At 73.7% G+C, this 55,949-nt stretch carries 51 protein-coding genes, 1 tRNA gene and 1 pseudogene; 32 read left to right on the top strand and 21 right to left on the bottom strand.

The genetic code is table 11. The annotated features are described in order from the left end of the window. Window positions 1-90: 90 nt before the first annotated feature. Window positions 91-2,841, bottom strand: a complete 2,751-nt coding sequence (gene aceE, locus AB0O09_RS03985; protein ID WP_363539934.1) for a pyruvate dehydrogenase (acetyl-transferring), homodimeric type — start codon at window positions 2,839-2,841, stop codon at window positions 91-93. A gap of 522 nt (window positions 2,842-3,363) precedes the next feature. On the opposite strand from aceE, the gene AB0O09_RS03980 reads away from it, so the two are divergent. The 5 genes from AB0O09_RS03980 to AB0O09_RS03960 all read left to right on the top strand — a co-directional run bounded on the left by AB0O09_RS03980 (window position 3,364) and on the right by AB0O09_RS03960 (window position 7,223). Continuing rightward, complete coding sequence (locus AB0O09_RS03980) at window positions 3,364-3,801, top strand: DUF3052 domain-containing protein (RefSeq protein WP_030267527.1); 438 nt, start codon at window positions 3,364-3,366, stop codon at window positions 3,799-3,801. A gap of 234 nt (window positions 3,802-4,035) precedes the next feature. Further along, window positions 4,036-4,494, top strand: a complete 459-nt coding sequence (locus tag AB0O09_RS03975; protein WP_030267523.1) for a peroxiredoxin — start codon at window positions 4,036-4,038, stop codon at window positions 4,492-4,494. Between the two features lie 190 nt (window positions 4,495-4,684). Beyond that, on the top strand, window positions 4,685-5,260 hold the full coding sequence (locus AB0O09_RS03970) for a TerD family protein (RefSeq protein ID WP_263105525.1): 576 nt from the start codon (window positions 4,685-4,687) through the stop codon (window positions 5,258-5,260). A 238-nt stretch (window positions 5,261-5,498) separates the two neighbouring features. Next, window positions 5,499-6,074, top strand: coding sequence for a TerD family protein (locus tag AB0O09_RS03965; RefSeq protein ID WP_344622690.1), 576 nt, complete (start codon window positions 5,499-5,501; stop codon window positions 6,072-6,074). A gap of 54 nt (window positions 6,075-6,128) precedes the next feature. Then, a complete protein-coding gene (locus AB0O09_RS03960) occupies window positions 6,129-7,223 on the top strand; it encodes a DUF475 domain-containing protein (protein ID WP_344622691.1) in 1,095 nt (364 codons plus the stop codon). Window positions 7,224-7,317: 94 nt separating this feature from the next. Here AB0O09_RS03960 and AB0O09_RS03955 read toward each other — a convergent pair whose 3' ends face one another. Next, window positions 7,318-8,382, bottom strand: coding sequence for a DUF2637 domain-containing protein (locus AB0O09_RS03955; protein ID WP_363539931.1), 1,065 nt, complete (start codon window positions 8,380-8,382; stop codon window positions 7,318-7,320). 319 nt (window positions 8,383-8,701) lie between these two features. Between AB0O09_RS03955 and AB0O09_RS03950 the strand changes: the two genes are divergently transcribed. After that, entirely contained in the window at window positions 8,702-9,442 is a 741-nt protein-coding gene (locus tag AB0O09_RS03950) for a Tellurium resistance (protein ID WP_363539929.1), read from the top strand. Between the two features lie 52 nt (window positions 9,443-9,494). Here AB0O09_RS03950 and AB0O09_RS03945 read toward each other — a convergent pair whose 3' ends face one another. Further along, complete coding sequence (locus tag AB0O09_RS03945; RefSeq protein ID WP_363539927.1) at window positions 9,495-10,505, bottom strand: TerD family protein; 1,011 nt, start codon at window positions 10,503-10,505, stop codon at window positions 9,495-9,497. Window positions 10,506-10,826: 321 nt separating this feature from the next. Between AB0O09_RS03945 and AB0O09_RS03940 the strand changes: the two genes are divergently transcribed. The 3 genes and pseudogenes from AB0O09_RS03940 to AB0O09_RS03930 all read left to right on the top strand — a co-directional run bounded on the left by AB0O09_RS03940 (window position 10,827) and on the right by AB0O09_RS03930 (window position 15,464). After that, entirely contained in the window at window positions 10,827-11,993 is a 1,167-nt protein-coding gene (locus AB0O09_RS03940) for an HpcH/HpaI aldolase/citrate lyase family protein (RefSeq protein WP_344622695.1), read from the top strand. A gap of 96 nt (window positions 11,994-12,089) precedes the next feature. Continuing rightward, window positions 12,090-14,610 (top strand): annotated as a pseudogene (locus AB0O09_RS03935) (phosphoribosyltransferase). Then, window positions 14,610-15,464, top strand: a complete 855-nt coding sequence (locus AB0O09_RS03930; protein ID WP_344622696.1) for an HAD family hydrolase — start codon at window positions 14,610-14,612, stop codon at window positions 15,462-15,464. The pseudogene AB0O09_RS03935 and the gene AB0O09_RS03930 overlap by 1 nt, the downstream one beginning before the upstream one ends. A gap of 83 nt (window positions 15,465-15,547) precedes the next feature. On the opposite strand, the gene AB0O09_RS03925 is transcribed toward AB0O09_RS03930, so the two are convergent. From AB0O09_RS03925 to AB0O09_RS03915, 3 genes are all read right to left on the bottom strand, one after another. Beyond that, complete coding sequence (locus AB0O09_RS03925) at window positions 15,548-15,772, bottom strand: zinc ribbon domain-containing protein (protein WP_030267496.1); 225 nt, start codon at window positions 15,770-15,772, stop codon at window positions 15,548-15,550. A 25-nt stretch (window positions 15,773-15,797) separates the two neighbouring features. Beyond that, window positions 15,798-16,340: a DUF4442 domain-containing protein gene (locus AB0O09_RS03920; protein WP_363539924.1), complete on the bottom strand. Its 543-nt coding sequence runs from the start codon at window positions 16,338-16,340 to the stop codon at window positions 15,798-15,800. Window positions 16,341-16,405: 65 nt separating this feature from the next. Further along, on the bottom strand, window positions 16,406-17,659 hold the full coding sequence (locus tag AB0O09_RS03915; RefSeq protein WP_363539922.1) for a hypothetical protein: 1,254 nt from the start codon (window positions 17,657-17,659) through the stop codon (window positions 16,406-16,408). 169 nt (window positions 17,660-17,828) lie between these two features. Between AB0O09_RS03915 and AB0O09_RS03910 the strand changes: the two genes are divergently transcribed. From AB0O09_RS03910 to AB0O09_RS03900, 3 genes are all read left to right on the top strand, one after another. Continuing rightward, window positions 17,829-17,900: transfer RNA gene (locus tag AB0O09_RS03910), tRNA-Val, on the top strand. A gap of 540 nt (window positions 17,901-18,440) precedes the next feature. Next, entirely contained in the window at window positions 18,441-19,022 is a 582-nt protein-coding gene (locus tag AB0O09_RS03905; protein WP_363539920.1) for a potassium channel family protein, read from the top strand. Between the two features lie 117 nt (window positions 19,023-19,139). Further along, window positions 19,140-20,228: an FUSC family protein gene (locus AB0O09_RS03900; protein ID WP_363539918.1), complete on the top strand. Its 1,089-nt coding sequence runs from the start codon at window positions 19,140-19,142 to the stop codon at window positions 20,226-20,228. Window positions 20,229-20,439: 211 nt separating this feature from the next. On the opposite strand, the gene sulP is transcribed toward AB0O09_RS03900, so the two are convergent. Continuing rightward, the gene (gene sulP, locus AB0O09_RS03895; RefSeq protein WP_363539916.1) at window positions 20,440-22,158 is read right to left on the bottom strand and encodes a sulfate permease; all 1,719 of its coding nucleotides are present in this window, start codon (window positions 22,156-22,158) and stop codon (window positions 20,440-20,442) included. A gap of 228 nt (window positions 22,159-22,386) precedes the next feature. Between sulP and AB0O09_RS03890 the strand changes: the two genes are divergently transcribed. Beyond that, on the top strand, window positions 22,387-22,863 hold the full coding sequence (locus AB0O09_RS03890) for a hypothetical protein (protein ID WP_363539914.1): 477 nt from the start codon (window positions 22,387-22,389) through the stop codon (window positions 22,861-22,863). Window positions 22,864-22,951: 88 nt separating this feature from the next. Here the strand turns inward: AB0O09_RS03890 and AB0O09_RS03885 are convergent, their stop codons facing one another. Further along, the gene (locus AB0O09_RS03885) at window positions 22,952-23,377 is read right to left on the bottom strand and encodes a MarR family transcriptional regulator (protein WP_344622704.1); all 426 of its coding nucleotides are present in this window, start codon (window positions 23,375-23,377) and stop codon (window positions 22,952-22,954) included. Between the two features lie 75 nt (window positions 23,378-23,452). Here AB0O09_RS03885 and AB0O09_RS03880 point away from each other — a divergent pair, with 75 nt between their 5' ends. Beyond that, entirely contained in the window at window positions 23,453-24,772 is a 1,320-nt protein-coding gene (locus AB0O09_RS03880) for an aldehyde dehydrogenase family protein (protein ID WP_363539912.1), read from the top strand. A 131-nt stretch (window positions 24,773-24,903) separates the two neighbouring features. Here the strand turns inward: AB0O09_RS03880 and AB0O09_RS03875 are convergent, their stop codons facing one another. Both AB0O09_RS03875 and AB0O09_RS03870 read right to left on the bottom strand, forming a co-directional pair. Continuing rightward, complete coding sequence (locus AB0O09_RS03875) at window positions 24,904-25,599, bottom strand: type 1 glutamine amidotransferase domain-containing protein (RefSeq protein WP_363539910.1); 696 nt, start codon at window positions 25,597-25,599, stop codon at window positions 24,904-24,906. 128 nt (window positions 25,600-25,727) lie between these two features. Then, a complete protein-coding gene (locus AB0O09_RS03870) occupies window positions 25,728-26,483 on the bottom strand; it encodes a protein phosphatase 2C domain-containing protein (RefSeq protein ID WP_363539908.1) in 756 nt (251 codons plus the stop codon). Between the two features lie 174 nt (window positions 26,484-26,657). On the opposite strand from AB0O09_RS03870, the gene gcl reads away from it, so the two are divergent. Continuing rightward, window positions 26,658-28,439, top strand: coding sequence for a glyoxylate carboligase (gene gcl / locus AB0O09_RS03865; RefSeq protein WP_363539906.1), 1,782 nt, complete (start codon window positions 26,658-26,660; stop codon window positions 28,437-28,439). A gap of 150 nt (window positions 28,440-28,589) precedes the next feature. Here the strand turns inward: gcl and AB0O09_RS03860 are convergent, their stop codons facing one another. Further along, the gene (locus AB0O09_RS03860; RefSeq protein WP_363540194.1) at window positions 28,590-29,288 is read right to left on the bottom strand and encodes an alpha/beta hydrolase; all 699 of its coding nucleotides are present in this window, start codon (window positions 29,286-29,288) and stop codon (window positions 28,590-28,592) included. On the opposite strand from AB0O09_RS03860, the gene AB0O09_RS03855 reads away from it, so the two are divergent. Next, window positions 29,277-29,624, top strand: coding sequence for a helix-turn-helix domain-containing protein (locus AB0O09_RS03855; RefSeq protein WP_363540192.1), 348 nt, complete (start codon window positions 29,277-29,279; stop codon window positions 29,622-29,624). The two genes, AB0O09_RS03860 and AB0O09_RS03855, sit on opposite strands and share 12 nt — an antisense overlap. Before the next feature lie 24 nt (window positions 29,625-29,648). Here AB0O09_RS03855 and AB0O09_RS03850 read toward each other — a convergent pair whose 3' ends face one another. Beyond that, the gene (locus tag AB0O09_RS03850) at window positions 29,649-30,854 is read right to left on the bottom strand and encodes an alginate lyase family protein (RefSeq protein WP_363539904.1); all 1,206 of its coding nucleotides are present in this window, start codon (window positions 30,852-30,854) and stop codon (window positions 29,649-29,651) included. A gap of 276 nt (window positions 30,855-31,130) precedes the next feature. Between AB0O09_RS03850 and AB0O09_RS03845 the strand changes: the two genes are divergently transcribed. Next, on the top strand, window positions 31,131-33,026 hold the full coding sequence (locus AB0O09_RS03845) for a ricin-type beta-trefoil lectin domain protein (protein WP_363539902.1): 1,896 nt from the start codon (window positions 31,131-31,133) through the stop codon (window positions 33,024-33,026). A 70-nt stretch (window positions 33,027-33,096) separates the two neighbouring features. On the opposite strand, the gene AB0O09_RS03840 is transcribed toward AB0O09_RS03845, so the two are convergent. Together AB0O09_RS03840 and AB0O09_RS03835 are read right to left on the bottom strand one after the other, a co-directional pair. Continuing rightward, window positions 33,097-33,366, bottom strand: a complete 270-nt coding sequence (locus tag AB0O09_RS03840) for a DUF4190 domain-containing protein (RefSeq protein WP_363539900.1) — start codon at window positions 33,364-33,366, stop codon at window positions 33,097-33,099. 39 nt (window positions 33,367-33,405) lie between these two features. After that, on the bottom strand, window positions 33,406-33,561 hold the full coding sequence (locus tag AB0O09_RS03835) for a hypothetical protein (RefSeq protein ID WP_363539898.1): 156 nt from the start codon (window positions 33,559-33,561) through the stop codon (window positions 33,406-33,408). Window positions 33,562-33,677: 116 nt separating this feature from the next. Between AB0O09_RS03835 and AB0O09_RS03830 the strand changes: the two genes are divergently transcribed. The 6 genes from AB0O09_RS03830 (at window position 33,678) to AB0O09_RS03805 (ending at window position 39,929) form a co-directional block, all read left to right on the top strand. After that, window positions 33,678-34,301, top strand: a complete 624-nt coding sequence (locus AB0O09_RS03830) for a TetR family transcriptional regulator (protein WP_363539897.1) — start codon at window positions 33,678-33,680, stop codon at window positions 34,299-34,301. Window positions 34,302-34,679: 378 nt separating this feature from the next. Continuing rightward, a complete protein-coding gene (locus tag AB0O09_RS03825) occupies window positions 34,680-35,519 on the top strand; it encodes a serine protease (RefSeq protein ID WP_363539895.1) in 840 nt (279 codons plus the stop codon). 152 nt (window positions 35,520-35,671) lie between these two features. After that, window positions 35,672-36,298: a TetR/AcrR family transcriptional regulator gene (locus AB0O09_RS03820; protein ID WP_363539893.1), complete on the top strand. Its 627-nt coding sequence runs from the start codon at window positions 35,672-35,674 to the stop codon at window positions 36,296-36,298. A gap of 73 nt (window positions 36,299-36,371) precedes the next feature. Then, the gene (locus tag AB0O09_RS03815) at window positions 36,372-37,997 is read left to right on the top strand and encodes an acyl-CoA dehydrogenase family protein (protein ID WP_363539891.1); all 1,626 of its coding nucleotides are present in this window, start codon (window positions 36,372-36,374) and stop codon (window positions 37,995-37,997) included. Beyond that, window positions 37,994-38,896 (top strand): amidohydrolase family protein, encoded by a 903-nt coding sequence (locus AB0O09_RS03810; RefSeq protein ID WP_363539889.1) that lies wholly within the window; start codon window positions 37,994-37,996, stop codon window positions 38,894-38,896. The genes AB0O09_RS03815 and AB0O09_RS03810 overlap by 4 nt, the downstream gene beginning before the upstream one ends. Window positions 38,897-39,065: 169 nt before the next feature. Continuing rightward, window positions 39,066-39,929 carry a DMT family transporter gene (locus tag AB0O09_RS03805; protein ID WP_363539887.1) on the top strand — a complete coding sequence of 288 codons (864 nt, stop codon included), beginning with the start codon at window positions 39,066-39,068 and terminating at the stop codon, window positions 39,927-39,929. Window positions 39,930-39,948: 19 nt separating this feature from the next. Here AB0O09_RS03805 and AB0O09_RS03800 read toward each other — a convergent pair whose 3' ends face one another. After that, a complete protein-coding gene (locus tag AB0O09_RS03800; protein WP_363539885.1) occupies window positions 39,949-40,737 on the bottom strand; it encodes an inositol monophosphatase family protein in 789 nt (262 codons plus the stop codon). Window positions 40,738-40,856: 119 nt separating this feature from the next. Between AB0O09_RS03800 and AB0O09_RS03795 the strand changes: the two genes are divergently transcribed. Next, a complete protein-coding gene (locus AB0O09_RS03795) occupies window positions 40,857-41,840 on the top strand; it encodes an Lrp/AsnC family transcriptional regulator (protein WP_363539883.1) in 984 nt (327 codons plus the stop codon). A gap of 38 nt (window positions 41,841-41,878) precedes the next feature. Then, window positions 41,879-42,130, top strand: a complete 252-nt coding sequence (locus AB0O09_RS03790) for a DUF2277 domain-containing protein (protein WP_030267423.1) — start codon at window positions 41,879-41,881, stop codon at window positions 42,128-42,130. On the opposite strand, the gene AB0O09_RS03785 is transcribed toward AB0O09_RS03790, so the two are convergent. Both AB0O09_RS03785 and AB0O09_RS03780 read right to left on the bottom strand, forming a co-directional pair. Further along, complete coding sequence (locus tag AB0O09_RS03785) at window positions 42,099-42,602, bottom strand: DUF2269 family protein (RefSeq protein ID WP_344622723.1); 504 nt, start codon at window positions 42,600-42,602, stop codon at window positions 42,099-42,101. The two genes, AB0O09_RS03790 and AB0O09_RS03785, sit on opposite strands and share 32 nt — an antisense overlap. Before the next feature lie 87 nt (window positions 42,603-42,689). Further along, window positions 42,690-43,424 carry a 4'-phosphopantetheinyl transferase superfamily protein gene (locus tag AB0O09_RS03780; protein ID WP_363539881.1) on the bottom strand — a complete coding sequence of 245 codons (735 nt, stop codon included), beginning with the start codon at window positions 43,422-43,424 and terminating at the stop codon, window positions 42,690-42,692. Window positions 43,425-43,810: 386 nt separating this feature from the next. Between AB0O09_RS03780 and AB0O09_RS03775 the strand changes: the two genes are divergently transcribed. From AB0O09_RS03775 to AB0O09_RS03760, 4 genes are read left to right on the top strand one after another with little or no spacing between them, the layout of a single operon-like run. Further along, the gene (locus tag AB0O09_RS03775; RefSeq protein ID WP_263105562.1) at window positions 43,811-44,164 is read left to right on the top strand and encodes a CU044_2847 family protein; all 354 of its coding nucleotides are present in this window, start codon (window positions 43,811-43,813) and stop codon (window positions 44,162-44,164) included. Between the two features lie 12 nt (window positions 44,165-44,176). After that, on the top strand, window positions 44,177-45,991 hold the full coding sequence (locus AB0O09_RS03770; RefSeq protein WP_363540190.1) for a trypsin-like peptidase domain-containing protein: 1,815 nt from the start codon (window positions 44,177-44,179) through the stop codon (window positions 45,989-45,991). Window positions 45,992-46,039: 48 nt separating this feature from the next. After that, window positions 46,040-47,047, top strand: a complete 1,008-nt coding sequence (locus tag AB0O09_RS03765) for a MoxR family ATPase (RefSeq protein ID WP_344622725.1) — start codon at window positions 46,040-46,042, stop codon at window positions 47,045-47,047. Continuing rightward, window positions 47,037-50,081 carry a TIR-like protein FxsC gene (locus AB0O09_RS03760; RefSeq protein ID WP_363539878.1) on the top strand — a complete coding sequence of 1,015 codons (3,045 nt, stop codon included), beginning with the start codon at window positions 47,037-47,039 and terminating at the stop codon, window positions 50,079-50,081. Before AB0O09_RS03765 ends, AB0O09_RS03760 begins: the two co-directional genes overlap by 11 nt. Here AB0O09_RS03760 and kynU read toward each other — a convergent pair. Then, window positions 50,056-51,279 carry a kynureninase gene (gene kynU / locus AB0O09_RS03755; protein ID WP_363539876.1) on the bottom strand — a complete coding sequence of 408 codons (1,224 nt, stop codon included), beginning with the start codon at window positions 51,277-51,279 and terminating at the stop codon, window positions 50,056-50,058. The two genes, AB0O09_RS03760 and kynU, sit on opposite strands and share 26 nt — an antisense overlap. Beyond that, entirely contained in the window at window positions 51,276-52,106 is an 831-nt protein-coding gene (locus AB0O09_RS03750) for a tryptophan 2,3-dioxygenase family protein (protein WP_363539874.1), read from the bottom strand. The genes kynU and AB0O09_RS03750 overlap by 4 nt, the downstream gene beginning before the upstream one ends. A gap of 179 nt (window positions 52,107-52,285) precedes the next feature. Here AB0O09_RS03750 and AB0O09_RS03745 point away from each other — a divergent pair, with 179 nt between their 5' ends. Together AB0O09_RS03745 and AB0O09_RS03740 are read left to right on the top strand one after the other, a co-directional pair. Continuing rightward, window positions 52,286-52,720, top strand: coding sequence for an Lrp/AsnC family transcriptional regulator (locus AB0O09_RS03745; protein ID WP_363539872.1), 435 nt, complete (start codon window positions 52,286-52,288; stop codon window positions 52,718-52,720). Window positions 52,721-52,804: 84 nt separating this feature from the next. Then, window positions 52,805-54,070, top strand: coding sequence for an alanine racemase (locus AB0O09_RS03740; protein ID WP_363539870.1), 1,266 nt, complete (start codon window positions 52,805-52,807; stop codon window positions 54,068-54,070). Window positions 54,071-54,118: 48 nt separating this feature from the next. Here the strand turns inward: AB0O09_RS03740 and AB0O09_RS03735 are convergent, their stop codons facing one another. Together AB0O09_RS03735 and AB0O09_RS03730 are read right to left on the bottom strand one after the other, a co-directional pair. After that, window positions 54,119-54,796 (bottom strand): DUF4232 domain-containing protein, encoded by a 678-nt coding sequence (locus tag AB0O09_RS03735; protein ID WP_363539868.1) that lies wholly within the window; start codon window positions 54,794-54,796, stop codon window positions 54,119-54,121. Window positions 54,797-54,916: 120 nt separating this feature from the next. Next, complete coding sequence (locus AB0O09_RS03730) at window positions 54,917-55,228, bottom strand: barstar family protein (RefSeq protein ID WP_363539866.1); 312 nt, start codon at window positions 55,226-55,228, stop codon at window positions 54,917-54,919. Window positions 55,229-55,332: 104 nt separating this feature from the next. Between AB0O09_RS03730 and AB0O09_RS03725 the strand changes: the two genes are divergently transcribed. After that, the gene (locus AB0O09_RS03725; protein WP_363539864.1) at window positions 55,333-55,896 is read left to right on the top strand and encodes a DoxX family protein; all 564 of its coding nucleotides are present in this window, start codon (window positions 55,333-55,335) and stop codon (window positions 55,894-55,896) included. Window positions 55,897-55,949: the final 53 nt, after the last annotated feature.

The raw sequence follows: 55,949 nt of genomic DNA, 5'->3' as shown, positions 1-55,949 counted from the left end.
GTGGCGTGAACCGGACGGCGTGGGCCGGGAACGCCGGAGGGCCGGCCACCCCCTGCGGGACGGCCGGCCCTCCGGACCGGATCCGGCGGATCAGGCGTCGCCGCCGGCCGCGCCCGGGTCGGCCGAGGCCACGTCGAGCAGCTGGTAGCGGTCGATCGCGGACTTCAGCACGCTGCGCTCGACCTTGCCCTGCTTGGCGAGCTCGGTGAGCACCGCGAGGACGACCGACTGCGCGTCGATGTGGAAGAAGCGACGGGCCGCACCGCGGGTGTCGGCGAAGCCGAAGCCGTCCGCACCCAGCGACTGCCAGGTGCCCGGCACCCAGCGCGAGATCTGGTCCGGCACCGCGCGCATCCAGTCGGACACCGCGACGAACGGGCCCTCGGCGCCCTGGAGCTTGGCGGTCACGTACGGGACGCGCTGCGGCTCCTCCGGGTGGAGCAGGTTGAACTCCTCCACCTCGACGGCGTCGCGGCGCAGCTCGTTCCACGAGGTCGCGGACCACACGTCGGCCTTGACGTTCCACTCCTCGGCGAGGATGCGCTGGGCCTCCAGGGCCCACGGCACGGCCACGCCGGAGGCGAGGATCTGCGCCGGGATCGCGCCGGCCTCGCCGCCCTTGAGCCGGTACAGGCCCTTGAGGATGCCGTCGGTGTCGACGCCCTCCGGCTCGGCCGGCATCTTGATGGGCTCGTTGTAGACGGTGAGGTAGTAGAAGACGTCCTCGCCGGTCGGGAACTCCACGCTGGAGCCGTACATGCGGCGCAGGCCGTCCTGCACGATGTGCGCGATCTCGTAGCCGTACGCCGGGTCGTACGCGACGACGCCGGGGTTGGTCGAGGCCAGCAGGTGCGAGTGGCCGTCGGCGTGCTGCAGGCCCTCACCGGTCAGGGTGGTGCGGCCGGCGGTGGCGCCGAGCACGAAGCCGCGGGCCAGCTGGTCGGCCATCTGCCAGAACTGGTCACCGGTGCGCTGGAACCCGAACATCGAGTAGAAGACGTACACCGGGATCAGCGGCTCGCCGTGCGTCGCGTAGGACGAGCCGGCGGCGATCAGCGAGGCGGTGCAGCCCGCCTCGGAGATGCCGTCGTGCAGCATCTGGCCGGTCGGGGACTCCTTGTACGCCAGCAGCAGCTCGCGGTCGACCGACTCGTAGGTCTGGCCGAGCGGGTTGTAGATCTTGGCGGACGGGAAGAGCGAGTCCATGCCGAAGGTGCGGTACTCGTCCGGCGCGATCGGCACGAAGCGGTTGCCGATGCCCTTGTCCCGCATGAGGTCCTTGAGCAGCCGGACGAACGCCATGGTGGTGGCGATGGTCTGGTTGCCGGAGCCCTTCTTGACCGCCTTGTACGCGTCGTCGCCGGGCAGCTCCAGCTTGCGCGGGCGCACCTTGCGGGTCGGCACGTAGCCGCCGAGCTCGCGCCGGCGGTCGTGCATGTACTGGATCTCCTCCGAGTCGCGACCCGGGTGGTAGTAGGGCGCGTAGCCCTCGTCCAGCTGCTTGTCGGTGATCGGCAGGTGCAGGCGGTCGCGGAAGCGCTTCAGGTCCTCGACCGTCAGCTTCTTCATCTGGTGCGTCGCGTTGCGGCCCTCGAAGTTCGGGCCGAGCGTCCAGCCCTTGACCGTCTGGGCGAGGATGACCGTCGGCTGGCCCTTGTGCTCGCGGGCGGCCTTGAACGCGGCGTAGACCTTGCGGTGGTCGTGGCCGCCGCGGCCCAGGTGCTGGATCTCGTGGTCGGACATGTTCTCGACCATGGCGCGCAGGCGCAGGTCGCCGCCGAAGAAGTGCTCGCGGATGTACGCGCCGGTCTCGGTGGCGTACGTCTGGAACTGGCCGTCCACCGTGGTGTTCAGCTTGTTCACCAGGACGCCGTCGCGGTCCTGCGCGAGCAGCGGGTCCCAGCTGCGGTCCCAGACCAGCTTGATCACGTTCCAGCCGGCGCCGCGGAACTGCGACTCCAGCTCCTGGATGATCTTGCCGTTGCCCCGGACCGGGCCGTCGAGGCGCTGCAGGTTGCAGTTGACCACGAAGGTCAGGTTGTCCAGGCCCTCGCGCGCGGCGAGCGACAGCTGGCCGAGCGACTCGGGCTCGTCCATCTCGCCGTCGCCGAGGAAGGCGTAGACGTGGCTGTCGGAGGTGTCCTTGATGCCGCGGTGCTCCAGGTACCGGTTCATCCGGGCCTGGTAGATCGCGCCGAGCGGGCCGAGGCCCATCGACACGGTCGGGAACTCCCAGAAGTCCGGCATCAGCCGCGGGTGCGGGTAGCTGGAGAGGCCGTAGGGGGCCTTCGACTTCTCCTGACGGAACGCGTCGAGCTGCTGCTCGGTGAGTCGGTCCAGCAGGAACGCGCGGGCGTAGATGCCGGGGGAGGCGTGACCCTGGAAGAAGATCTGGTCGCCGGACTCGCCCTCGGCGTCCTTGCCGCGGAAGAAGTAGTTGAAGCCCACGTCGTACAGGGACGCGGAGGAGGCGAAGGTGGCGATGTGGCCGCCGACGCCGATGCCCGGGCGCTGCGCCCGGGAGACCATCACGGCCGCGTTCCAGCGGGTCGCGTTGAGGATCTTGCGCTCGATCTCCTCGTTGCCGGGGAAGAACGGCTCGTCCTTGGTCGCGATGGTGTTGACGTAGTCCGTGCTGCGCATCTCGGGCACGGCGACACGCTTCTCGCGGGCGCGCTCGATCAGGCGGAGCATCAGGTAACGGGCGCGCTCACGCCCCCGCTCGTCGATGGCCGCGTCGAGCGACTCCAGCCATTCCGCGGTCTCCTCGGGATCGAAGTCCGGGACCTGACTCGGAAGGCCGCCAATGATGATCGGGTTGCGATCGGATCCGGAAGCCACGCTGTTCCTTCACTGTCGGTCGAAACTGAGGTGTGTCGCGCCGCCTCCATCGTGTACCGCGACTCGGAGATCCGTCATCTCTACCGATCGGTAACCGTTCCGCCTGGTGGGCGGGCCGGTCGGGGGGTGGTGCGGGGGGCGTCGTCGCCCGTCCTGCGCACCCCCGGTTGTGGTGTTACGAAGAGGTGGTCCGACCTGGGTCCCTCCCGCCCGGAAGGGCGGTCGGGCTGAGGGCCAACAGGAGACTCTACGCCCGCCGGAGCGGTGACCCCGAATGCCGTTCGCATCTCGGGCACGTGTGCGGCCGGTGCTGGACCTGGGCCGGGGGGCGAAGCATGATTGGTCGGGGCAGAAAAGGGCAAACGGGTGTGATTCCCAACACATCACTCGGCGTGTCCCCCTTCCCCACGTCAACCTTTGGGTGGGATCGGGTGTCGGGTACTTGCGCGAACCGCCGCGCACGTGTGGACTACGCCCACAGCCTCGGCATGGACGCCGAGCCGAATACTGGAGGTTATTCCCGTGAGCGCGACCGCGGACCCCGCGGACAAGTCCAACCCGGCAGCTCGTCTCGGCTTCGAAGAGGGCCAGATCATCCAGGAGCTCGGGTACGACGAAGACAGTGACCAGGAGCTCCGCGAGGGCATCGAGTCCATCACTGGCAGCGATCTCGTCGACGAGGACTACGACGACGTCGCCGACGGCGTCCTGCTGTGGCACCGCGAGGAGGACGGGGATCTCACCGACGCCCTCGTCGACGCGCTGGAGTACCTCGCCGAGGGCGGTCTGATCTGGCTGCTGACGCCCAAGACCGGCCGTGACGGCCACGTCGAGGCGCACGAGATCGCCGACGCCGCCAAGACGGCCGGCCTGTCGCAGACCAGCTCGGTCGCGATCGCCAAGGACTGGGCCGGCACTCGCCTGGCCACCCCGAAGGCCGCACGCTCCGGGAAGCGCTGACCTACGGAACGACCGTCGAGGGCCCCGCTGGAGCATCCTCCAGCGGGGCCCTTCGGCATGCCCCGCCATGTTGTGGCTGCCGCCGGTGCGGATGTTCACCGAGGGCGAAACCATGGGGCCGGGCCTCCGCCCATCTCACCCGAACGGCCGAAACCACCCGGACGGATGCGAGGATGCCCCTGCCCCGAGGCCGCGCTCCGCGGCCGCGGCACCACGACGAGGAAGGTCCCATCCATGGCCATCGAGGTCGGCACCCAGGCTCCGGACTTCGAGCTCAAGAACCAGCACGGCGAGCTCGTGAAGCTCTCCGACTTCCGGGGCGAGAAGAACGTCGTCCTGGTCTTCTACCCGTTCGCCTTCACCGGTGTCTGCACCGGCGAGGTGTGCGCGATCCAGAAGGAGCTGCCGCGCCTGCAGAACGACGACGTCCAGGTGCTGGCGGTCTCCAACGACTCGCCGTTCACGCTGCGCGTCTTCGCCGACCAGGAGGGGCTGGACTACCCGCTGCTGTCCGACTTCTGGCCGCACGGCGAGGTCTCCCGCGCCTACGGCGTCTTCGCCGAGGACAAGGGCTGCGCGGTCCGCGGCACCTTCGTGATCGACAAGGCCGGCGCCGTCCGCTGGTCCGTGGTCAACGGGCTGCCGGACGCCCGCGACGAGCAGGAGTACCTGGCCGCCCTCGGCGCGCTCTGATCGTCGGGGACGCCCCGCCCGGGCCCGGCGCGTTCGGACGGTTGTCCGACGCGCCGGGTTTCCCTGGCGGACCGGTGGGGAACCCGGCACTACGATCGGGCCGTTGGCAGGACGGGTGCCCCGCACGGGGTGGCCCGGACCCGCACCACCGGGGGCACCGGCACGTGCCTCCCGCACCTTTGGAGGACTAGTGGGTGTCAGCCTGAGCAAGGGCGGCAACGTCTCCCTCACCAAGGAGGCCCCTGGCCTGACGGCCGTGATCGTCGGCCTCGGCTGGGACGTCCGCACCACCACCGGCACCGATTTCGACCTGGACGCCAGCGCCCTGCTCTGCACCGACCAGGGCAAGGTCCGCTCCGACGCCGACTTCGTCTTCTTCAACAACCTCACCAGCCAGGACGGCTCGGTCGAGCACACCGGCGACAACCTCACCGGCGAGGGCGAGGGCGACGACGAGCAGATCAAGGTCAACCTCGCCGGCGTCCCGGCCGAGGTCGCCAAGATCGTCTTCCCGGTGTCGATCTACGACGCCGAGAACCGCCAGCAGAACTTCGGCCAGGTGCGCAACGCCTTCATCCGCGTGGTCAACCAGGCCGGCGGCGCCGAGATCGCCCGGTACGACCTCTCCGAGGACGCCTCCACCGAGACGGCGATGGTCTTCGGCGAGCTCTACCGCAACGGCGCGGAGTGGAAGTTCCGCGCCATCGGCCAGGGCTACGCCTCCGGCCTGCGCGGCATCGCGCAGGACTTCGGCGTGAACGTCTGACCGCACGGGCGGCTGCATACTCTTGGCCGGGGCCGGTACGGGTGCACTCCCGTACCGGCCCCGGCCGCTGCGCGTCCGCGGCGGTGCGGGCAGGTAGTTCAGGAAGTTCAGGCCGGTGTGCGGGATCGCGCGACGGTGCGGGGGCGTAGATCTGGGGTACGTCCCGTCGTGCCGGTCGCAGGCCCGAGCCGGCCCGGCAGAGAGGCCCCGGGGACGGGGGGACTGGGAGGAAATCCAGATGAGTGTCACGCTGGCCAAGGGCGGCAACGTCTCGCTGACCAAGGCCGCGCCCAACCTGACGCAGGTGCAGATCGGACTGGGCTGGGACGCCCGTTCGACCACCGGTGCGCCGTTCGACCTGGACGCCAGTGCGCTGCTCTGCGGCGGCGGCCGGGTGCTCGGCGACGAGTACTTCGTCTTCTACAACAACCTGCGCAGCCCGGAGGGGTCGGTCGAGCACCAGGGCGACAACCTCACCGGCGACGGCGACGGGGACGACGAGGTCGTTCAGGTCAACCTCGACCTGGTGCCCGTCCAGGTCGACAAGGTCGTCTTCGCGGTGTCGATCTACGACGCCGAGGCCCGGATCCAGAACTTCGGGCAGGTGTCCAACGCCTACATCCGCGTGGTCAACCTGACGGACGGGCGCGAGATCGCCCGCTACGACCTCACCGAGGACGCGTCCACGGAGACCGCGATGATCTTCGGCGAGCTCTACCGCTACCAGGGCGAGTGGAAGTTCCGCGCCGTCGGCCAGGGCTACGCCTCGGGCCTGCGCGGCATCGCCCTGGATTTCGGCGTAAACGTCCAGTAAAGTCCGCCGCCGAAAACACGCCCGTGGACATGAAATCGAAAGGTAACTGACCCCGTGTTCCTCCGCACATTCGGATGGTCCTTCGCCATCACGATCGTCGGCCTCATCGCAGCCGGCCTGATCTGGGGGGCCGAAGGGTTCGGCGTCGTGCTGATCCTCTCGATCCTCGAGATCTCCCTCTCGTTCGACAACGCCGTCGTCAACGCCACCGTCCTGAAGCGGATGAACGCCTTCTGGCAGAAGATCTTCCTGACGGTCGGCGTCCTGATCGCCGTCTTCGGCATGCGCCTGATCTTCCCGCTGCTGGTGGTCGGCCTGACGGCCCACCTCGCGCCGGGCACGGTCATCGAGCTGGCCCTGGACTCCACCAAGACCTACAACGGCCAGACCTACGCCGACTACCTCGAGGCGGCCAACCCGGCCATCGCGGCCTTCGGCGGCATCTTCCTGCTGATGATCTTCCTCGACTTCATCTTCGAGGAGAAGGACTTCAACTGGCTGCGCTGGCTGGAGAAGCCGCTTGAGAAGATCGGCAAGCTGGACGCCCTCTCCTCGGTCATCGCGCTGGTCGTGCTGGCCGTCTCCGCCCGCCTCTTCGCCGCCGAGCACGCCGAGACGGTGCTGCTGGCCGGCCTGATGGGCCTCGCCACCTACCTCGCCGTCAACGGCCTCTCGGGCGTCTTCGAGTCCGGCCTGGAGGCGCAGGAGGAGGCCGAGGAGGAGGCCGAGAAGACCGGCAAGTCGATCGTCCAGGTCGGCGGCAAGGCCGCGTTCTTCCTCTTCCTCTACCTGGAGGTCCTGGACGCGTCGTTCTCCTTCGACGGCGTGGTCGGCGCCTTCGCCATCTCCCAGGACATCTTCATGATCACCCTGGGTCTGGGCATCGGTGCCATGTACATCCGCTCGCTCACCGTCTTCCTGGTCCGCAAGGGCACCTTGGACGACTACGTGTACCTGGAGCACGGCGCCCACTACGCGATCGGCGCGCTGGCGCTGATCCTGCTGGCCTCGATCGAGTACCACATCCCGGAGCTGGTCACCGGCCTGATCGGCGTCGGCTTCATCGGTGCGGCGCTCGCCTCCTCGGTGGTCCGCAACCGGCGCGAGCAGGCGCTGGAGACCTCCGAACCGGAGACGACCTCGGTCTGATCCGGGCGCGGTCACGGCGAAGGGCCCCGCACACCTCGGTGCGCGGGGCCCTTCGTGTCGCCGGTGCGTCGCCGGGGGGACGGCGTCGCCGGGGTCAGCCGAGCTGCTGCTCGATCGCGCGGAGCTTGCGCTCCAGCGAGTCCAGCTTCGGCATCGACAGGGTGTCCTCGTCCAGCGTCAGGTCGATGCTGGAGGAGCTGCCGACGGCGGCGCGGGGGCGCCGGCCGGCGGTGAGGGCGGCGGGCTCCAGCGCGGAGGGGCCGACCTTGGCCATCGGGTCCTCGTCGGCTAGGGCAGGCTCCGTAGCGGAGGACTCGCCCGCACCGGCCGCGGTCAGCGCCGGCACCTGGCGGCCGCCGCGCGCCCGGGAGAGCACCCCGCCCTGCGAGCGGGCGATCGCCTTCAGCTCGGCGCGCTCGCGGCGGTCCGCCGAGCGGGCCCGCAGCTTCGCCTCCTGCTTGGCCTGCCGCTCCTCGCGGACCTCGTCGACCGCCTCGTCCAGGCTGCGCACGTTCTCCAGCAGCATCAGCGACCAGGCCGCGTAGGTCTCGCGGGGCGCCCGCAGCCAGCGGACGATGCGGATCTGCGGCAGCGGCCGCGGGATCAGGCCCTGCTCGCGCAGCGCCGCCCGGCGGGTCTGCTTCAGCGCCCGGTCGAACAGCACCGCGGCCGAGATCGACATGCCGGCGAAGAACTGCGGGGCGCCGTCGTGGGCACCGCCGCGCGGGGCGTGCACCCAGTTGAACCAGGCCGAGGCCACCGCGAACAGCCAGACCAGCAGGCGCGAGCCGAGCGCCGCGTCACCGTGGCTGGCCTCGCGCACGGCGAGCACCGAGCAGAACATCGCGGCACCGTCGAGGCCGAACGGGACGAGGTACTCCCAGCCGCCGGACAGACCCAGGTTCTCCTGGCCGAAGCCGACCAGGCCGTGGAAGGAGAGCGCGGCCGCGACACCGGCGCAGCAGAACAGCAGCACGTAGGAGGCACCGCCGTAGACCGCCTCCTTGCGGCGGCGGCGCTCCTCGCTGCGCTCCCAGGAGTCGGTGTTCTCGTCGGCCTTGTTGTTCTTGACGCGCAGCACGGCCACCAGGACGGCGGTGAACAGCAGGGCTGCGCCGCCGATGACGGCCCATACCAGCTGTATGGAGGAGAGGTTCATCGTGGGTCGGGCCTCGAATTTCCGCAGGACGGGGGGATGGAACGCGGTCGGGCACAGGAGGCGGCCCGGGCGGGTCGGGATCCTGACGGGGCGTCGTGGACGCCGCCGCACGGGACGTCGGGGACTCCTGTGCGGCACCGACCTTAGCGCGTCCGACGGCCCGGCATGGTACGGGAGGCGGCGATCGGCCGCCAGGCGGAGGACTGACGGTGGCTCATCGTCGCCGGTGGGGTATGGCTCTGATGGGACGATACGAGCACGGTGCACGACGGAGGGCGATCACCGGCCGGACGGCCGGGAGAGGGGGAGGGCGGACGCCATGGTCTCGGTCTGGGAGTTCCTCAAGGGGGACCGCAGAGGAGTGGACTCCGGGGGGCAGTTCAAGGTCACGCTGACCAAGTCCCAACCGCAGCACGCGCTGACCGGTGCGGCGGCGACCACCGGGTATCTGTACGTCAACCTGCACTGGACCACCCGGTCGGCGGATCGCCCGTCCGGGGGCGGCGGTCTGCGCAACCTGTTCGACCTGCGGAACCTGCGTCCGATGGCGCCGCAGTCGCTGGACCGGGCGCCGGTCAGCGTCGACCTGGACCTGGCCTGCATGTACGAGCTGGCCGACGGCAGCCGCGGGGTCGTCCAGCCGCTCGGCGGCTACTTCGGCGACCTCAACCGGCCGCCGTACGTCAAGCTGAGCGGCGACGACGTCTACGGCGCCCCGTCCGGCGAGACGATGTACGTCAACCTGGAGAAGAAGGACCAGTTCCGGCGGCTGCTGATCTTCGTCTACATCTACGACGACACGCCCGCGTTCGGCCACACCCACGCCACGGTGACGATCGTGCCGCAGACCGGTCCGCGGATCGAGATCAAGCTGGACGAGCGGGCGCCGGCCGCGCGCTCCTGCGCGGTGGTGCTGATCGAGAACTCCGGCGACGGCCAGCTCACCGTCCGCCGCGAGGTGCGCTACGTGCACGGATTCCAGTCGGATCTGGACCGGCTGTACGGCTTCGGCATGCAGTGGCAGCGCGGCTACAAGGGCCCGGCCGGCCCGGCGGCCTGATCCGGCCCGACGCGTCCGGGGGCGCGCCGTGCGGACGGCGCGCCCCCGGCGGTCAGCGCGGCTGGAACTGCGGGCCCTGCGGCGGCAGCGCGAAGCCGGGCGCACCCGTCGGCTGCGGGGCCGGCTGCTGGGCGGCCTGCTGGGGCTGCGGGGCGGGCTGCTGCTGCGGGTACCCGTAGCCGGGCGCCGGCTGCTGCTGCCCTTGCGGGTAGCCGTACCCCGGCTGCTGCTGGGGGTAGCCGTAGCCACCGGGCCGGGGCTGCTGCTGGGGCGGGTAGCCGTACCCGCCGGCCTGCGCGGCGGACGGCTGCGGGTAGCCGTACCCGGCGGGCGCCGGGGCCGCCGGGGTGCCCACCGTCGGCGGGGTGCTGGGCGGCGGTGGCGCCGGGGCCGCCTGGGGAGCGGCCGGTGCCAGCGTGTAGATGTCCGGCTCCTCCGGCAGGTCGGCCGCGGGCACGGCCGGCTCGGGCACCGGCGGGCCGTCCACGGGCGGCAGGGCGTCCGCGACCTCCTCGCCGTCCTCGACCGCGATGCCGTAGTCGGTGGCCAGCCCGCTCAGGCCGGTGGCGTAGCCCTGGCCGACCGCCCGGAACTTCCACCCGCCCGCCCGCCGGTAGAACTCGCCGGCCACCAGCGCGGTGACGTCGCCGCTGTCGGTGACGGGGAACTCGGCGAGCGGATCGGCGCCCTCGCCGGCCGCGACGTCGAAGACCAGCACCCGCAGCCGCGGCACCGACGGGAAGGAACCCTCCTCGGAGGAGCCCGCCAGCACCACCCGGTCGACGTCCTCGGCCAGCCGGCCGAGGTCGATCTCGACCGCGTCCGACACCTCGTCCCCGGCACCGGCCTGCTGCTTGGGCAGGTGGCGCACCAGGCCCGAGGGATGCCTCGGCTGGTTGTAGAAGACGAAGTCGGCATCCGAACGGACCTTGCCGTCGGCGGCGACCAGCAGCGCGGAGACGTCCACGTCGGGTGCGCCGGGCGTCGCCGACCAGCGCAGCACGGCGCGGACGGCGGCGGCCGTCAGCGGGATGTTGGCGCCCTTCGCCATCACGTGCGTCATGCCCCCAATCCTGCCCGGCCCCGCCCTCCGCGGACAATGCGGGCCGCCACCGCCCCGGAGGGGGGTTTTGTGTCGCACCGGGTAACCTTCCGAGAATTCGATGTTTCAGGTCTTTGCAAAGCCCTGAAGGACCGTACGATTAGCGGCCAACGGCTCCCGGTACACCACCCACCTCGGCGAACGCGACGCGGCGGACGCGAGGGCGACCGCGCCGCCCCCACCCGCGAAACCATCGGGCCCCGCCGTTCGTCCCCGTTGTCGGGACGACAGCCCAATCCCGCCCGGTGACCGGGCCGCCACCACGATTGCAGGGAGTGCAGCTTGCGCCACTTCGGCCACCTCGCCGACGACGTCCGCGAACGGCTCTTCCTGCACCAGCCGGTCGACTTCGACCTCGGCAGCGCACCCTCCGTGCTCTCCACCGCGCTCGGCGCGACCCTCTACAGCCCCGCCACCCGCAGCACGCTGGCCGCCGACATCCGCAAGCAGGCCGCCCGCGGCGTGGTCTCCATGGTGCTCTGCCTGGAGGACGCGATCGCCGACCACGAGGTGCCGGCCGCCGAGGAGAACCTCGTCGCCCAGCTCGGCGAGCTCGCCGCCACCGGCGCCACCGGCCTGCCGCTGCTGTTCGTGCGGGTCCGCGCCGCCGCGCAGATCACCGACCTCACCGCACGGCTCGGCCCCGCGGTGCGGCTGCTGGCCGGCTACGTGGTGCCCAAGTTCACCGAGGAGAGCGGCGGCGCCTTCCTGGAGGCGCTCACCGCCGCCGAGGAACGCTCCGGCCAGCGGCTGTTCGCCATGCCGGTGCTGGAGTCGCCCGAGCTCGCCCACCTGGAGACCCGCCGCGAGCAGCTCTTCGCCGTCGCCCGGCTGCTCGACAAGCACCGCGAGCGCATCCTCGCCGTCCGGCTCGGCGTCACCGACCTGTGCTCCGCGTACGGACTGCGCCGCTCGCCCGACCTCACCGCCTACGACGTGGCCCTGGTCGCCGGCGTCATCGGCGACGTGGTCAACGTGCTCGGCCGCGCCGACGGCACCGGGTTCACCGTGACCGGCCCGGTCTGGGAGTACTTCCCGGTGCAGGAGCGCATGTTCAAGCCGCAGCTGCGCCGCACCCCGTTCGCCGAGGCGCACCCGCCGGCCGACGGCGTCCGGCAGCGCATCATCGAGCACGACCTGGACGGGCTGATCCGCGAGATCGAGCTCGACCGCGCCAACGGCCTGCTCGGCAAGACCTGCATCCACCCCAGCCACGTGCCCGCCGTGCACGCCCTCTCGGTGGTCACGCACGAGGAGTACTCCGACGCGCAGGACATCCTCAGCCGCGACGGCGGCGGGGTGCTGCGCTCCGCGTACACCAACAAGATGAACGAGGCCAAGCCGCACCGGGCCTGGGCGGAGCGGGTGCTGCTGCGCGCCGACGTCTTCGGGGTGGCCCGCGAGGACGTCAGCTTCGCCGAGCTGCTGGGCGCCTGCCTCTGCGGCTGACCCCGCCGTACCCCGGGCACCCCTGCGTACCCTGGGCACCTTTGCACGACCGCACGACCGCACCTCTGCACGACCGCACCACCGAAAGCAGGAGTCTTGACCGCACAGCACCCCGCCCCGGCGCCGTGGACCGGCCAGTGGGTCACCGAACGGCTCGGCATCGGGCTCACCGGCTCGCCGGAGCTGCGGGAGCTGATCGGGCTCGCCCTGCGCCGCAACCCGCGCCGCGCCCACCTGCTGGTCTCCCACGTGCTCGGCAAGCACGTGCCGCAGCTCCCCGCCGTGGTGCACGGCGCCGGACTGGAGCTCGGCCGCCGGGTCCGCGAGCTGCTCGGCCCCGAGGACGCCGCCCGGGCGGTCGTCCTCGGCTACGCGGAGACCGCCACCGCGCTCGGCCACAGCGTCGCCGACGGCCTGGACGCCCCGTACCTGCACTCCACCCGCCGCCCGGTCGACGGCGTCGAGCCGGTCGGCGGCTTCGAGGAGGAGCACTCGCACGCCACCTCGCACCTGCTGCTGCCCGAGGACCCGGCGCTGCTCGCCGGCGACGGGCCGCTGGTCCTGGTCGACGACGAGTTCTCCACCGGCAACACCGTGCTCAACACCGTCCGCGCGCTGCACGCCGCGCACCCCCGGGACCGCTACGTGGTGGTCGCCCTGGTCGACCTGCGCACCGGGGCCGACCGGGAGCGCCTCGACAAGGCGGCCGCCGAGCTCGGAGCCCGCCTCGACCTGGTCGCCGGCGCGGTCGGCGGCGTCCGGCTGCCCGCCGACGTGCTGGCCCGCGCGCAGGAGATCGTCGACGCGCAGCCCGCGCCCGCACCGCTGCCCGACGCTCCGCTCGCCCCCGTCCACCGGGCCGAGCTCGACTGGCCGGCCGACCTGCCCGACGGCGGCCGGCACGGCTTCACCGCCGACCACCGCCGTCGCCTCGACGCCGCCCTGCCCGGCCTCGCCGCCCCGCTCGCCGAGCAGCTCGCCGACCGCCGCCGCGTCCTCGTGCTCGGCTTCGAGGAGCTGATGTACGCGCCGCTGCGCCTCGCCGGAGCGCTCGCCGACCGGCTCGGCGGCGACCGCGTACGCTTCTCCACGACGACCCGCTCGCCGGTGCTCGCCGTGGACGACCCGGGCTACGCGATCCGCACCCGGCTGGCCTTCCCGGCCCACGACGACCCCGCCGACCGCTCCACCGAGCGGTACGCCTACAACGTCGCCCCCGGCAGCGACCCCGCCCGCCGCTTCGACGCGATCGTCCTGGTGGTCGACACCCCCGGCGACACCGCCGCCCTGCACGAGGGCGAGGACGCCCTGCTGCGCCAGCTGCGGGCCGTCACCGACCAGGTGGTGCTCGCCGTTCTCCCCGCGTACCGGCCCGGGCCACCCCGCTGACGCCTCCGTCCCCCACCATCGACAGCGCACCTCCCCACGTAAGGCGACCATGACGACCACCCTGCCCGCGCCGCTGTTCGGCCCCGCGTTCTCCTCGTACCCGGCCGAGGACGTGACCTGGCTGCTCAAGGACCTCTCCGGGGTGGCGCTGGAGGCGCCGACCGAGGAGCGCGAGGAGGCCGTGCAGTCCGGCGGCGCCCACTACGCCGAGTCGCTGCCGATCGAGTACCAGCCGAGCCCCGAGTACCAGGAGCTGTACAAGCAGGCGCTCGCCGCCTCCGGCGAGCGGATCGCGCTGGCCGTCGGCACCGTCGCCGAGACGCTGCTGCGCGAGCGCGGCCGCGGCCTGGTACTCGCCTCGCTGGCCCGGGCCGGCACCCCGGTCGGCGTGCTGATCCGCCGCTGGCTCGGCTTCGCCCACGGCCTCGACGTCCCGCACTACACCGTCTCCATCGTGCGCGGCCGCGGCATCGACCCGGTGGCGCTGCGCCACCTCGCCGCCCACCACGACGCCGGCTCGGTGGTCTTCGTCGACGGCTGGACGGGCAAGGGCGCCATCACCCGCGAACTCTCCGAGGCGCTGCACGGCACCGGTTTCGACCCCGACCTCGCGGTGCTCGCCGACCCCGGCCGCTGCGTGCGCACCTACGGCACCCGGGACGACTTCCTCATCCCGTCCGCCTGCCTCAACTCCACCGTCTCCGGCCTGATCTCGCGCACCGTGCTGCGCCCCGACCTGATCGGCCCGGACGACTTCCACGGCGCCAAGTTCTACCGCGAGCTCGCCGTCGCCGACGTCTCGAACGACTTCCTCACCGCCGTCGCCGCGCACTTCCCGGCCGTCCGGGCCGCGGCCGTCGCCGCCGCGGACGCCCTCGCCGCCGAGGACCGCACCCCCACCTGGGAGGGCTGGGCGGCCGTCGAGCGGATCAGTGCCGAGTACGGCATCGACAACGTCAACCTGGTGAAGCCGGGGGTGGGCGAGACCACCCGCGTCATGCTCCGCCGGGTGCCCTGGCGAGTGCTGGCCCGGCGCGGTGCCGGAGCCGACCTCGACCACGTCAGGCTGCTCGCCGCACAGCGCGGCGTCCCGGTGGAGGAGGTGGACGACCTGCCGTACTCCTGCGTGGGCCTGATCCACCCCCGCTACACCCGCGGGGCGACCGGCGCCGACGGCACGGCGGTGCACACCGCCGAGGGCGGCGAAGTTCTCACGAAGGAAAGTTGATGCCGAATCAGCAGCCGAGTCAGTTCCTGGTCGCGAGCGACCTCGACCGCACCCTGATCTACTCCAACCGGGCGCTCGCCCTGGACGTGCCGGACCGGCTCGCCCCCCGGCTGCTCTCGGTGGAGGTCAACGACGGCCGGGCGCTCTCGTTCATGACCGAGCAGGCCGCCGAGCTGCTCGTCGAACTGACCCGGCTCGCCGTGTTCGTGCCCGCCACCACCCGCACCCGGGCCCAGTACGAGCGGGTCAACCTGCCCGGCCCGACGCCGGGGTGGATCCCGAAGTACGCGATCTGCGCCAACGGCGGCCACGTGCTGGTCGACGGCGTCTGGGACCGCGACTGGCACGCCGAGGTGCGCTCGCGGCTCGCCGCCGCCAGCGCCCCGCTCGCCGAGGTCGTCGAGCACCTGGCCATCTCGGCCGACCCGGAGTGGACGCACAAGCGTCGGGTCGCCGAGGACCTCTTCGCCTACCTCGTCGTCGAGCGCGCCGACCTGCCCGAGGGCTGGCTGGAGGAGCTCACCGGCTGGTGCGCCGAGCGCGGCTGGACGGTCTCGCTGCAGGGCCGCAAGGTGTACGCGGTGCCGGCCCCGCTCACCAAGAGCGAGGCCCTCGCCGAGGTCGAGCGCCGGACGGGTGCGGCCACCGTGCTGACCGCCGGCGACTCGCTGCTCGACGCCGAGCTGCTGCTCGCCGCCGACGCGGGCTGGCGGCCCGGTCACGGCGAACTCGCCGACACCGGCTGGGCGGCGCCCGGCGTCACCGCGCTCACCCAGGTCGGTGTCGCGGCGGGCGAGGAGATCGTCCGGCGGATGCTGGAGCGGGTGCGGGCCGGGGCTGCCGTCCGGGCCTGAGCATCGTGCGCGGGGCCCGGCCGTGTGCCGGGCCCCGTTCCGTTCCGACCTTGTTCCGTTCCGGCCTTGTTCCGTTCGGGGGGTCAGCCGCAGCAGCCGCCGCCGCAGCAGCCGCCGCCACCACCGCTCGGGGCGGGGGCCGCGGCGGCGCCGCCGCCCGCGGTGCCGGTCACGGCGACGGTGGAGAGCAGCTTCACCGTGTCGGCGTGGCCCTCCGGGCAGACGGCCGGGTCGTTGGCCTGGGCCATCGTGCGGCGGAGTTCGAAGGTGGCTCCGCAGGAGCGGCAGCGGAAGTCGTAGCGAGGCATAGCGGCAGGGTACCGAGGCGGCAGCTCAGACGGCAGTAGTGACCGGTTCGGGCCGCCCGTCCCGCTCGTCCTGCCCGGTCCGCCCGGTGGCTTCCGGCCGGTCCCGCTCCGGCTTGGGCCGGACGTAGACCTGCTTGCGGACCCGGGCGACCACCGAGCCGTCCTGCGCCAGCACCTCGGTGTCGAACCAGACCAGCGCCTTGCTGCCGTCGGCCGTCAGCTCGCGGATCTCCGCCAGGCGCTCGTCGGTGAGCACGAACTCGGCGGTGATGTCGCCGCGGCCGGGGGAGACGAAGTCGATCTCCGCGGCGCTGTCCCACACGTAGTAGTCCGGGCCGAGGTTCTGCATCACCAGCAGCATCCAGAACGGGTCGGTCATCGCGAAGATGGAGCCGCCGAAGTGGGTGCCGACCCAGTTGCGGTTCAGCCGCCCGAGCCGCAGCCGGACCTTCGCGCTGCGGAAGGCGTCGTCGACCGCCAGCACCTTGATGCCGGCGAACAGGAACGGCGGCCAGAAGTTGATGCCGCGCCGGAAGGTGGCTGCGGAGAGCGTGCGCTTGCGTGCCATGGGCGCGACTCTAGCACTAAGTTACTGGTCGGTAATGTGTCCTGGGTCACGCCCCCGGCGGTCCGTCAGCGCGGCCCCCGGATCATCGCGACCACCCCGGCCGCGGTCTCCCGCACCGCCGCCAGCTCGGTCAGGAAGTGCCAGTAGTCCGGGTGCCGACCCGCCTCCTCCAGTGCCGCGACCGCCCGGTCCAGCCGCGCCACCGCCGCGTCCAGCGGCGCCGCGTGCCGCGGGTCCGGGGTCTGGCGTCCCGTCATGGCCAGGCGCTGGGCGTCCCGCAGGGCGAACCGCGTCCGCTCGATCTCCTTGTGCGGGTCGTGCGACACCTCGTTCAGCTGCCGCAGCCGGTCGTTGACCGCCGTCACCGAACCCTCCGCCGTCTCCAGCACCGCGCGCACCGTCCCGATCGCGCCGGTCGCGTCCGCCCAGCGCTGCTCGTCGCGGGCCCGCGCCGCCTCGTCCAGCTTCCGCGAGGCCGTCGCCACCGCCTCCGCCGTCTGCGCCGGCACCCGCTGCAGGTCCTGCCAGCAGGAGACCGAGAACCGCCGCCGCAGCTCGCTCAGCGCCGGCTCCACCGTGCCCCCGCGCGTCTCGAGCGCCTGCACCCGCGTCCGCAGGCTCGCCACCCGGCGGTCGATCTCCTTCGCCCGCTGCGGCAGTTGCTCCGCCTGGTCGCGGACGGCCCCGGCCCGCCGCGCCACATCCTCGGCCCGCTGCAGGGTCGCCTGCACCCCGTGCCGGGCCACACCCTCGTTCATCCGGGTCAGCTCCGGGCCGAGCTCCGCCAGCCGCGCCGCCAGGTCGTCCGCCTTCAGCCCGGCCGACCGCACCTGCTCCAGCGCCGTCGTCGCCGCCAGCAGCGCCTGCCGGGCCTTCTCCACCGCCGGCGTCACCCGGATCAGCTGCGACTCCGCGTGCTGCACCAGCGGCTGCAGCCGCTGGACGAAGGAGTCCAGCTCCGACCGCTGCGCCTCCAGGTCCCGCTTGGCCTGGTCCAGCTGGCGGCGGGCCCGACCGGCCGCGGAGGAGTCCAACTCCGGATCCTCCAGGTCGTACGCGTCCAGCGCCGACAGGTAGCCGACCGTCACCTCGTTGATCCGTCCCGTCAGCGCCTGGAAATCGGCCTGCGCCCGGCCCGCCGCGGCGCTGTCCTCCGCGGAACGGATCGTCTCCAGGGCGAGCTGGGCGTCACGCTGCGCCGAGTCGAGTTCGTAGAAGGTCTGCTGCGCCGCGTCCCGGGCGGCCACCGCCTCGGCCCGCGCTCCCTCGCCCCGACGCCACCAGCCGCCCCGCCCGCCGCCACCGCCGGCCACCCTCACCACGCGCTCCCTGCTGCTCGTACGCCTGATCCAGGCCCATTCTTCCCGATCGCCCCCACCGCCCGGGACCCGCCGTCCGACGCCATCCGGACGGTGGCGGCGGGCAACCCCCCGGACCAGGTACGCTAGGCCTCCGTCGTGCACCCGGGGACCCCGTGTGCCGCGGCACGGGCGCATAGCTCAGCGGTAGAGCGCCGCCCTTACAAGGCGGATGTCGGCGGTTCGAAACCGTCTGCGCCCACCGGCTGTGAACACCACGAGAGCCCCGGACCCTTCCCGGTCCGGGGCTTTTCGACATCCGGATCCGACATCAACGGCGGACCGAGCGCCGTCCGGCCCTGACACGGGTCGGGTGTCGTGCGACGGTGGATGCGGGACCGCAGCCCGGAGCACGTGCGCGGTTGCCGCGCGACGGGCCGCAGCCGATCCGGTGATCGACCCCTGGAGGATGTGCCATGCGGGCGACGGACAGGACACCGGGAAGGCCGCGGGACGGGCGGGAGGCACGGGCCCGTAGCGCGGCGGGGGGAAGACGCCCGGGCCGGAAGGCAGTGGGGTGCAGTACCCGGTGCGCGGGACGGGTCGAGGGCGCTGCGCCGGCCGGTCGCGGTGGTGCCTTCGGCATCCTCGTGTGCACGGCCCTCCGGCGGTTCGCGATGTGGTTGCCGCCGACCCGACGGGCCGCCCGGCGCAGGTCGCCGCTGTGCGCGGTCGCGGCCGGCATGCCGGTCGTCTTCCACCTCGTCCTCCGTGGCGCGGTCACTGGACCGCGGAGCCCGTCATGACCGCCGGCACCGGGACGGCGCCCGGCGGCGAGACCCGGGGCAGGCCCTCGGCCAGGAGGATCGCCTGGACGGTGCTCCGCGTGGTCGGCTCGGTCGTCGCGCTGGTGGCCCTGTACTACGGGCTGCCGCTGGACCATTCGTCCACGTCGGCCACCGTCACCATGCTCCTCGTCGGACTGGCGGGGTTCATCGTGCTGGTCTCCCTCCAGGTCCGCTCGATCATCCGCTCCCGGCACCCGGGACTGCGGGCCGCCGAGGCGCTGTCCATCTGCATTCCGTTCTTCCTGCTGCTCTTCTCCGCCACCTACGTCGCGCTGGCCGCGCTGTCCCCCGACAGCTTCGGCGAGCCCCTGTCCCACTCCGACGGGATCTACTTCACGGTGACCGTGTTCTCCACCGTCGGATTCGGCGACATCACCGCGAGGACCGACACCGCGCGGCTGGTCGTCACCGTCCAGATGCTGGCCGACCTGGTGGTCCTCGGCCTGGGCATCAAGGTCATCGTGGGCGCGGTCCAGCGCGGCCGGCAGCGAAAGGCCGGACCGCGGAACCCCGGGGCCGGGGACGAGCAGCGATGACCGTGGCCGGGAGCACACACACCGACGATTCGGGCTAGCGAGGCTGCCATGGTCAGTACGAGCGGACGAGAAGCACGGACTGTTCACAGTGGAGGGGGCACGACCTGGCTGTCGCACGTGTTCGAACTCAGACCCGCGGGGCTGAACTGGCCGCGAGCCGTGATGTTCCTGGACGTCGCCCTGGTGCCGCTGATCGTCTTCTGGGCGATCGGGTACGAGCAGTACCTGCTCAGCGCGCTGTTCGGGCTCCTGTTCGCGGCGCTGGAGGATCCGGGAGGCGGCTTCGGGCGCCGTGCGGGGCACGTCGCCCTCTTCGCCGCGATCGGTGCGGGGCTGACCGCGCTGGCGTTCGGCCTCGGTGGTCAGGCCTGGGGCTGGCTGGCGTCGGCGGCCTTCGCGGTCACCCTGGTGGCAGGCCTGACGGCCGCGTTCGGGGTGCGGAGATTCGTGAACGCGATGCTCCTCAACATCTGGTTCGTCATCGCCCTCTCGCTCGCGGTCGGCTTCCACGGCGACTCCCACGTCACCAGCTACACCTGGGCCCAGGCGGTCACCTGGGCGGGAGGGTCGCTGCTGTGGATGGCGGTGGCCTTCGTCGGGTGGCTGATCCACGGACGCCAGGACCAGCCCCAGCCGGTCGCGGAACTCCCCGGTGACGTGTCGCGACGGAAGCTGACCCGACCGATGATCATGTTCGCGGTGATCCGTGCCGTAGTCATCGGCGGCACCGTCGCCCTCGCGTTCGGACTGGACCTGACGCACGGCTCCTGGATGCCGATCGCGGCCATGGTCGCGATGAAGCCGAGCCTGGAACAGAGCACGCTCGTGGCCGCGCAGCGCCTCATCGGCGCCACGATCGGCGCCGTCGCAGCGGCGCTGATCCTGCTGATTCCCACCAGCGAGCACGGTCTCAGGCTGTTCGCGGTCGACCGCGGACTCGAAGTGGTCGCGCTCATCCTGTTCATGCACGGGGCGGCGATCCGCTTCTGGAACTACGCCTTCTACTGTGCCGCCATCGCTGCGAGCGTCCTCGTCCTGGTGGTCCAGCAGCCCTCCGACTACGCGGCCGAGGGCTACCGGGTGCTGTGGACGGCGTGCGGCGCCGGGATCGGCGTGCTCGTCATGCTCCTCGCGAGCCGGCTCGGCAGACGCGCCGCCCGACGCACCGCCGGACACACGACTGGAGCACCGCCGCACCCGGCCTGATCGGACCCTTCCCGGTCCGGGGCTCCGCCGGACGTCGCGACCGGCGCGGCGAGGGGTGCCGTGCGGGCAAGGGCACCGCTCCTTCGGAGGACGTGCCGGTGGCCCGGCCGGTGGCCGGGACACCGGCACGTCGGCGCACTCCCACCGCCCCAGGCTTTCATGATCGACGTATCGCCCCGGTATCGCGGCGGGAGCGGTCGACCGGCAAGCCCTAGTCTTCGGCGGTGCCGAACCGGGTGCGGTAGGCGGCGACGGCGGTCGGCAGGGTGGGGAAGATGAGGTCCTCGCCGACGGAGTCGCTGAGGCCGTAGGCGTCGAGCGCCTCGCGGAGGTCCTGCTTGACCCGGGCGAGGGCGAAGACGATGCCGCGGTCGGCGAGTTCCCGGCGGAGCGCGTCCACGGCGTCCAGGGCGGTGATGTCCACCTCGACGTTGGCCTCGGCGTTGAGGACGAACCAGTGCACCGGCTCGTGCTGGTCGTCGACGGCGGCCAGCGCCCGGCGGCGGAAGTCCTCGGCGTTGGCGAAGAAGAGCGGCGAGTCGTAGCGGTAGACCACCAGGCCGGGCACGGTCTGCGCGGCCGGGTAGTCGTCGACGTCGTGCATGCCGGCGAGCCCCGGCACCGTGCCGAGGACGGCGTCGTGCGGGCGGGCCACCCGGACCAGCAGTTCGGCGATGGACAGGCCCACCGCGACCAGCACGCCGTAGAGGATGTCCAGCGCGAGGACGCCCGCCAGGCAGCCGAGCGCCAGCAGGAACTCCCCGCGGCGGAAGGAGAGCAGCCGGCGGAACCCCGACACGTCGATCATGCGGACGGCCGCGTAGACGACCAGGGCGCCGAGGACGGCCGTCGGGGTGTGGCTGAGCAGCGAGCTGAAGAACAGCAGCACCGCCACCACGGCCAGCCCCGCGGTGAGCGCGTACGCCTGGGTGCGGCCGCCCGCGGACTGGGCGAGCGCGGTGCGGCTGGCGCTGCTGCTCACCGGGAATCCGTGCAGCACGCCGGCGCCGACGTTCGCCGCGCCGAGCGCCAGCAGCTCCTGGTCGGCGTCCAGTCGGGTGCCGTCGCCCGGGGTGGCGAAGGCGCGGGCGGTGAGGATCACGTCCGTGTAGCCGACCAGCAGCACGCCCAGGGCGGGCAGCACCAGCTGGGACAGGTCGGAGAGGCTGGGGAAGTCCGGGCTGGGCAGGCCGGGAGGGATCGTGCCGATCACCTTGATGCCGTGCTCCTCCAGGCCGAAGGCCGACACCGCGGCCGTCCCCAGCACCAGGGTCAGCAGCGGGCCCGGGACGCCGCGGAACCGGCCCGCGACGAAGAGGAAGAGCAGTGCGGCCGCGCTGAACACCACGGTGGCCGCGTGGAGGTCGGAGATGTTCTCGAAGAACGACACCAGCTGGGGGAAGAAGCCCTCGCCCTCGGTCTCCACGCCGGTGAGCTTGGTCAGCTGATCCACCATCATGATCAGGGCGACGCCCGCCAGGTAGCCGATCAGGACGGGCCGGGACAGCAGGTCGGCGACGAAGCCGAGCCGCGCCACCCACGCCACCACGCAGAGCAGGCCGACGACCACGGCGAGGGCCGCGGCGAGGACGGCGTACCGGGAGCTGTCCCCGGCGGCGAGGGGCCCGATCGCGGTGGCGGTCATCAGCGCGGTGGTGGACTCCGGGCCGACGGAGAGCAGGCGGGAGGAGCCGAGGACGGCGTACGCCAGGATCGCCGGGAGGATCGCCCACAGGCCCGCCACCGGCGGCAGGCCCGCGACACTGGCGTAGGCCATCACCTGGGGCACCAGGTACGCCGCCACGGTGGCACCGGCCAGCAGGTCGCCCCTGATCCAGCCGCGCCGGTAGTGCCGGAGCACGGGGAGGCCCGGGGCGGCGGGTACGACGCGGTGCCACCACGGGTCGGGGGCGTCGGTCTGCTGCGACACGGGGCTCTCCCTTCGCCTGGGGACATGATGCCCCGGAACCGGCCGGACGCAGGTCAGGCCACGCACGCCGGCCACCGGCGGTCGGGCAGGACCCGGGCCGGTGCGGTGCCGGCGGCCCCGGGCCGGGCCTCCCGCAGCGGCGGCCGGCCGTTCCTGACGGGCGGTCAACCGCATGCCCGTGCGGGACATGGGTAGGTCTGGGGCATGGGACCCCTAGAACCGAACCCGGTGGAATTCGTCATTGGTCTGATCTGCTTCTTCGTCCTGTTCGGGATACTCGGCCGGCGCGTGCTGCCGCGGATCGAACGGACCCTCGCGGAGCGCGAGGCGGCCACCGGCGGGCGGCTCGCCGAGGCCGAACGGATCCGCCACGAGGCCCTGGAGCTCGACGAGGAGCGCCGCGCGCAGCTGGACGCCGCCCGCCACGAGGCGGCCCGCATCCGGCAGGAGGCCGCCGAGGAGGGTGCGGCCCTGGTCGCGGCCGCCCGGGCGCAGGCGCTGCGGGAGCGCGAGGAGCTCGTCGTCGCGGCGCAGGTGCAGTTGGCGGCGAGCCGGGTGATCGCCGAGGCCGAGCTGCGCGAGGACGTGGTGGTGTCGGCGGTGCAGCTGGCCGGCCGGGTGGTCGGCGAGCCGCTGGCCGGGCTGCCGGGGACGGAGGCCGTGGTCGCGCGGTTCCGTGCCGAGCGGGAGGCGGCGGCGGACTGAGCGGACGTCCGGGCGGACGGCGGCCGGCTCCGGGAGGCTCCCGGGGGCCGGCCGCGTGCGTTCGGTCCCGGGGGTCGGCCGTGCGGGTTCAGTCCCGGGGCCGGCCGAGCAGTTCGCCGAGCCGGTGCAGCAGCGGGAGCAGGGCGCCGCGCTCGGTGGGGGTGAGGTCGGCGAGGGCGCCGTGGACGGTGTGCATCTCGGCGCGCAGGGACCGGGCGAGCCGGTGCCCGTCCCCGGTGGCGTGCACCGTCTTGCTGCGGCGATCCTCGGGGGAGGGGGTCCGCGCCACCAGTCCGCGGGCCTCCATCCGGGCGACCAGCCCGGTGGCGTTGGAGGCGTCGCAGACCAGGTGCTCGGCGAGCGCGCTCATGCTGAGCGGGTGGTCGAGGGCGATGAGCGCGCGGGCCTGGGTGGTGCTGAGACCGTGCCGCCCGGCGACCGCCGCGAGGTCGTCGTAGTAGCCGCGGACCACGCGGGCGAGCGGCTCCACCAGGTCCGACGCATCTGGATTCACTTGACATCCTCAAGTAACCGGCGTTTCCTGAAAGCAGGTAGTTGAGGATATCAACCATTCCCTGCGAGGAACCCCATGAACGACCGCCCGGCCGAGCAGCCCGCCGACCTCGTCGCCCGCCTGCGCGCGGCCTTCCGCACCGGCCGCACCCGACCGCTGTCCTGGCGCACCGGGCAGCTGCACCGGCTGCGCGCGTTGCTCACCGAGAACGGGCCGGAGCTCGCCGCGGCGCTCGGCGCCGACCTCGGCAAGAGCGAGCAGGAGGCGATGCGCACCGACGTCGACTTCGTGGTGCGGGAGATCGACCACACCCTGGAGCACCTCGGGGACTGGCTGCGGCCCGAGGACGCGCCGGTGCCCGAGCGGCTGGCCGGCGCACGGGCGCGGACGCAGTACGACCCGCTCGGCGTCGTCCTGGTGATCGCCCCGTGGAACTACCCGGTGCAGCTGCTGCTGGCGCCGGTCGCCGGGGCGCTGGCGGCCGGCAACGCGGTGGTGGCCAAGCCCAGCGAACTGGCGCCGGTCACCTCGGCCCTGCTCGCCCGGCTGCTGCCCGCGTACCTGGACACCACGGCGGTCGCGGTGGTGGAGGGCGGGGTGCCGGAGACCACGGCGCTGCTGGCCCAGCGGTTCGACCACATCTTCTACACCGGCAACGGGGCGGTCGGCCGGGTCGTGATGCGGGCCGCCGCCGAGCACCTCACCCCGGTCACCCTCGAACTGGGCGGCAAGTCACCGGCGTTCGTCGACGCGGGGGCGGACCTCGCGGTGGTGGCGGAGCGCCTGGTGGCGGGCAAGTTCCTCAACGCCGGCCAGACCTGCGTCGCCCCGGACTACGTGCTGACCGACCCGGCCACCGCCCGCGCGCTGGAGCCGCTGCTGGCCGACGCGGTCCGGGCCCGGTACGGCGAGGATCCGGCCGCCTCGCCGCTGTACAGCCGGATCGTCAACGAGCGGCACTTCGACCGGCTGGCCGCGCTGCTGGGCTCCGGGCGGACGGTGGTCGGCGGCGGCCACGACCGGGCCGGCCGCTACCTCGCGCCGACCGTGCTCGCCGAGGTGTCGCCGGACTCCCCCGTGATGCAGGAGGAGATCTTCGGCCCGATCCTGCCGATCGTCGAGGTCGCCGGCCTGGACGAGGCGATCGACTTCGTCAACGACCGGGAGAAGCCGCTCGCCCTGTACGTGTTCAGCCCCTCGGAGGAGACCCGGCGCCGGCTCGCCGAGGAGACCTCCTCGGGCGGGCTCGGGTTCGGTCTGCCGCTGGCCCACCTGACCGTCTCCGACCTGCCGTTCGGCGGGGTGGGGGAGAGCGGCATGGGCAGCTACCACGGCCGGTACTCGATCGAGGCGTTCAGCCACCGCAAGGCGGTGCTGGAGGTGCCGGTCGGCTGACCGGCGTCCTCGCCGGGGGAGGAACGGGCGGGATCGGACGGAAGCGGGCGGGAGCCGGTGGTCGGCTCCCGCCCGTTCTGCTTGATGATGTCAAGCAGTTGTCGTCCCCCGGGACCTACCGGGCCGCTGCCTCAGCCGATCGCCTTGAGCAGCTCCTCGGCCAGCGGGCCGGACGAGGCCGGGTTCTGCCCGGTGTACAGGTTGCGGTCGGTGACGGTGTACGGCGCCCAGGGCTCGCCCGCCGCGTAGTCGGCGCCGAGCGCCACCAGCCGGTCCTCCAGCAGCCAGGGGGCGCGGTCGGCGAGACCGGCGAGCCGTTCCTCGGTGTTGCTGAAACCGGTCAGCCGGTACCCGGCGACGGTCGGCGTGCCGTCCGGGCGCGCCGCGGCGAGCAGCGCGGCCGGACCGTGGCAGACCACGCCCAGCGGCAGGCCTGCGTCGAGCACGGCGGTGAGCAGCCGGCCCGAGTCGGCGTCGACGGCGAGGTCCTCCATCGGGCCGTGGCCGCCGGGGTAGAAGACGGCCGCGTAGTCGGCCGGGTCGACGTCGGTCAGCGCGACCGGGTGCCGCAGCGGCTCTGCGGCGGCGATCGCGGCTGCCGTCTCGGCGGCGTTCTCCTCGCCGCCGAGGGCGCCGGCGGACAGGCTGCCGGCGTCCGCGGTCGGCCGCACGCCGCCCGGCGTGGCCACCACGACCTCGTGCCCGGCGGCGGTGAAGGCGCGGTACGGGGTGAGGAACTCCTCCGCCCAGTAGCCGGTGGGGTGCTTGCTGCCGTCGGCCAGGGTCCAGTGGTCGGCGCCGGTCATCACAAACAGGATCTTCGCCATGTCGGCGGTCACTCCTTCGGTGGGCTCTCCCCCGACGCTAGGCCGCCGACCCCGGGTCGGGCCAATAGGCGGACCGATGGGAGCCATCGGGAACCCGATGGCTCACCCGGTCGGCGGCGGCCGTCGGCTCACTCCTCGATCCGCACCAGCGCCAGGGTGATGTTGTCCGGTCCACCCGCCTCGATCGCGGCCCGCCAGAGTTCGAAGGCGGCCCGCTGGTCGTCCTCGGCGGCGAGGACGGCGGCAAGCTCCTCCGGCGGCACCGGGTCGGTCAGGCCGTCGCTGCACACCAGGTAGCGGGCGCCGGCCGCGGCGGGCAGCCGGCGCAGGTGCGGCTCGACCTCGCGGCGGACGACGGTGCCGCCCAGGGTGCTGGTGACGATGTTGGTGGTGCGTCGGCCGGGCGGGGGCGGCGGGCTGTCGTCGGTGCTGAGCAGCCGCAGTTCGGGGGTGGCGGCCGTCCCGGCGATCTCGAAGACCTGGCTGTCGCCGATGTTGAACACCAGCACGTGCTCGGCGCTCAGCACCAGGCCGGCGACGGTGGTGCCCATGCCGGTGAGGTCCGGGTCGGCCTCCGCGGCCTCGTACAGGGTGCTGTTGCAGGAGCGGAGTTCGCGGCGGACGTCGTCCTCGGAGCGCAGGCCGGTGCCGGACGCGGCGAGCCGGCGGGCGGTGAGCGAGGAGGCGACCTCGCCGGCCGGGTGGCCGCCGAGCCCGTCCGCGACCGCCACCACGACGGGCGTGCCGCCGAGCGGGAAGAGCAGGGTCTGCGGGCTCTCGGTGACGGTGGCGCAGAGCGTCCACGGTCCGACGGCCAGGCTGTCCTCGTTGTGGTCGCGGACCAGGCCCTCGTGGCTGAGCGCACTGACGGCGATGTACGGCATGCGGCTCGCCCCCTCTCCCTCCCCATTGTGGTGCCCGCCGGGCCACCCCCGCCCAAGTCTTCAACGATCTGTTGAAACCTACCTTGACGCGTCCGCCGCCCCCGGCCTACTTTGATTCCGCAGTCCAGAATCAGCATTTCACATCGCGGAACTTCCGCCGGGCAGGAGAAGCCGATGCCTCGAATGACAGCCGCCCGCGCGGCAGTTGAGATCCTCAAGCGCGAGGGCGTGACCAATGCGTTCGGCGTGCCCGGCGCGGCGATCAACCCCTTCTACGCCGCCCTCAAGGCCGCCGGCGACGTCCACCACACGCTGGCCCGCCACGTCGAGGGCGCGTCCCACATGGCCGAGGGCTACACCCGTGCGAACCCCGGCAACATCGGCGTCTGCATCGGCACCTCCGGGCCGGCCGGCACCGACATGATCACCGGCCTGTACTCCGCCATCGCCGATTCGATCCCGATCCTGTGCATCACCGGGCAGGCGCCGGTCGCCCGGATCCACAAGGAGGACTTCCAGGCCGTCGACATCGCCTCGATCGCCCGCCCGGTCACCAAGGCGGCCACCACCGTCCTGGAGGCCGCGCAGGTCCCCGGCGTCTTCCAGCAGGCCTTCCACCTGATGCGCTCCGGCCGCCCCGGCCCCGTCCTCATCGACCTGCCGATCGACGTCCAGCTGACCGAGATCGAGTTCGACCCGGAGACCTACCAGCCGCTGCCGGTCTACAAGCCCACCGCCACCCGCGCGCAGATCGAGAAGGCGATCGACCTGCTGCAGGCCTCCGAGCGCCCGCTGATCGTCGCCGGTGGCGGCGTCATCAACGCGGACGCCTCCGACCTGTTGGTCGAGTTCGCCGAGCTGACCGGCGTCCCCGTGGTCCCGACCCTGATGGGCTGGGGCACCATCGCGGACGACCACGCGCTCAACGCCGGCATGGTCGGCCTGCAGACCTCGCACCGCTACGGCAACGCGACCTTCCTGGAGTCCGACTTCGTCCTCGGCATCGGCAACCGCTGGGCCAACCGCCACACCGGCAACCTCGACGTCTACACCAAGGGCCGCACCTTCGTGCACGTCGACGTCGAGCCCACCCAGATCGGCCGGATCTTCGCCCCCGACTACGGCATCGCCTCCGACGCCCGCGCCGCCCTGGAGCTCTTCGTCGAGGTCGCCAAGGAGCGCAGCGCCGCAGGCGTCCTCAAGAACCGCAGCGCCTGGGCCGCCTCCGCGCAGGAGCGCAAGGCCACCCTGCTGCGCCGCACCCACTTCGACGACGTGCCGCTCAAGCCGCAGCGCGTCTACGAGGAGATGAACCGCGCCTTCGGCCCGGAGACCCGGTACGTCACCACCATCGGCCTCTCGCAGATCGCCGGCGCGCAGATGCTGCACGTCTACAAGCCGCGGCACTGGATCAACTGCGGCCAGGCCGGCCCGCTCGGCTGGACGATCCCGGCCGCCCTCGGCGTCGCCACCGCAGACCCGGAGACCCCCGTCGTCGCGCTCTCCGGCGACTACGACTTCCAGTTCATGATCGAGGAGCTGGCGGTCGGCGCCCAGCACCGGATCCCCTACGTCCACGTCCTGGTGAACAACTCGTACCTGGGCCTGATCCGCCAGGCGCAGCGGAACTTCGACATCGACTTCCAGGTCAAGCTGGAGTTCGAGAACCTCAACTCCCCGGAGCTGGGCGTCTACGGCGTCGACCACGTCAAGGTCGCCGAGGGCCTCGGCTGCAAGGCGATCCGGGTCACCGAGCCGGACCAGCTGCTGCCCGCCTTCGAGGAGGCGAAGAAGCTCGCCGCCGAGTTCCGCGTCCCGGTCGTCGTCGAGGCGATCCTGGAGCGGGTCACCAACATCGCGATGAGCGGCACCGACATCGCCAGCGTGGTCGAGTTCGAGGAACTCGCCACCGAGCCGGGCCACGCCCCGACCGCCGTCCGCCCGCTCGCCGTCTGACCCGGCAGCGCCCCCGATCCACCCGCATCACCCTCCGGGACCGCCCGGGCGATCCGATCGCCCGGGCGGTCCTGTCGTTGGCGGGGGCCGGGAGCTGCCCTCAGAGGCGCTCGGACGGTCGGTTCAGGTGCCCCCGCGTTCCTGAAGCGGTCACCCGAGCAGCGAGGTCAGTCGGGTGGCGGAGGCGCGGGGGTGGGTGAGGTTGCCGTTGTGGCCGCCGGGGAATTCGGCCGGGGTGGTGCCCAGGTGGTCGGCGAGGAGGGTGGCGCAGCGGCGGTCGAAGACCTGGTGCGGGGTGGTGCGTCCGACGGCCGGGACGATCCGGGTCGGGCCGTCGCGCAGGGCGTCGAGGTCCGCCGGGGCGAGGCCGCCGGCGAGGACGGTGTCGATGTCGCGGGTGAGGAAGCCGGCGAAGTTCGCCGCGCGGGCCTCGGTGATCGGTTCGGCGGTGACGTCCGGTTCGGTGTCCTGGTGGTGCGGGTCGATGCCGAGGACGGCGGTGACCCGGCGGACGGCCGCGAGCCAGCCCTCGTCCCGGTAGGTGCGGGTGACGGCGCGCAACTCGCTTTCGGTGGCGGCGCGTTCCGCGGCGGGCAGCAGTTCGGGGACGGCGGGCTCGTGGGCGATCAGCGTGTGCAGCGCCCCGGGGTGGCGTGCCGCCGGGTGGAGTCCGATCGCGGCACCGAAGCTGCAGCCGAGCATCAGGGCGGGCCGGTCGGTCAGTGCGGTCAGCAGGCGGTGGGCGTCGTCGGCGCGGGTGGCCATCGGTACGGGGAGTGACGGGTCGTCGGGTGTGCTGCGGGAGAGGCCGCGGCGGTCGTAGGTGACGACGGCGACATCGTCGAGCACCCGGGCAGCGCCGTCGGGGAGATCGCCGCCCGTACCGGTCTGCCGCAGAGCCAGGTCTCCGGCTGTGTCGCCCGGCTCCGCGAGGCCGGGTCGGTCGTCACGGAGGCCGACCCGGCCGACCGGCGCCGCTCCCTCGTCCGCAAGGCCGCCGAAGTCTCCGAGCGTTCGGCCCTGGCCGCCGCCGCACCCGTCGACCCGGCCGTCGCCGCCGCGCTCGGCACCGACGACCCCGCCGCACTGGCCGAGGTGCTCGCCGCCCTCGACGTCCTCGGCCGGCACCTCACCCCCGAGTCCGTCCGGCGGCTGCGGGACGCCGGACCGGCCGGCCGGGGGTGAGGGCGGCTTCGTTCCGGGCGCGCCTCAGGACGGGTTGTTCGCGTGGGTGAGGGTCTCCCAGGCGGTGAACAGGTTGTCCGTGCCGGCGGGCCGGCGCTGCTCGGTGAGCTTCTGGGTGTTGTCCATGCCGTAGCCCAGGCGGTTGTGCAGGGCGTTGAAGCCGACCTCGGTGACCGGACCCATGTGCTGGGAGAGGCTGCCGCCGCAGAGCCAGGACGGGACGGCGGTGCCCAGTTCGTACTTGGACTGGAAGCCGAGGGCGTGCCGCAGCCGGTCGGCGACCTCCGGGTAGAGGTCCTGGCCCTGGATGCGGCTGGTCTCGGCGACGTGGGCGATCGCGGACAGGCCGTAGCCGGTGTGGGTGAGGTCGCGGCAGGTCTCCTGGGTGAGGCCGTCGACGAAGGTGGACTGGCCCTGCCAGTACTTCACGACCTCGTCCCGGGTGTCGAGGCCGCTGCCGGGCACCGTCTTCGGCAGGGCGCCGTCGGAGGCGAGGTAGATGTAGGCGGGCACCCGGTTGCGGAAGGTCGCGACCGCCTTGTCGTACACCGTGCGGTCGTTGAGGAAGACGGCGATGCCGATGGTGGCCTCCGTCATGCTCAGCTCCCAGTTGCCGTTGGAGCGTGAGCCGTTGACCACCTTCGGCAGGTAGACGCCCCGCAGCATCGCGCCGAAGCGGTCGACCTTGTCGGCGGGCCAGCCGCCGTAGGTGTAGCGGATGATCTCGGCGGCCCGCGGCCAGGTGGAGGCCGCCCAGGCGCTCTGCAGCGGGGCGTTGCTGTTGGTGTGGTCCTTGACCGTGCCGGACCAGGCGTCCATGATCTGGACGGCCTTGGCGGCGTAGCGGGTGTCCCGGGTGATCGACCACTCCAGGGCGAGGGTGTACGCGGCCAGTGCGTCCTCGCGCTCGTCGGTGCAGCCGTGGTTCGGGTTGGAGTACGAGCCGCACTCGACCACCGCGCGGGGCTTGGGGGTCCGGCTCAGCGAGGCGTACTTGCTGGCGTGCATCTGGTCGTAGGCGCTCTTCCACGGCTGCGCCCCGGCCTGCACCTCGGCGCGCACGAAGTCGAGTTGGGACTTGGAGAGCAGCACGCCGGGGTGGGCGAACGCGGTGGGCGCGGCCTCGGCCGGCGCGGGGGAGGTCGCGCCGAGGCCGACGGGTATCGCGCAGACGAGGGCGAGCAGCGCGGCGGCCGCGGGAAGCCGGCGGCGACGGTGGCGACGGTGCATGGGTCCTCCGGTCGGTGGGGGCGACGGGAGCTGGAGTCAACTAGTCCGGCGATGGCCACGTCAAGTCAACTGGAAACTTTCCTGTCAGACATTCCGTCAACTCGTGGCACATGATCACCAAGCAATCGCTCTCCTGCGTTCATGAGTTGACAGGAATTTGGTTCAGACCGGCTTCTTGACGGTGATGAGTCATCAGGAGTTGAATCTGGACCGCCGGCCGGCAGTCGTACCTCGCCCATCCGTCCCACCCACCCCACACCGAAGGCGGATCCGATCATGGCCTGGCCCCCACCCCACCATGCCGCCCGCACGCGCCGGACGGCCGCCGCGCTGCTCTCCGGCGCCCTGGCCGCGACCGGCCTGCTGGCCGGAGCCCCCGGCGCGCACGCGACAGGCGAAACCGTGAACGTCTGGCTCACGACCACCGACGACGCCGGCGGCCGGCACGTCACCCGCGGGCTCGCCCAGCAGGCGGCGTTCACCTTCAACCCGGGCTCCGGCAGCGGAGGTCAGCTGATCTCGGTCGACGAGTCCACCCGCTACCAGCAGTTCACCGGCGGCGGCGCCTCGTTCACCGACACCGCCGCCTGGCTGATGAACAGCAGCGGCGCCCTGAGCGCGACCACCCGCGACGCCACCATGCGCAAGCTCTTCTCGCCGACCGAGGGCATCGGGCTGTCGTTCCTGCGCAACCCGATGGGCTCCTCCGACCTGGCCCGCTACGGCTACACCTACGACGACCAGCCCGCGGGATCGGTCGATCCGGCGCTGAACGGCTTCACGATCGGCCACGACCTGGCCGACGTGCTGCCGCTCACCAAGCAGGCCGAGCAACTCAACCCGGCCCTCACCACCATGGCCTCGCCGTGGACGGCGCCCGCCTGGATGAAGGACAGCGGCAACCTCAACGGCGGCTGGCTGAAGGCCGAGTACTACGGCGCCTACGCCCAGTACTTCGTGAAGTACCTGCAGGCGTACCAGGCGCAGGGCGTGCCGGTGAACTACGTGACGGTGCAGAACGAGCCCACCTGTTGCGCCGGCTACCCCTCGATGAGCTGGAACGGCTCGGGTCTCGCCTACTTCACCAAGAACAACCTGCTGCCGGCGCTGGCCGGCGCGGGCCTGCCGACCAAGGTCCTGGCCCTGGACTGGAACTGGGACCAGTACAACGGCTACGCGGCGCCCGTGATGGACGACGCGGCGATCCGCACCCACCCCAACTTCGGCGGCATGGCCTGGCACGGCTACGGCGGCGACGTCTCGGCGCAGGCCACCGTGCACAACCAGTACCCGACGGTGGACGCCTTCGACACCGAGCACTCCGGCGGCACCTGGATCGGCAACCAGCAGCAGGAGGACATGCGCAACATCATCGACTACACCCGCAACTGGGGTAAGTCGGTGACCAAGTGGAGCCTCGCCGTCGACCAGAACATGGGCCCGCACTACGGTGGCTGCGGCACCTGCACCGGCCTGGTCACGGTGCACAACGGCGACTCCCGCAGCGGCCAGGTGGACTACACCGTCGAGTACTACACCATGGGCCACCTCACCAAGTTCGTGAAGCCGGGCGCCTACCGGATCGCCTCCACCGCCAACTCCGCGGTGCCGAACGTCGCCTGGCAGAACCCGGACGGTTCCAAGGCGCTGATCGCGTACAACGACAGCGGCAGCGCGCAGACCGTCCGGGTGGTCTGGGGCGGCCAGAACTTCACCTACGGCCTGCCCGCGAAGACCTCCGCCACCTTCACCTGGGCCGGCACCCAGGGCGGGGGCGGCGGCGCGACCGGCCGGATCACCGGCCTGGGCGGCAAGTGCCTGGACGTCGCGGGCGCCAACTCCGCCAACGGCACCGCCGTTCAGCTCTACGACTGCAACGGCACCGGCGCCCAGAACTGGACGGTCGGCACCGACGGGACGGTCCGCGCCCTCGGCAAGTGCCTGGACGTGGCCTCCGGTTCGACCGCCGACGGCGCCAAGACCCAGCTGTACGACTGCAACGGGACGGGCGCCCAGCAGTGGGCGTACAACCCCTCCACGCACGACCTCGTCAACCCGGCGGCGAACAAGTGCCTGGACGTGACGGACAACAGTCCGGCCAACGGTGCCCGGATCCAGATCTGGACCTGCACCGGCGCGGCCAACCAGAAGTGGACGGCCCCGACCTCCTGACGGGCCGGTCGTCCACGGGCACGCGCCCGGTCCTGCCGCAGGGGGCGGGACCGGGCGCGTCGCCGTTGCGTCAGGCGCCGAGCTGCCAGACGGTGCCGTGCCCGGCCAGGGTCGCCACCGTCAGGACGGCGAGGTCGGCGACGCCGAGCGCGATGCCGAGCAGGGCCCGGCCGCGCCGTCCGGTGCCGCGGACCAGGGCGAGCGTGCCGAGCGCGATCGCGACCGGGCCGAGCACCAGGTTGAAGAGCAGCAGCCCCGGCAGGGCCAGCAGGAAGGAGGCGACGGCCATCTGGTCGCCGTCGGCGGTGGTGCGGGTGCGGGGTGTGGCGAGCTGTTCCATGGCAGGACTCCGGTGGGAGGTCGAAAGGGTGCCGGGTTGTCAGCGGTGCCGGGCGCGGGCGATCCGCTCGCGGGCGCCGAAGGCGAGCAGCCAGAGCGCGATCGCGGCGGAGGCGCCCAGGAAGACCGGCATGGAGGTGTGGATCGCGGCCCCCGCGAGGAGGCCCATGGCGACGATGACGATCAGAAGGCTCACGGCAGGTGTCCTCTCCCCGGTCGGCGGCCGATTCGGTGTACGACTGTTCGCCGACTTCTCCATCGTACGCGCTCCGGGGCTCGCCAAAGTCGGCAAACGGTTGTTTACTGAATGATGTGAGTCACACCCCCGGGGTCCGCCAGGCCCAGAAGCAGCAGAGTCGCCGCGCCCTCCTCGACGCCGCCCTCGGCCTGCTGGAGCACCAGAACCTCAGCGGCGTCGGCGTCCGCGAGGTGACCCGGGAGGCCGGGCTCTCGCCGGCCGGGTTCTACCGGCACTTCCGCGACCTGTCCGAACTCGCCGTGGTGCTGGTCGAGGAGTCGCTCGCCAGTCTGCACGGGATGATCCGCCGGGTGCTGGCCGAGTCCGGCGACTCCGACCAACTCATCGACCGCTCGGTCGAGTTGATCGCCGACCACGTGCGCGAGCACCCGGCGTACGTCCGCTTCCTGGCGCGCGAGCGGCACGGCGGGGTGCGGGCCGTCCGGGAGGCCATCGCCGCCGAGTTCGAGCGCTTCGCCGACGAGGTGGCGGCCGGCCTCGGCGCCCAGCCGGCCTCGGAGGGCTGGTCCCGGGCGGACGTGCGGATGCTCGCCGAACTCTACGTCGAGCACATGGTGGCGACCGCCGCCGCCTTCCTGGAGGCCGGCCCGGCGGGGGAGACGCGGATCGCCCGCACCGCCCGCACCCAGCTGCGGCTGATCACCACCGGCCGCCGCCACTGGCTCGACGAGGGCTGAGATCCCGCAAGGGGGCGCGGAGGGCCGTGCGGTTCCGGGGTGCCCGACCAGCGTGTTCTCCACGTCCGCATCGCGCAGTTCCGCCCCCGGCCTTCGGCCGGGAGGTGCCCCCAGCGCCCCTGTTCGTGGTCGGCCTCCCTGCGCCCCCGGGGCGGCCCAGCCGTCGACGGCGCCGTGCCGGAGCGTCCGGAGCGGGGTGTCGCGGGCGGGCTGCGGCCGGTCGTCCTCGATCTCGTTCATCGCAGCAGGATGACGCACGGGTCCGGCTCCGGGAGCTCCTGAGGGGCAGTTGTTGTAACCGGTAATTCATACAAGCATATTGACTGTACGTCATGAACACGCCAGGTTTGGAGGACCCCCACTCCGAGAGGCCCTCCCATGAAGAAGCCGCTCATCGGCGCGTCCCTGGCCCTGCTGCTCGGCGGCGCCACCGCGCTGGCCGGTGCCGCCCCCGCCGCGGCCGCCACCGAGGGCGCCGCAGCCGTCGCCGTCGACTTCGCCGGCACCGTGGCGCTCAGCAACTGTTCCGGCTCGGTCGTCCGGCTGCCCGGCTCGGCCGCCACCGACCCCGCGCTGGTGCTCACCAACGGCCACTGCCTGGAGACCGGCATGCCCTCGCCCGGTCAGGTGATCACCAACCGCTCGTCCAGCCGCAGCTTCACCCTGCTCAACTCCTCCGGCGGCAGCCTCGGCACCCTGCGCGCGAACAAAGTCGTCTACAGCACGATGACCGACACCGACGTGACGCTCTACCAGTTGACCAGCACCTACGCCGCCATCCAGTCCCGCTACGGCATCGCCCCGCTCACCCTCTCGGCGAGCCACCCCGCGGCCGGCGCCTCGATCAAGGTGGTCTCCGGGTACTGGAAGAAGATCTACTCCTGCAGCGTGGACGGCTTCGTCTACCGGCTGAAGGAGGGCGGCTGGACCTGGAAGGACTCCGTCCGCTACACCTCCAGCTGCAACACCATCGGCGGCACGTCCGGCTCCCCGGTCGTCGACACCGCCACCGGCCAGGTCGTCGCCGTGAACAACACCGGCAACGAGGACGGCGAGCGCTGCACCGAGAACAACCCGTGCGAGGTCGACCAGAACGGCACGGTGACCGTCCGCAAGGGCATCAACTACGCCGAGGAGACCTACCTCATCCCCGCCTGCTTCGCCGCGGGCAACAAGCTCGACCTGAACCGGTCCGGCTGCGCGCTGCCCAAGCCGTAGCGGGCCGGTCCACGCCCGCAAGGGCCCGACAGCCAACTGCCGCCCCCTCCCCGAGGGCCGTCCGCCGACCGGCGGGCGGCCCTCGCGGCGTTCCCGGGCGGGCCGGCGCCGCCGCCTTCTCGAAGCAGTGAATCAGTGCTTCAATGCTTGGCATGGCATACCGACGCACCCCCGCCGTCCAGGCCCGGCTCGACGCCCAGCGCGCCGCCGTGCTCCAGGCGGCCGTCGCCCTGCTCGCCGAGCGCGGCTACGCGGGCTGCTCGGTCGCCGCCGTCGCCGAACGCGCCGGGATCGCCACCGGCTCCATGTACCGGCACTTCGCCGGCAAGTCCGACCTCGCCGTCGAACTCTTCCGCACGGTCGTCGGCGGGGAGGTCGCCGCCGTCACCGCGGCCGTCGAACGCGAGTCCACTCCGCAGCGCCGGGTCGCCGCCGTCGTCGAGACCTTCGCCGCCCGCGCGCTCAAGGCCCCCCGCCGCGCCTACGCCCTGCTCGCCGAACCCGCCGACCCGGTCGTCGACGCCGAACGCCTGGTCTTCCGCCGGGCCTTCCGCGACCTCATCGCCGCGCAGATCGCCGACGCCGTCGAGAGCGGCGAGCTGCCGCCCCAGGACGCCGAACTGACCGCCGCCGCGCTGGTCGGCGCGATCGGCGAGGCCCTCGTCGGCCCGCTCGCCGCCGGCGGCGACCCGGGCGACACCATCCCCGCACTCACCGCCTTCGCGCTGCGTGCCCTCGGCACCCCCGAGGCCGCGCCGCCGGCCCGCACCACCCGCTGAACCCCGAAACCCCGCAGAACCGTTCGAGCACCGAAACCCCGCAGACCCCAGACCCCCCGCCCAGGAGGACGGCATGCCGACGCACGAGGTCACCAACCAGGTCCCCGACCCGTACGGCCACGACGTCGCCGCCGACCCGGCGCTGCTCGCCGCCCTGCACCGGGCCGGCGCCGGCTGGGCCGAGGACGAGCTCCACGAACTCGGGCGCCTCGCCGGCTCCGAGGAGGCCGACACCTGGGGCCGCCTCGCCAACGAGAACCCGCCCGTCCTGCGCACCCACGACCGCTACGGCCACCGCGTCGACGAGGTCGAGTTCCACCCGTACTGGCACCGGCTGATGGACACCGCCGTCCGGTACGGCCTGCACGCCGCCCCCTGGGCCGACGACCGCCCCGGCGCGCACACCGCCCGCGCCGCCAAGTTCTACGTCTGGGGCCAGGTCGAGGCCGGCCACACCTGCCCGATCTCCATGACCTACGCCGCGGTGCCCGCCCTGCGCGCCACCCCCGACCTCGCCGAGCGCTACGAACCGCTGCTCTCCGCCCGGGAGTACGACTTCGGGCTGCGCGAGCCCGGTACCAAGCGCGGCCTGATCGCCGGCATGTCGATGACCGAGAAGCAGGGCGGCTCCGACGTCCGCGCCAACACCACCACCGCCGTCCCGCACACCGACGGCGGCTACCGGCTCACCGGCCACAAGTGGTTCACCTCCGCGCCCATGTCGGACGTCTTCCTCACCCTCGCCCAGGCCCCCGGCGGACTCAGCTGCTTCCTGCTGCCCCGGGTGCTGCCCGACGGCAGCCGCAACCCGATCCGCCTCCAGCGGCTCAAGGACAAGCTCGGCAACAAGTCCAACGCCTCCGCCGAGATCGAGTACGAGGGCGCCACCGGCTGGCTCGTCGGCGAGGAGGGCCGCGGCGTCCCCACCATCATCGAGATGGTCAACATGACCCGCCTCGACTGCACGATCGGCGCCGCCTCCGGCATGCGCTACGGCAGCGTCCGCGCCCTCCACCACGCCACCCACCGGCGGGCGTTCGGCGCCGCCCTGGTCGACCAGCCGCTGATGCGCAACGTCCTCGCCGACCTCGTCGTCGAGTCCGAGGCCGCGACCGTCGTCGCGATGCGGCTCGCCGCCGCCACCGACGCCGCCCTCGCCGGCGACGAACAGGAGACCCTGCTGCGCCGCCTCGGCCTCGCCGTCTCCAAGTACTGGGTCTGCAAGCGCGGTCCGGCGCACGCCGCCGAGGCGCTCGAATGCCTCGGCGGCAACGGCTACGTCGAGGAGTCCGGCATGCCCCGGCTCTACCGGGAGGCCCCGCTGGTCTCCATCTGGGAGGGCTCCGGCAACGTCGCCGCCCTGGACGCGCTGCGCGCCATGGCCCGCCGCCCCGCCAGCGTCGACGCCCTCCTCGCCGAACTCGACGCCGCCGCGGGCGCCGACCGCCGCCTCGACGCCGCCACCGCCGCCCTGCGCAAGCAACTCGGCGACCTCACCGACCTCGAGTACCGCACCCGCCGGCTGGTCGAGTCGATGGCACTCACCCTCCAGGGCTCGCTGCTCGTCCGGTACGGCGACCCGGCCGTCGCCGACGCCTTCTGCGCATCCCGGCTCGGCGGCGACCACGGACTCGCCTTCGGCACCCTGCCCGCCGGCACCGACACCGCCGCGATCCTGGACAGGGCCGTCCGGCGGTGACCGAGACCGACGAAGTCCGCGCCTTCTGGCAGCAGTTGGGGCTTCCCGGCCTCATCGACGTGCACACCCACTTCATGCCCGAGCAGGTGCTCGACAAGGTGTGGGCGTACTTCGACGCGGTCGGGCCGCTCACCGGGCAGCCCTGGCCGATCGCCTACCGGCACGCCGAACGGCAACGCGTCGACACCCTGCGGGAGTTCGGCGTCCGCGCCTTCACCGCCATGCTCTACCCGCACAAACCGGCGATGGCCGCCTGGCTCAACGCCTGGGCCGCGGACTTCGCCGCCCGCACCCCCGACTGCCTGCACACCGCCACCTTCTACCCCGAGGACGGCGCCGCCGGGTACGTCGAAGCGGCGCTCGACCGCGGCGCCCGGGTCTTCAAGGCCCATGTGCAGGTGGGTGCGTACGACCCGGCCGACCCGCGGCTCGACGCCGTCTGGGGCCTGCTCGCCGAGAGCGGCACCCCGGTCGTCACGCACTGCGGCTCCGGTCCCGCCCCCGGCAAGCACACCGGGCCCGGGCCGATCGGCGCCGTCCTCGCCCGCCACCCCCGACTCCACCTGGTGGTCGCGCACATGGGCCTGCCCGAGTACGCCGACTTCCTCGACCTCGCCGACCGCCACCCGAACGTCCACCTCGACACCACCATGGCGTTCACCGACTTCACCGAACGCCTGGCCCCCTTCCCGCCGGGCCTGCGGTCCCGCCTCACCGACCTGCAGGACCGCATCCTGCACGGCACCGACTTCCCCAACATCCCGTACGGGTACAGGCACGCGCTGACCGCCCTGGAGCGGCTGGGCCTGGGGGAGGAGTGGCTGCGGGCGGTGTGCTGGGGGAACGCGGCACGGCTGTTCGGAGTGGCCGGGGGTGAGCCGCTGCGCGGGGCGGGGTGACGGGGTAGTGGCGTGCTCTCCGGCTCGTGCGGTGTTCGCGGCTCGCACGGGGTTCGGCCAGGCGGAGCCCCTGAACGGCTGGCGCCGGAGTCGGGGTGCGGCGCGGTGCGGCCGGAGTACGGGGCGGGCGGGTGAGACTGGGCGGATCCGGTGAAGGGAACCGCCCGTCTTGCTCCCCGTCCTGTTCGCCCTGTGCGGCGCGATCAGCAACGCCCTGGCCACCGTGCTGCAGCACCGTGCCGCGCAGACCGTGCCGCGCTCCTCCGGCTTCCGGTTCGGCCTGCTGCGCGACCTGGCCCGCCGCCCGGTCTGGCTGGCGGGCATCGCCGCGGTGACCGCCGCCGCGCTCTTCCAGGCGGTGGCGCTGGCCCGCGGCGCCCTCTCGGTCGTCCAGCCGATCTTCGTCCTGGAGCTGCCGTTCGCGCTGGTCATCGCCTCGGCGATGTCCCACCGGAACCTCTCCCGCCGGGCCTGGGCCGCCGTCGCCTGCATGGTGGTCGGCCTCGGCCTCGCGCTGGGGGCCGCCGCGCCGACCCCCGGCACGATGCACGTCCCGATGTCCCGCTGGATCCCGGCCCTCGCGGGCTGCGGCGCCGCGATCGCGGTGCTCTGCGCGGTGGCGCTGCGCCGTCCGCCCGGCGGGGTCCGCGCCGCCTGCCTGGCGGGCGCGGCGGCCGTCGGCAACGCGCTGACCGCGGCGCTCATCAAGTCCTCCACCCATCTGCTCGACGAGCACGGGCTGGAGGCCTTCCTCACGGCCTGGCAGACCTACGGCTTCGCCGTCGCCGGGGTCGGGGCGCTCTACCTGCTGGAGAACGCCCTGCAGTCGGGTCCGCTGGTGGCCTCGCAGCCCGCGCTGACCCTCGGCGACGCGGGGGTCAGCCTGCTGCTGGGTGTCCTGCTGTACGAGGAGACGCTGCGCGCCGGCCTCTGGCTGATCCCCGAGACCGTCGGCGTCGCGCTGATCGTCGCCGGCGTCGTGGTGCTCGCCCGCACGCCCTTGACCAGCACCCTGATGAGCCCCAAGGGCTGAGACGGGGCCGCCGCGGCCGTCACCGCACCTGTGCCAGCACCGCCAGCGCCTCGGCGTGGACCCCGGGTGCGGCCGCCAGGAAGCTGTCCGCGGCCGGCGTCCACGGCCGCCCCGCCGCGTCGGTGACCACGGCCCCGGCCTCGGCGGCGATCAGGGCGCCCGGCAGCAGGTTGGGGCCGTCCTGGCCGTACTCCCAGAAGAGGCCGAGGTTCCCGGCGCCGACCTGGGCCACCTGCAGGGCGGTCGGGCCGAGGTTGCGGACGGCCAGGGCCCCGCCGAGCATCGCCGTCAGCGATTCGCCGGCCCGCCGCCGGGCGACCGGGTCGCCGGCCACCGTCGGCGGCTGCGCGGTGGCCGCGACCGCGACCTGCAGGGTGCGGGGGGTCGGGGCGATCGGCCGGCCGTCGAGGCGGGCGCCGCCGCCGCGCAGTGCGGTGTAGGTGGCGGCCTGGAGCGGCGCGTGCACCACGGAGAGCACGGCGGCGCCGTCCCGGACGAGGGTGGCGGTGACCGCCCAGTGCGGCAGCCCGCCCAGGTACTGGACGGCGCCGTCGGTGGCGTCGCAGACCCACCACTCGCCCTCGGCGGACACGTCGCCGTCCAGTTCCTCCCCGTGCCACCCGGCGGACGGCCGCAGCGCGGTGAGGCGCTCGCGCAGCAGCGCGGCGGCGGGTCCGTCCACGGCGCGGAAGGCGGCCACGGCCTCGGCGAGACCGGTCGCGGACACCGGGGCCGGGCTCTGCAGGGCGGTCAGCCGCTCGCCGACGGCGTGCACCGCGTCGATCGTTCCGGACAGCGTCTTCTCCACGGGGCTCCTCCCGGTCGTGGCCTGCTCGGTCGTGTCCGGCTCGGCCGTGGAGAAGGAGTACCGTGATCGCGGCGGACCGGGACCCTCAATCGGCCGGGAACGGCGGAGATCGGACAGCAGTGGACCTCGATGCGGTGGATCCGGACGAACGGCTGGACGAGCTGGACCGGCGGCTGGTCTGCGCCCTGCAGATCGACGGCCGGGCCGAGACCGGCCGGATCGCCGAGGTGCTCGGCGTCTCCGCCCGGACGGTGACCCGGCGCCTCGCCCGACTGCTCGGCAGCGGCACCGTCACCGTCGTCCTCATGCCGGACGTCCGGGACCGCGCGGTGGGTGCCCTGCTGCTGAGGGTCCGCGTCCTGCGCGGCAAGGTGGAGACCGTCGCGCACGCGCTGGCGGCCCGCCCGGACGTGCCGTTCGTCGACATCATGCTCGGCGGCAGCGAGGTGAGCGCCGTCGTGCTCACCGACGCCGGCTCCCGGGACCGCCTGCTCTACGGCCAACTCCCCGCCACCGGCGCCGTCCTGGAGACCGATGTGCACGCGGTGCTGCACGCCTTCGCGGACGCCGGCCACTGGCACTCCGGCCACCTCGCGCCCGAGCAGGTCGCCGCCCTCGTCCCGCCCGCCCCGACCACCGCGGCTCCCGCCACCGACGCGCTGGACCGGTCCCTGCTCGACCTGCTCGGCCGGGACGCGCGCCGGTCGCACGCCTCCCTCGCCGCCGCCTCGGGCGCGCCCGAGTCCACCGTGCGCCGACGGCTGCACCGGCTCGCCGCGGGCGGACTGCTGCGCACCCACGCCACCGTCGACCCCCGGCTGCTCGGCATGGCGGTCGACGCCAACCTCTGGCTGGACGTGCCGCCCGGCCGGCTGGCCGAGGTCGGCGGGGTGCTGGCCGGGCACCCGCAGGTGCACGGCGTCCTCGCGACCAGCGGCCCGGCCAGCCTGATGGCCACCGTCTTCTGCGAGGACCACGCCGCCCTGTTCCGGTTCACCACCGACGTGCTGGGCCCGCTCGACATCACCCGCGCGGAGACCGCGATCGTCGCCCGGGCGGTGAAACGCGCGGGCGTACGCCTCGTCGACCCGATCCGCCGATGACGGCCCGCGGGGCGGGCGCGCCGGGCAGACTGGGAGGTATGTGCCGATCGATCAAGACGCTCCGGCCGCCGGAGACGCCGGAGGTCACCACCGACGACGTCCACGCCGCGGCCCTGCAGTACGTCCGCAAGGTGTCCGGCTTCCGGGCGCCGGCCGCCCACAACAGGGAGGCCTTCGAGCAGGCGGTCGCGGCGGTGGCCGCCGCGACCCTGGAGCTGCTCGAAGGCCTGGAGATCCGGGGTGCCGGACGGGTGGAGGTCAGGCCCCCGTCGTCGACCCCGGTCGGATGACCATCAGCACCACGACCACCGCCCACAGCAGGTTGAAGACCCCGGCGGTCATCGGCAGCAGCTTGAGACCGCGCTCCGCCCGCTCCCGGTCGTCGCCGCGGGAGTGGGCGGCGGGGGTGCCCGCCTCCGCGTCCAGGGTGTCGATCACGGACTGCTGGGCGGGCACCACGAAGAGCAGCAGCGAGCCGGCCGACAGCGCGGTGATCACGATCGAGGCGATCAGCCAGCTCTGGCCGAGGACGTCCATCACCTGGGCCACGCCGATGCCCAGCAGCGGGACGGCGATCCCGAGCAGCGCGTAGACCTGGGTGATCCGGTGCAGCAGCCGCACCGAGGCGGCCGCGACCGGCTGGTCCGCGCCGGACCCCAGGGCCGCGGCCGCGCGCCGCGGGAACATGCTGACGGCGACCGCCACCGGGCCGATGAACAGCACCGAGGCCAGCACGTGCAGGCTCAGCAGGAACTTGGCCATGGGGAAGTCGTCCTTCGCGCGGCGGGGAGGAATGGGCGGACCTGCGCGGATGCGGTCCGACGCGGCCGTCGCCGACGCTAACACCCCTTATGCGGACGCCCCCGGACGCCCCTGGATTCCTCCTGGGCGCAGGCCGTCGGGCTGCAGGAGCCGGACCGGCCGGGTGCTGACCGCGGCGAGCAGGGCCCCGCTGCCGGGGGCCGCCCAGTCCAGCAGGTGCAGGTCGCCGTGGCGGTGCAGGGACGGTCCGGGGCCGGGGAGGTCCAGCGGCAGCGCGGACAGGTCGACGGAGGCGAGGGTGTCCAGGCTCGCCCGTCCGATCTTGATCATCGCCTCCTTGCGGACCCACTGCCGCAGGAAGGCCCCGTCCGGGTCCGGACGGGCGGCCACCAGGGCGGACTCGGCGGGGCCGAGCACCCGGTCGTACAGGTCGGCGGTGCCGTCCCGGCCTCCCGGCAGTTCGACGTCCACGCCGACCGGCGCGGGCCCGGCGGCCGCGGCCACCACGCCCTCGGTGTGCGACAGGCTCAGCCCCACCTCCGGCCGCCCGGCCAACGAGGGCGCGCCGTGTCCGGAGAGCCCGCAGTCGGGGCAGTACTGCTCCAGCACCAGCCCGGCGACCGGGACGCCCAGCAGCCGGGCCGCGCAGAGCCGGACGAGCAGGTGCGCGGCGACGAAGTCCAGCCGGTTCCGGTCGCGGTGGAAGCGCGCCGCGCGCTCGCGTTCGACCGGGGTCAGCAACTCCTCGCCGAGGCCGGGCAGCGCCAACACCTCGGCGCTCCCAGCGACCGCCACCAGCCCCCCGCCGACCGTCCCGTCCACCCGCTCGCCCTCCTCGGCTCCGTCCGGACCACCCTAGGGCTTGTCTGACAATTCCCGCCGCGCGCGCGACGCCGGGCATCCCGACCGGACGCACCGCCGCATCGCCCGAGTACATCCAGTACGAGGTCGATACGGCGGCACGCCCGGTCGGGCGCCCGACGCCGCGCGCCGATGCGACGCGAATTGTCAGACAAGCCCTAGGGCCCCTCCCGCGTCCGGCGGGATCCGGCCGGGCCCGGTACGGGCGGATCAACCTGACATATTGTCATGTTCCTTGAAGATTACTGATGTCAACCCCGTCGGAACCGCTGCGCCACGGCCTGTGCTGTGCGACCATCGCCAAGGAATTCGGCTGACAGTACGGCTTGACACGGTGGGGAGTGCCCATGTCGCACTACGTGGAGTTCCTGACGGCCGACGGCGCGGTGGTCCGGGTGGAGAGCACCTCCCAGACCCCGGCGGCGTACGGCATGCAGCCGGTCGGCCGGGGCAGCGGCGACGCCGTCGTCCGCGCCTCGGAGACCTTCGAGCACGCGTTGGGCGGCGTCCGCGCCGCCGCCGAGGCCGCGCTCGCCGTCCTGCGCGACGGCAGCCTTCGCCCGGACGCGGTGGAGATCGAGTTCGGCGTCAAGCTCTCCGCGGAGGCGGGCGCGCTGATCGCCAGGACGGCGGCCGACGCGCACCTGACGGTCAAGCTCTCCTGGTCACCCGGCACCACCGGGGAACGGGCGGGGCACTGACCGGACGTGCCGATGCAGGACGTCCGCTGGCTCGCCCGGATCGACACCGCCGGGCCCGCCGGGCCGCTGACCGGCGCCGGCATCCTCATCTCCGACCGCGAGGTGCTCACCTGCGCCCACGTGGTGCACGGCGTCCACGAGGCGGAGGTCCGGCTGGTCGCCCACCCGGACCTGCCGCCGCTCACCGGCACCGTCGCGCTGCGCGGCCCCTGGCCCGAACTCCCCGGCGGCGCCGGGGACGTGGCCGTCCTCCGGCTCCGCGAACCCGTCCCCGCGCAGACCGCCGCGCCGGCCCCGTTCGCCCCGCTGCACCGCTGGGCCGGCCCGCCCGCACCCGCCCTGGTCGCCTACGGCTTCCCGGCCGGCCACGACACCGGCCTCAGCAGCGAGATCCGACTGACCCGCGGCGGCTTCCGGATCGCCGGCGAGCTGGTGCAGTTGGAGCACGAGGGCACCGGCATGCCGCTCTCCCCGGGATTCAGCGGCGGACCGGTCGTCATCGCCGCCACCGGCGAGGTGGCGGGGCTGGTCACCGCCGCCCTCGACACCCTCGGCGTCCCGCGCGCCCCCGACGACCGCAGCCGGCCCGCCGCCCGGCTCGGCCAGATGCTGCCCGCCGAGGCCGCCGCCCGGTACGTCCCGCAGCTCGCCGACCGGCTCACCGGCGCCGCCCTGCCCGCCCACGCGGTGCGTGGACTGCGGCTGCTGCTCGGCGCCGGACCGCCGCCCGCCGACCCGCTGGAGCTCTACCGCGCCGCCGTCGGACCGCTCGGCTGCCCCGACCCGCCCAGCCGCCCCGCCACCCTCTGGGACGCCGGCTGGTACCTGCTCGCCGAGGTCCCCCGGCCGCAGCACGGGCCGCACCCCGTCGTCCACTTCGCCCACCACGTCGCCGAGGCGCACACCGACCCGGCCCTCCGCGACGGCCTGCTGGAGTGGCTCGACCGGCACCGCGACACCGCCCCCACCGCCGGCCGCAGACGCGAGCGGTGGCGGCCCATCCTGGTCGAGATCACCCCGAGCGGCGCCGGGCCCGCGATGTTCCACGTCGCGGTCGCCGCCGTCCGCGACGGCCGGATCGGCGCCGCCGACACCCGCACCGTCCCACGGCTGCGCCTCAAGCACGCCGTCCGCGACCGCATCGACCACGAACTCGGCCGCCTGGAACCGGACGGCGCGGAACTCGTCATCTTCTCGCTGCCGCGCAAGTGGCTCACCGAGCCGGTGCACGGCTGGGCGCGCCGGCGCACCGACTACGGCCCGCTCGGGGCCGACCACGCCGTCGTCGTGGTCGACGCGCAGCGCCGCGCGGACCCGGCCGCCCGCCGCCAGCTCGAACTCAAGTGGGCCCCGCTGCGGGCCGCCGCCGGCACCCTGCTGCACCAGCTGCGCTGCACCGAACTCCCGGACGGCAAAAGGCTCTACCACCGGCTGCGACCGCCCGAGCGGGTCGAGCTGCCCGCCCTCCCCGGCCCGCCCAGGGGCGCCCCGTACGAACCGCTGCTGGCGGCGGCCCTGCGGGCCGGCGTTCCCGCCGTGCTGTGGCCGGGCCAGACCTGCACCGCCGACCACACGCACACCCGGACCTGCCGCAACGAGCGATTCCTTGCCAGACTGGCGGAGGAACTGGCCGACGTCGCACCTGCCGACCTGCCGCGCCGGGTCAGGGAGTTGCGGCACGAGGCGGAGGAGGCGGCAGACCCTTCGCAGCACTGGGCGGCGGGCCTGGTGCTGCTGTGGGAGGACCCGGCGGTACTGCCCGGCCCCCACCGCCCCTACCGCGTCGTCCCGACCGCACCGCCGCCCCACGCCGCGGGCCCCGAGTGAGACCGAGACCGCCGAAGGCCCCGACGAGTGAGCAGGAGCAGGAGAGCAATGCCGCTGAAGCGCATCTACCAGGGCGTCAACGAGCCGCACGACGGCATCGCCGAGCTGCCCGCCCCGCCGCCCTGGCGCGACTTCGACGGGGGGCCGCTGCTGGCGCAGCCCGAGGGCCCCGCCGACCCCGTGCCCGACCCGGCGCGGCACCGTGCCGCGACCTTCCGCCCCACCCCCGAGACCGTCGAACTCGTCAACGCCGCGCTCTACCTCAGAAGGCCGCTGCTGGTCACCGGGCCGCCCGGCGGCGGCAAGTCCAGCCTGCCGTACGCGGTCGCCCGCGAACTCGGCCTCGGCCCGGTGCTCCGCTGGAACATCACCAGCCGCACCACCCTGCGCGACGGCCTCTACCAGTACGACCCGCTCTCCCGCCTCTACGCCGCCAACCGCTCCGGCCCGCAGACCCCCGACGCCTCGCTCGACGAGCACCTGCGGCTCGGCCCGCTCGGCACCGCCCTGCTGCCCTACCGGCGGCCCCGGGTGCTGCTCATCGACGAGATCGACAAGGGCGACCTCGACCTGCCCAACGACCTGCTGCACATCCTGGAGGAGGGCCAGTACGAGATCGACGAACTCGTCCGCGCCGCCCCCCAGCAGCCCGAGGCGCACGTGCTCACCGCCGACGGCACCGGCCGGGCGCCCGTCCGCTCCGGCCGGGTCCGCTGCCGGGCCTTCCCGTTCACCGTGCTCACCTCCAACGCCGAACGCGAGTTCCCCGCCGCCTTCCTGCGCCGCTGCGTGGTGCTGGAGCTGCGCCGCCCCGAGGGCGCCGAGCTGGAGTCCATCGTCCACTCCCACCTCCCGGACTCCGACCGGCAGTTGGTCACCGAGATCCTCGACGTCTTCCTCGCCCGCCGCGAGGAGGGCGAACTCGCCACCGACCAGCTGCTCAACGCCATCTACCTCACCTCCCGCCCCGAACTCGGCGACGCCGCCGACCGGGCCGCGCTCGCCGCCCAGGTGATGCCCTACCTCAGCCGCGGCCAGGACGACGATGTCTTCTGACCCGGCGGCCCTGGACCGCCTCACCGACCTGCTCGCCGAACTCGGCCTCTCGCCCCGGGCGCCCGTCGAACTGGCCGAACTGCTCTGGCTGGCCGCCCGCGGCACCGAGGGCGGCACCGGCCAGGACACCGCCGGCCGGGCCGCCCCGAGCACCGACCGCCCGGCCGCCGGCGCCCCGGGCGGCCACCGCCCCCGTCACCGCACCGAGCACCCCCCTGGCCCGGACGGCACCGGTCCGCGCACCGCCCTGCACCTGCCCGCCCCCGACCGCGGCGGCCGGCCCGCCCCCGCCGTCCCGGCACCCACCCCCGACGCCCCGATGCTGGCCCGCCCGCTGCCGCTGCAGCGCGCCCTGCGCCCGCTCAAGCGGCTCGTCCCGGACGAGCGCCGCCGCCTGCTCGACGAGCAGGCCACCGCCGACCGGATCGCCGAGGCGCTGCGCGAGCCCGGCCCCGTCCAGTGGCTGCCGGTGCTGCGGCCCAGTACCGAACGCTGGCTCGACCTGCACCTGGTGCTCGACCTCGGCCCGACGATGACCCTGTGGCGGCCGCTCGCCCGGGAACTGCGCACGCTCTTCCAGCAGACCGGGGCCTTCCGCCAGGTCTGCTCCGGCCGGCTGCTGCCGGACGGACGGCTCGCCCACCGGCGGATCGCCGAGGGGCGCTCCGCCGTTCTGGTGATCAGCGACTGCATGGGCCCGCAGTGGCGCTCGGGACCGGCCGGGGACCGCTGGCACCGCACCCTGCACGCGATGGCCCGGCGGCTGCCGGTGGCGGTCGTCCAGCCGCTGCCCGAACGGCTCTGGCCGCTCACCGCGGTGCCCGCCGTGCCCGGGGTGTTCACCGCCATCGAGGCCGGCGCGCCCGACGCCGCCTACACCTTCGCCCCGTTCACCGACGCCCCGCCCGGGCGCGGCGCACCGGCCGTCCCGGTGCTGGAGCCGGGCCCCGAGTGGCTGGCCAACTGGGCGCAGCTGGTGGGCAGTCCGACCGGCGGGCAGGTGGTCGGCGCGGCGCTGATGGTCGGCGCGGCGACGAACCCCGCGGGCCGGGCGGTCGAGGCCGGGCCGGACCCGGAGGAGCTGACCGCCGAGGAACTGGTCGTCCGGTTCCGGGCGACGGCCTCCCGGGAGGCGTTCACCCTTGCCGGGATGACCGCGCTGACCACGCCCGCCCTGCCGGTGATGCGGCTGCTCCAGCAGGTCGGGCTGGCCCGCCCGCAGCCGCAGCACCTGGCCGAGGTGGTGGTGAGCGGTCTGCTGCGCGAACAGCAGGGTCGGCCGGGCTACTTCGCGTTCCGTCCGGGGGTGCGCGAGCTGCTGCTGCACACCCTGCCGCGGTCCACCGCGCACCATGCGCTGGAGCTGCTGATCCGGGTCGGCGGGCGGATCGGCGACGCCGGCCGGACGGGCGCGGGCACCTTCCCGGCGTGGGTGGAGACGGCCGGCGGCGGCACCCTGACGCTGCTGGACACCCGGCCCTTCGCCCTGGTCAGCCCGGAGGCCGCCCGGCTGCTCGGGGTCACCGGCGCCCCGGTGTTCACCCTGGCCGGCCCGGTCGCCGGGACGCACCCCGCGGACACCGCGTCCGGGGCGCAGCAGGAGCAGGAGCAGGAGCAGGCGGCGGCCCGGCCGGTCGAGGAGGACGCGCCGCCCGTCCCGCCGCCGCCGGAGCCCGCGGCGCTGCCCGACCCGGAGCGCTCCCGGGCGGTGCTGCTGCTGACCACCTCGCGCGGCGCCCCGGGCGAGGTGCTGGAGGAGCAGGAGTACACCGCGCTGCGCGATCTCGCCGCGCTCGCCGAGGCCCTGGTCGACCCGGCGCTGGTGGGCCTGGACCGGCGGCACATCTGGCTCGGCGAGGACGACCCGGACGGTTTCCAGCGGGCGTTGCAGCGGGCCGTGCAGGAGGCGGAGGACACCCTGGTGGTGCACGTCGGCGGCCCGCTCGGCCCGGGCGACGAGCTCGGCGTGGCGGTCGGGGCCGGCCGCTGGGGCGGGGTGCACCGGCCGGGCCTGGACTGGCAGGCGGTGGTGGAGACGGTTGCGGCCGGCCGGGCGGCGCGGCGGCTGCTGATCCTGGACGGCTCGCGCAGCGTGCCGCCGGAGCCGGCCGCGGGCGGTCCGGTGGCGGTCGACCCGGGCAGCTTCCAGGTGGTCAACCTCCGCCACCCGGTGGACCGTTCGGTGGCGGGCCGACTGGCGGCGGCGATCCGCACCGGCGACCCGGACGGCGCGCCTCAGCTGACCGTCCACCACCTGCTGGAGATCGCCCTGCAGTCCACCCCGCCGGCGCCGCCGGTGACCCGGATCTGGCCGCCCCGGGACGGCCGTCCGCTGGTGCTCGCCCGCAACGCCCAACTGCACGGCGGCCCGGTCGAGTCGCGCACCCCCTCGCACTCGGGCACGCACCGCAAGGAGCCGGCCGGCCCGGAGGCGCCCAGACCCTACTTCTTCCTCAGCCACCCCGGCGGCCCGGGCGGCCGCACGGTGGACCGGCTCTTCCAGGACCTCTGCGAGGAGGTGCTCCAGCTGACCGACCTGCCGTCCGCGGTGCCGCCCGGGTTCGTCGACCGCAGCCCCGAGCTGGACAGCTGGTCGCGCTGGCAGATCACCGAGGCGCTCGCCACCTGCCGGGTCTTCGTGCCGCTCTACTCGCCGCGCTACTTCGCCAGCGAGCGCTGCGGTCGGGAGTGGTACGGCTTCGCCCGGCGGGCGGCCCGGGCGGCGGACCGCTCGGCGGTGCAGGCGAGCGGCATCGTCCCGGTGATCTGGCTGCCGGTGGCCTCGGCCGAGCAGCCCGCGGCCGCCCGCCAACTGCGTTTCAACCACCGCAGCCTGGGCCCGGAGTACCAGAGCGAGGGCCTGTACGCGCTGGCCCGGGCCGCCGGCCGGCGCGAGCTGTACGAGCTCGCGGTGCACCGGCTGGCGACCCGGATCGTGCAGGTCGCGCACGAGACCCGCATCCCGCCCGGCCGCCCGCTGAACTGGGACGGCCTGGAGAACGCCTTCCTCAGGTCACCGCGCCCCGGCGGCTGAACCGCTCCTCGCGCCACTCGCCGCTCTCCAGCACCTCGGCGAGGTGCCGCACCGCGTCGAAGACGTCGGTGCGGGAGAGGTAGAGCGGGGTGAAGCCGAAGCGCATCAGGTCGGGGGCGCGGAAGTCGCCGATCACCCCGCGGGCGATCAGCGCCTGCATCACCGCGTAGCCCTCGGGGTGCCGCAGCGAGACGTGGCTGCCGCGCAGGGCGTGCTCCCGCGGGGTGACCGACTCCAGGCCGAGCGGCTCGACGAGCTCCAGGAACAGGTCGGTGAGCGCCAGCGAGGTGGCCCGCACCTGCGCCAGGTCGGCCTTCTCCCAGACGTCCAGCGCGGCGTCCAGGCCGGCCATGCCGAGCAGCGGCGGGGTGCCGGTCAGGAAGCGGCCGATGCCCTCGGTCGGCGCGTACGAGGGCTCGAAGGCGAACGGCCGGGCGTGGCCGAACCAGCCGCTCAACGGCTGTGCGGCGGCGCCCTGGTGGCGCTGCGCCGCGTACAGGAATGCGGGCGCGCCGGGGCCGCCGTTGAGGTACTTGTAGCCGCAGCCGACGGCGAAGTCCACGCCGCAGGCGTCGAGTTCGATCGGCAGGGCGCCGGCGGTGTGGCAGAGGTCCCAGACCATCAGGGCGCCCGCGGCGTGCACCTGCTCGGTGATCGCGGCCATGTCCAGCAGTTCGCCGGTGCGGTAGTCGACGTGCGAGAGCACCACCACGGCGGTGTCCTCGCCGAGGTGCTCGCCGAGGTCGGCGGCGCGCGGCAGCAGCACGGTGCGGGCGCCGTCGAAGAGGCCGGTGACGCCCTCGGTGATGTACAGGTCGGTCGGGAAGGCGGCGTGCTCGGCGAGCAGGGTGCTCCGGCCGGGCCGCAGCCGCATCGCCGCGCCGAGCACCTTGAAGAGGTTCACGGAGGTGGAGTCGCAGACCACCACCTGGCCCGGGGCCGCGCCCAGCATGGGCGAGAGCCGCTCGCCGAGCCGGTGCGGCATGGCGAACCAGCCGGCGTCGTTCCAGCTGCGGATCAGGCCCCGGCCCCACTCGCGCTCGACCATGCCGGCGACCCGGGCCGCGGTGGCCCTGGGCAGTGCGCCGAGCGAGTTGCCGTCCAGGTACAGCACGCCCTCGGGCAGGGTGAATTCGCCGCGCAGTGCGGCCAGCGGGTCTGCGGCGTCGAGGGCCGCGCACTCCTCGCGGGTGGTCACAGGTCGTTCCTCACGGTCCACAGCTCGGGGAAGATGTCCTGGTCGGCGGACTGCTTGAGCCAGCTGAGGCCGCTGGAGCCGCCGGTGCCGGGCTTGGCGCCCATGGTGCGCTTGACCGAGGAGAGGTGGCGCTGGCGCCAGCGGGTGACCCGCTCCGCGGTGTCGAGCAGGGCCTCGCCGAGCCGGGCGAGCTCGGCCAGCTCCGGGTCGGTGTAGACCCGGCGCCAGGCCTGCTCCACCTCGGCGCTGTGCCGGTGCCGGCCGGGGATCGGCTCGTGCGGCACGTCCACGCCGCGGCGGGCGAGCAGGGCGAGCGCGTCGTCGTACAGGCTGGCGCCGTGCAGGGCCGCGGTGAGCTCGGCGTGCACGGCGGGGGAGTCCTCGTACATCCGCAGCAGCGAGCCGGCCTTGTTGCCGAGCAGGAACTCCAGCCGCAGGAAGGCCGAGGACTGGAAGCCGGAGGCCTCGCCCAGCACCTCGCGGAAGGAGGCGAACTCGGCGGGCGTCATGGTGGCGAGCAGGTCCCAGGAGCTGACCAGCACGTCCTGTATGTGGGTGCCGCGGCGCAGTGCGGTGACGGCGCCGGCGGGGTCGTTCTCGCGCAGCGCGTGCTGGGCGGCGACCCACTCGCGCTGCAGCAGGTCGAAGAGCAGCTCCATCACCTGGGTGGCGACGATGAACGTGTACTCGGCCGGCACCTTGCTGCGCGGCTGCTGCAGGCTGTGCAGCACGTCCAGCATGGCGTAGCGCGCGTACGGGGTGCCGTTGCCGGGCTCCCCCTGCGGCGCGAAGGCGAGATTCGGCCGGTCGACGGTGTCCCCGCCCATGGCACTCCTCCTGGTGTGTCCTGTTACGTCCCACTCCCATCGTGGGGGCCACCATTGTGCGGCGGCATCCGTTCCGTCTTGAATGGGCGGCGGGCAGCGAAAACGCGCCCCGGGTTCATGACCGAAAGGTCTTGGAGCCGATCCGCTTTGTGAACGCAAACCCGACCCCGGGAGTCGCCTTGGACGCCGTCGACCGGCTGCTGCTCGCCGAACTCCAGGCCGACGCCCGGCTCTCCTACAACGAGCTCTCCCGGCGGGTGAAACTCTCCGCCCCGGCCGTCGCCGAACGCGTCCGCCGGCTGGAGGCCGACGGGGTGATCACCGGCTACCACGCGCACGTCGACCCCGCCCGGGCCGGCCTGGCCGTGATGGCCCTGGTCACCATGCAGTGCTACGGCCCGAACTGCGTGCTGCGCGACCCCGAGGTGGCCCGCTGGCCCGAGGTCTTCCAGCTGCACCGGGTCACCGGCGGCGCCTGCTGCACCCTGCTGGTCGGGGTGCCCGGCATGGTCGCCTTCGAGCAGCTCATCGACCGCCTCGCCGCCTACGGCCAGCCCGCCAGCTCGATGATCCTCTCCAGCCCCGTCCCCTGGCGCCCCGTGGTGGCGCCGTAGGCCCGCGGGTCCGTGCGGACGGCATAGGCTGCCCGTCGGACGCCCGGAACGCCGCGGGCGCGGGCGAGAGGACGGCTGGGCGCGATGGAGCTGATCGACCGGGCGAAGGTGGCCGAACTGGCCGGGGAGCGGCTCGACTTCCGCTTCAAGGCGATCCCCGCCGAGGCGTGGGGCCTGACCGTCGCCGAGTACCTCGCCACCGCCCCCGGGCTCGACGGCCTCGGCACCCCGCTGCTGACCCTGGACGCCGCCGCCCTCGACCACAACCTGCGCACCATGGCCGCCTGGTGCGAGCAGGCCGGCGTCGGCCTCGCCCCGCACGGCAAGACCTCGATGGCCCCCGCCCTGTGGCAGCGCCACCTGGACGCGGGCGCCTGCGCGATCACCCTCGCCAACCTGCCGCAGCTGCGGGTCGGCCGCGCCTTCGGCCTGCGCCGCATCCACCTGGCCAACACCCTGCTCGACCCGGCCGGTCTGCGGTGGCTCTCCGCCGAGCTCGCCGCCGACCCGGAGTTCCGCTTCGCGAGCTGGGTGGACTCCACCCGCGCCGTCGCCCTGATGTCCGGGGCACTGCGCGGCGCACCCGCCCCGGTCGACGTCTGCGTGGAGCTCGGCGCGCCGGGCGGCCGCACCGGCTGCCGCACCCTGTCCGAGGCGGTCGAGGTGGCCCGCGCCGTGCACGCCGCGCCCGGCCTGCGGCTGGCCGGCGTCAGCGGTTACGAGGGCCCGCTCGGCCCGGACGCCTCCCCGGCCTCGCTCTCCGCCGTGACCGGCTACCTGCGGGGCATGGCCGAGCTGCACCGGCAGCTCGCCGGCGAGGGCCTGTTCGACGAGGTGGACGAGGTCTGGGTGACGGCCGGCGGCAGCGCCTTCTTCGACACCGTCGCCGAGGAGCTCGCGCCGCTCGCCGACGACCGGACCCGGGTGGTCGTCCGGGCCGGCGCCTACCTCGCTCACGACGACGGCTTCTACCGCGGCATCTCGCCGTTCGGCCGCCGCGGCGCGGGCGAGCCGCTGCGGGCCGCGCTGCACGGCTGGGCCCGGGTGGTGTCCGCACCGGAGCCCGGCCTCGCGCTGCTGGACGCCGGCAAGCGCGACCTTCCGGTCGACCTCGGCCTGCCCGCCCCGCAGAAGGTTCGCGGCGGCAAGCCGCTCACCGGTGCGACGGTGAGCGCCCTCAACGACCAGCACGCCTACCTGCGGGACGCCGAGGTCGCCGTCGGTGACGTCGTCCGGCTCGGGATCTCCCACCCGTGCACGGCCTTCGACCGCTGGACGCTGATCCCGGTGCTCGACGACGCGGACGCGGACCGTCCGCGCGTCGTCGACCTGGTCCGGACGTTCTTCTGACCGGTGCCGCCCTCCGGCCGGGGCCGCGCCCGGGGCCTCCTGCCGGCGTCAGCCGAGCAGGACGCCCTGGTTGGAGGGCTGGAGGGTGCCGACGGTGAAGCCGGCCTTCGCGACGGGGAACTGCACGACCGGCTTGCCGTCGGTGCCGCGCACGGTGGCGGTCAGCTGGGTGGTCTCGTCCGGCGGGGTGACCACCAGGCCGGCGAGCACGGTGCAGGTGGCGTCCGCCTTGTCGCAGCTGCTCCAGGAGAGCCCGGAGAAGGCCGTGGTGCCGGGCTTCAGGGTGACGGCGACCGGCGGGCCCGGCTTGGCGACCCGGTGGGTGGCGGTGTCGGTGCGGGAGTCGTCGGCGAGCAGCCCGCCGTAGCCGAGGTAGCCCTTGACGGTGCAGGCGCGGCCGCCCTTGTTGGTGAGCATCACCATGGCCCTGCCGGCCTCCTGGATCTGCACGTCGGCCTTGAGGTCGGCGGTGCGGCAGCGGTCGGTACCGGCCTGCGCGGTGCTGCCGCCGGTGCCGGCCGCCGGGCCCGGCCCGGACGCCCCGGCGGGCGCCCCGCTCGCGGTGGAGCCGGTGCCGGCGGCGGTGGAGGCCGCGGCGGTGGGCGCCGCGGTGCCGGTGCCGGCCGCGGTGGTGTCGTCGTCGCAGGCGACCGCGCCGAGCGCGAGGGCGAGGACGGCCGCGGCGGTGGCCGCCGCCCGGGTCGTGGCGGTCGTGCGGTGGTTCACGGGTGCTCCTGCGGGTCGCCGGTCACGGGGTGTCGGGCGTGATCACGCCGCGAGTCGGCGGCCCGGTTCTGCACGGAGTGTCCCGGCTCGGTAACGGGGCCCGGACGCCGTCACGGACCGTCAGCGCAGCCGCACGGTGACGCCGCCCTGCTTCAGGACGTCCAGCACCGCCTCGAAGTAGCTGCACTCCCGGCCGGCCAGCAGCATCCGCCGGTCCAGCCGGCAGGAGGCGAGTGCGGAGGCGTGCCAGACCAGCACGAACGGCGGCTCGGGGCCGTAGCCGCCGCGCAGGCAGTCGGCGAGCGCGTCCAGGTTGCTGCCGTAGTAGCCGTCCGGCGGGCGGAGGGCCGCTCCGAGCGCGGTGAACAGCGACCGTTCGTCGGTGACCTCCGTCCCGTCGAGGTGGAACACGGGTGTGGCCGGCGCGGACATGGCGCTCCTCGGTGGTTCGCCCGGATGGCGGTCCCGGGTCGAGCGGCCTCGGCCCGTGGGCTGGGATGGAGAGGACGTGCCGCCATCGACCCAGGGGCCCCATCATGACCAGTCTGCACCGCAAGGACCTCGGCCTGTTCGCCCTGCGCGCCGCTGTGGGCGGGGTGATGTTCGCGCACGGCGCGCAGAAGCTCTTCGGCTGGTTCGGCGGGGGAGGGATCGAGGGAACCGCCCAGGCCATGGAGCACATGGGCTACGAGCCGGGCCGGCCCAACGCCATCGCCTCCGGCCTCGGCGAGGCCGGAGGCGGGGCGCTGCTCGTCCTCGGCCTGGCCACGCCGGTGGCCGGTTCGGTGGTGGCCGGGACGATGGCCGGAGCCATCGCCGTGCACGCCCCGGCCGGCTTCTTCGCGATGGGGGGCGGCTTCGAGTACCCGGGGCTGCTCGGCACCTGCGGTCTGGCGCTGGGCATCTCCGGGGCGGGCCGCTACTCGCTGGACCACGCGCTGGGCCACGTGCTGGACCGGCCGTGGGTCGGGCTGCTGGCCTTCGGCGCGAGCGCGATCGGGGCGGCCGCCGTGGTGACCCGCCGTCAGGACACCGTTCGCCGCAGGGAGATCCGGGAGGTCGAGCAGGCCGCCATGCAGGAGGGCGCGGGCCTGTCCTGACCAGGGGCGTCCCATCGGACCTGGCCGCGCGGACCCCGCCCGCGGCAGCCGTC

Origin of the sequence: Kitasatospora sp. NPDC093679 (assembly GCF_040683455.1) — a bacterium.
Taxonomy (GTDB): Bacteria; Actinomycetota; Actinomycetes; order Streptomycetales; family Streptomycetaceae; genus Kitasatospora; species Kitasatospora arboriphila.
This window is presented reverse-complemented; position numbering and strand designations above follow the sequence as displayed.

What these genes read in the sequence shown, in the direction of transcription:
- AB0O09_RS03975 (WP_030267523.1), top strand. Translation starts at nt 4,036, where the DNA reads ATGGCCATCGAGGTCGGCACCCAGGCTCCGGACTTCGAGCTCAAGAAC.
- AB0O09_RS03965 (WP_344622690.1), top strand. Translation starts at nt 5,499, where the DNA reads ATGAGTGTCACGCTGGCCAAGGGCGGCAACGTCTCGCTGACCAAGGCC.
- AB0O09_RS03955 (WP_363539931.1), bottom strand. Translation starts at nt 8,382, where the DNA reads ATGAACCTCTCCTCCATACAGCTGGTATGGGCCGTCATCGGCGGCGCA.
- AB0O09_RS03950 (WP_363539929.1), top strand. Translation starts at nt 8,702, where the DNA reads ATGGTCTCGGTCTGGGAGTTCCTCAAGGGGGACCGCAGAGGAGTGGAC.
- AB0O09_RS03945 (WP_363539927.1), bottom strand. Translation starts at nt 10,505, where the DNA reads ATGACGCACGTGATGGCGAAGGGCGCCAACATCCCGCTGACGGCCGCC.
- AB0O09_RS03930 (WP_344622696.1), top strand. Translation starts at nt 14,610, where the DNA reads ATGCCGAATCAGCAGCCGAGTCAGTTCCTGGTCGCGAGCGACCTCGAC.
- AB0O09_RS03925 (WP_030267496.1), bottom strand. Translation starts at nt 15,772, where the DNA reads ATGCCTCGCTACGACTTCCGCTGCCGCTCCTGCGGAGCCACCTTCGAA.
- AB0O09_RS03920 (WP_363539924.1), bottom strand. Translation starts at nt 16,340, where the DNA reads ATGGCACGCAAGCGCACGCTCTCCGCAGCCACCTTCCGGCGCGGCATC.
- AB0O09_RS03905 (WP_363539920.1), top strand. Translation starts at nt 18,441, where the DNA reads ATGACCGCCGGCACCGGGACGGCGCCCGGCGGCGAGACCCGGGGCAGG.
- AB0O09_RS03880 (WP_363539912.1), top strand. Translation starts at nt 23,453, where the DNA reads ATGAACGACCGCCCGGCCGAGCAGCCCGCCGACCTCGTCGCCCGCCTG.
- AB0O09_RS03875 (WP_363539910.1), bottom strand. Translation starts at nt 25,599, where the DNA reads ATGGCGAAGATCCTGTTTGTGATGACCGGCGCCGACCACTGGACCCTG.
- AB0O09_RS03870 (WP_363539908.1), bottom strand. Translation starts at nt 26,483, where the DNA reads ATGCCGTACATCGCCGTCAGTGCGCTCAGCCACGAGGGCCTGGTCCGC.
- gcl (WP_363539906.1), top strand. Translation starts at nt 26,658, where the DNA reads ATGCCTCGAATGACAGCCGCCCGCGCGGCAGTTGAGATCCTCAAGCGC.
- AB0O09_RS03850 (WP_363539904.1), bottom strand. Translation starts at nt 30,854, where the DNA reads ATGCACCGTCGCCACCGTCGCCGCCGGCTTCCCGCGGCCGCCGCGCTG.
- AB0O09_RS03845 (WP_363539902.1), top strand. Translation starts at nt 31,131, where the DNA reads ATGGCCTGGCCCCCACCCCACCATGCCGCCCGCACGCGCCGGACGGCC.
- AB0O09_RS03840 (WP_363539900.1), bottom strand. Translation starts at nt 33,366, where the DNA reads ATGGAACAGCTCGCCACACCCCGCACCCGCACCACCGCCGACGGCGAC.
- AB0O09_RS03825 (WP_363539895.1), top strand. Translation starts at nt 34,680, where the DNA reads ATGAAGAAGCCGCTCATCGGCGCGTCCCTGGCCCTGCTGCTCGGCGGC.
- AB0O09_RS03820 (WP_363539893.1), top strand. Translation starts at nt 35,672, where the DNA reads ATGGCATACCGACGCACCCCCGCCGTCCAGGCCCGGCTCGACGCCCAG.
- AB0O09_RS03815 (WP_363539891.1), top strand. Translation starts at nt 36,372, where the DNA reads ATGCCGACGCACGAGGTCACCAACCAGGTCCCCGACCCGTACGGCCAC.
- AB0O09_RS03790 (WP_030267423.1), top strand. Translation starts at nt 41,879, where the DNA reads ATGTGCCGATCGATCAAGACGCTCCGGCCGCCGGAGACGCCGGAGGTC.
- AB0O09_RS03785 (WP_344622723.1), bottom strand. Translation starts at nt 42,602, where the DNA reads ATGGCCAAGTTCCTGCTGAGCCTGCACGTGCTGGCCTCGGTGCTGTTC.
- AB0O09_RS03775 (WP_263105562.1), top strand. Translation starts at nt 43,811, where the DNA reads ATGTCGCACTACGTGGAGTTCCTGACGGCCGACGGCGCGGTGGTCCGG.
- AB0O09_RS03770 (WP_363540190.1), top strand. Translation starts at nt 44,177, where the DNA reads ATGCAGGACGTCCGCTGGCTCGCCCGGATCGACACCGCCGGGCCCGCC.
- AB0O09_RS03765 (WP_344622725.1), top strand. Translation starts at nt 46,040, where the DNA reads ATGCCGCTGAAGCGCATCTACCAGGGCGTCAACGAGCCGCACGACGGC.
- AB0O09_RS03760 (WP_363539878.1), top strand. Translation starts at nt 47,037, where the DNA reads ATGTCTTCTGACCCGGCGGCCCTGGACCGCCTCACCGACCTGCTCGCC.
- AB0O09_RS03750 (WP_363539874.1), bottom strand. Translation starts at nt 52,106, where the DNA reads ATGGGCGGGGACACCGTCGACCGGCCGAATCTCGCCTTCGCGCCGCAG.
- AB0O09_RS03740 (WP_363539870.1), top strand. Translation starts at nt 52,805, where the DNA reads ATGGAGCTGATCGACCGGGCGAAGGTGGCCGAACTGGCCGGGGAGCGG.
- AB0O09_RS03730 (WP_363539866.1), bottom strand. Translation starts at nt 55,228, where the DNA reads ATGTCCGCGCCGGCCACACCCGTGTTCCACCTCGACGGGACGGAGGTC.
- AB0O09_RS03725 (WP_363539864.1), top strand. Translation starts at nt 55,333, where the DNA reads ATGACCAGTCTGCACCGCAAGGACCTCGGCCTGTTCGCCCTGCGCGCC.